This is a genomic window from Cuniculiplasma divulgatum (genome assembly GCF_900083515.1).
In the GTDB taxonomy this organism is placed as follows: Archaea; Thermoplasmatota; Thermoplasmata; order Thermoplasmatales; family Thermoplasmataceae; genus Cuniculiplasma; species Cuniculiplasma divulgatum.
Genome location: NZ_LT671858.1, coordinates 748,538 through 806,208 on the forward strand (window position 1 = coordinate 748,538; position 57,671 = coordinate 806,208).

60 protein-coding genes (2 of these 60 running past the window's edge) are annotated in these 57,671 nt (G+C 36.1%); 25 read left to right on the forward strand and 35 right to left on the reverse strand.

The genetic code is table 11. The features are described from left to right. The 4 genes from CSP5_RS03680 to CSP5_RS03695 form a co-directional block, all read right to left on the reverse strand. Nucleotides 1-119: the start of a hypothetical protein gene (locus CSP5_RS03680; protein ID WP_021788585.1), read on the reverse strand. The gene continues 214 nt to the left of window position 1, outside the view; 119 of the gene's 333 nt are visible here — the first part of the coding sequence; the start codon lies at nucleotides 117-119; its stop codon lies off the left edge, out of view. 33 nt (nucleotides 120-152) lie between these two features. Beyond that, a complete protein-coding gene (locus tag CSP5_RS03685; protein WP_148689659.1) occupies nucleotides 153-1,244 on the reverse strand; it encodes a glycosyltransferase in 1,092 nt (363 codons plus the stop codon). After that, nucleotides 1,228-1,794 carry a hypothetical protein gene (locus CSP5_RS03690; RefSeq protein ID WP_021788587.1) on the reverse strand — a complete coding sequence of 189 codons (567 nt, stop codon included), beginning with the start codon at nucleotides 1,792-1,794 and terminating at the stop codon, nucleotides 1,228-1,230. The genes CSP5_RS03685 and CSP5_RS03690 overlap by 17 nt, the downstream gene beginning before the upstream one ends. 63 nt (nucleotides 1,795-1,857) lie before the next feature. After that, nucleotides 1,858-2,211: a hypothetical protein gene (locus CSP5_RS03695; RefSeq protein WP_148689660.1), complete on the reverse strand. Its 354-nt coding sequence runs from the start codon at nucleotides 2,209-2,211 to the stop codon at nucleotides 1,858-1,860. A gap of 114 nt (nucleotides 2,212-2,325) precedes the next feature. On the opposite strand from CSP5_RS03695, the gene CSP5_RS03700 reads away from it, so the two are divergent. Next, entirely contained in the window at nucleotides 2,326-3,369 is a 1,044-nt protein-coding gene (locus tag CSP5_RS03700; protein ID WP_148689661.1) for an SIS domain-containing protein, read from the forward strand. Here the strand turns inward: CSP5_RS03700 and CSP5_RS09715 are convergent. Beyond that, nucleotides 3,366-3,533 carry a hypothetical protein gene (locus CSP5_RS09715; protein WP_172399392.1) on the reverse strand — a complete coding sequence of 56 codons (168 nt, stop codon included), beginning with the start codon at nucleotides 3,531-3,533 and terminating at the stop codon, nucleotides 3,366-3,368. The two genes, CSP5_RS03700 and CSP5_RS09715, sit on opposite strands and share 4 nt — an antisense overlap. A gap of 12 nt (nucleotides 3,534-3,545) precedes the next feature. Beyond that, on the reverse strand, nucleotides 3,546-4,319 hold the full coding sequence (locus tag CSP5_RS03705; protein ID WP_148689662.1) for a molybdopterin-binding protein: 774 nt from the start codon (nucleotides 4,317-4,319) through the stop codon (nucleotides 3,546-3,548). 235 nt (nucleotides 4,320-4,554) lie between these two features. Between CSP5_RS03705 and CSP5_RS03710 the strand changes: the two genes are divergently transcribed. The 8 genes from CSP5_RS03710 (at nucleotide 4,555) to CSP5_RS03745 (ending at nucleotide 12,013) form a co-directional block, all read left to right on the forward strand. Further along, on the forward strand, nucleotides 4,555-4,839 hold the full coding sequence (locus CSP5_RS03710) for a DUF211 domain-containing protein (protein ID WP_021788592.1): 285 nt from the start codon (nucleotides 4,555-4,557) through the stop codon (nucleotides 4,837-4,839). Beyond that, nucleotides 4,836-5,360, forward strand: a complete 525-nt coding sequence (locus tag CSP5_RS03715; RefSeq protein WP_021788593.1) for a hypothetical protein — start codon at nucleotides 4,836-4,838, stop codon at nucleotides 5,358-5,360. Before CSP5_RS03710 ends, CSP5_RS03715 begins: the two co-directional genes overlap by 4 nt. A 283-nt stretch (nucleotides 5,361-5,643) precedes the next feature. Continuing rightward, complete coding sequence (locus CSP5_RS03720; protein ID WP_148689663.1) at nucleotides 5,644-6,843, forward strand: hypothetical protein; 1,200 nt, start codon at nucleotides 5,644-5,646, stop codon at nucleotides 6,841-6,843. Between the two features lie 88 nt (nucleotides 6,844-6,931). Continuing rightward, nucleotides 6,932-7,744, forward strand: a complete 813-nt coding sequence (locus CSP5_RS03725; RefSeq protein WP_148689664.1) for a fumarylacetoacetate hydrolase family protein — start codon at nucleotides 6,932-6,934, stop codon at nucleotides 7,742-7,744. A gap of 24 nt (nucleotides 7,745-7,768) precedes the next feature. Continuing rightward, complete coding sequence (locus tag CSP5_RS03730; protein WP_148689665.1) at nucleotides 7,769-8,653, forward strand: hypothetical protein; 885 nt, start codon at nucleotides 7,769-7,771, stop codon at nucleotides 8,651-8,653. 3 nt (nucleotides 8,654-8,656) lie between these two features. Next, a complete protein-coding gene (locus tag CSP5_RS03735; protein ID WP_148689666.1) occupies nucleotides 8,657-10,561 on the forward strand; it encodes an ATP-binding protein in 1,905 nt (634 codons plus the stop codon). Nucleotides 10,562-10,635: 74 nt separating this feature from the next. After that, entirely contained in the window at nucleotides 10,636-11,334 is a 699-nt protein-coding gene (locus tag CSP5_RS03740; protein ID WP_021788598.1) for a TenA family transcriptional regulator, read from the forward strand. A gap of 136 nt (nucleotides 11,335-11,470) precedes the next feature. Then, nucleotides 11,471-12,013 (forward strand): histidine phosphatase family protein, encoded by a 543-nt coding sequence (locus CSP5_RS03745; RefSeq protein WP_148689667.1) that lies wholly within the window; start codon nucleotides 11,471-11,473, stop codon nucleotides 12,011-12,013. 7 nt (nucleotides 12,014-12,020) lie between these two features. On the opposite strand, the gene CSP5_RS03750 is transcribed toward CSP5_RS03745, so the two are convergent. Then, nucleotides 12,021-12,458, reverse strand: coding sequence for a hypothetical protein (locus CSP5_RS03750; RefSeq protein ID WP_077076134.1), 438 nt, complete (start codon nucleotides 12,456-12,458; stop codon nucleotides 12,021-12,023). Between the two features lie 398 nt (nucleotides 12,459-12,856). Here CSP5_RS03750 and CSP5_RS03755 point away from each other — a divergent pair, with 398 nt between their 5' ends. Continuing rightward, entirely contained in the window at nucleotides 12,857-13,273 is a 417-nt protein-coding gene (locus CSP5_RS03755) for a PPC domain-containing DNA-binding protein (protein ID WP_172399394.1), read from the forward strand. On the opposite strand, the gene CSP5_RS03760 is transcribed toward CSP5_RS03755, so the two are convergent. The 4 genes from CSP5_RS03760 to hppD all read right to left on the reverse strand — a co-directional run bounded on the left by CSP5_RS03760 (nucleotide 13,260) and on the right by hppD (nucleotide 17,412). Beyond that, nucleotides 13,260-14,309 carry an iron-containing alcohol dehydrogenase gene (locus CSP5_RS03760; RefSeq protein WP_172399395.1) on the reverse strand — a complete coding sequence of 350 codons (1,050 nt, stop codon included), beginning with the start codon at nucleotides 14,307-14,309 and terminating at the stop codon, nucleotides 13,260-13,262. The two genes, CSP5_RS03755 and CSP5_RS03760, sit on opposite strands and share 14 nt — an antisense overlap. Then, complete coding sequence (locus CSP5_RS03765) at nucleotides 14,297-15,439, reverse strand: homogentisate 1,2-dioxygenase (RefSeq protein WP_021788603.1); 1,143 nt, start codon at nucleotides 15,437-15,439, stop codon at nucleotides 14,297-14,299. Before CSP5_RS03765 ends, CSP5_RS03760 begins: the two co-directional genes overlap by 13 nt. Nucleotide 15,440: 1 nt before the next feature. Then, entirely contained in the window at nucleotides 15,441-16,265 is an 825-nt protein-coding gene (locus CSP5_RS03770; protein WP_172399396.1) for a fumarylacetoacetate hydrolase family protein, read from the reverse strand. Between the two features lie 61 nt (nucleotides 16,266-16,326). Next, a complete protein-coding gene (gene hppD / locus CSP5_RS03775; RefSeq protein WP_148689671.1) occupies nucleotides 16,327-17,412 on the reverse strand; it encodes a 4-hydroxyphenylpyruvate dioxygenase in 1,086 nt (361 codons plus the stop codon). A gap of 238 nt (nucleotides 17,413-17,650) precedes the next feature. Here hppD and CSP5_RS03780 point away from each other — a divergent pair, with 238 nt between their 5' ends. Continuing rightward, nucleotides 17,651-18,100, forward strand: a complete 450-nt coding sequence (locus CSP5_RS03780; RefSeq protein WP_148689672.1) for an archaellin/type IV pilin N-terminal domain-containing protein — start codon at nucleotides 17,651-17,653, stop codon at nucleotides 18,098-18,100. Between the two features lie 3 nt (nucleotides 18,101-18,103). On the opposite strand, the gene CSP5_RS03785 is transcribed toward CSP5_RS03780, so the two are convergent. Next, complete coding sequence (locus CSP5_RS03785) at nucleotides 18,104-20,110, reverse strand: thioredoxin domain-containing protein (RefSeq protein WP_148689673.1); 2,007 nt, start codon at nucleotides 20,108-20,110, stop codon at nucleotides 18,104-18,106. A 242-nt stretch (nucleotides 20,111-20,352) separates the two neighbouring features. On the opposite strand from CSP5_RS03785, the gene CSP5_RS03790 reads away from it, so the two are divergent. Then, nucleotides 20,353-20,952, forward strand: coding sequence for a histidine phosphatase family protein (locus CSP5_RS03790; protein ID WP_077076142.1), 600 nt, complete (start codon nucleotides 20,353-20,355; stop codon nucleotides 20,950-20,952). Here CSP5_RS03790 and CSP5_RS03795 read toward each other — a convergent pair. The 4 genes from CSP5_RS03795 to CSP5_RS03810 form a co-directional block, all read right to left on the reverse strand. Beyond that, on the reverse strand, nucleotides 20,920-22,104 hold the full coding sequence (locus CSP5_RS03795; protein ID WP_021788610.1) for an MFS transporter: 1,185 nt from the start codon (nucleotides 22,102-22,104) through the stop codon (nucleotides 20,920-20,922). The genes CSP5_RS03790 and CSP5_RS03795 overlap by 33 nt on opposite strands. A 1-nt stretch (nucleotide 22,105) precedes the next feature. Further along, nucleotides 22,106-22,567: a GAF domain-containing protein gene (locus CSP5_RS03800; protein WP_077076143.1), complete on the reverse strand. Its 462-nt coding sequence runs from the start codon at nucleotides 22,565-22,567 to the stop codon at nucleotides 22,106-22,108. A 94-nt stretch (nucleotides 22,568-22,661) separates the two neighbouring features. Continuing rightward, on the reverse strand, nucleotides 22,662-23,387 hold the full coding sequence (locus CSP5_RS03805; RefSeq protein WP_172399397.1) for a PP2C family protein-serine/threonine phosphatase: 726 nt from the start codon (nucleotides 23,385-23,387) through the stop codon (nucleotides 22,662-22,664). A 32-nt stretch (nucleotides 23,388-23,419) separates the two neighbouring features. Then, nucleotides 23,420-26,041, reverse strand: coding sequence for an MMPL family transporter (locus CSP5_RS03810; protein WP_148689675.1), 2,622 nt, complete (start codon nucleotides 26,039-26,041; stop codon nucleotides 23,420-23,422). Between the two features lie 154 nt (nucleotides 26,042-26,195). Between CSP5_RS03810 and CSP5_RS03815 the strand changes: the two genes are divergently transcribed. The 4 genes from CSP5_RS03815 to CSP5_RS03830 all read left to right on the forward strand — a co-directional run bounded on the left by CSP5_RS03815 (nucleotide 26,196) and on the right by CSP5_RS03830 (nucleotide 29,750). Then, entirely contained in the window at nucleotides 26,196-26,972 is a 777-nt protein-coding gene (locus tag CSP5_RS03815) for a winged helix-turn-helix transcriptional regulator (protein ID WP_148689676.1), read from the forward strand. A 121-nt stretch (nucleotides 26,973-27,093) separates the two neighbouring features. Continuing rightward, complete coding sequence (locus CSP5_RS03820; RefSeq protein WP_148689677.1) at nucleotides 27,094-28,245, forward strand: pyridoxal phosphate-dependent aminotransferase; 1,152 nt, start codon at nucleotides 27,094-27,096, stop codon at nucleotides 28,243-28,245. After that, nucleotides 28,246-29,229 (forward strand): hypothetical protein, encoded by a 984-nt coding sequence (locus CSP5_RS03825; RefSeq protein WP_021788616.1) that lies wholly within the window; start codon nucleotides 28,246-28,248, stop codon nucleotides 29,227-29,229. 5 nt (nucleotides 29,230-29,234) lie between these two features. After that, nucleotides 29,235-29,750 carry a nicotinamide-nucleotide adenylyltransferase gene (locus tag CSP5_RS03830; RefSeq protein ID WP_021788617.1) on the forward strand — a complete coding sequence of 172 codons (516 nt, stop codon included), beginning with the start codon at nucleotides 29,235-29,237 and terminating at the stop codon, nucleotides 29,748-29,750. A gap of 15 nt (nucleotides 29,751-29,765) precedes the next feature. Here CSP5_RS03830 and CSP5_RS03835 read toward each other — a convergent pair whose 3' ends face one another. Beyond that, on the reverse strand, nucleotides 29,766-30,962 hold the full coding sequence (locus tag CSP5_RS03835; protein WP_021788618.1) for a M20 family metallo-hydrolase: 1,197 nt from the start codon (nucleotides 30,960-30,962) through the stop codon (nucleotides 29,766-29,768). 250 nt (nucleotides 30,963-31,212) lie between these two features. Between CSP5_RS03835 and proS the strand changes: the two genes are divergently transcribed. From proS to fen, 4 genes are read left to right on the forward strand one after another with little or no spacing between them, the layout of a single operon-like run. Continuing rightward, nucleotides 31,213-32,598, forward strand: coding sequence for a proline--tRNA ligase (gene proS, locus CSP5_RS03840; RefSeq protein WP_021788619.1), 1,386 nt, complete (start codon nucleotides 31,213-31,215; stop codon nucleotides 32,596-32,598). After that, nucleotides 32,561-33,256 carry an HAD-IB family phosphatase gene (locus CSP5_RS03845; protein ID WP_172399398.1) on the forward strand — a complete coding sequence of 232 codons (696 nt, stop codon included), beginning with the start codon at nucleotides 32,561-32,563 and terminating at the stop codon, nucleotides 33,254-33,256. The genes proS and CSP5_RS03845 overlap by 38 nt, the downstream gene beginning before the upstream one ends. Next, nucleotides 33,243-33,935, forward strand: a complete 693-nt coding sequence (gene radB, locus CSP5_RS03850; protein ID WP_021788621.1) for a DNA repair and recombination protein RadB — start codon at nucleotides 33,243-33,245, stop codon at nucleotides 33,933-33,935. The genes CSP5_RS03845 and radB overlap by 14 nt, the downstream gene beginning before the upstream one ends. Further along, entirely contained in the window at nucleotides 33,889-35,010 is a 1,122-nt protein-coding gene (gene fen / locus CSP5_RS03855; RefSeq protein ID WP_241869836.1) for a flap endonuclease-1, read from the forward strand. The genes radB and fen overlap by 47 nt, the downstream gene beginning before the upstream one ends. On the opposite strand, the gene CSP5_RS03860 is transcribed toward fen, so the two are convergent. The 6 genes from CSP5_RS03860 to CSP5_RS03885 are packed head-to-tail and all read right to left on the reverse strand — an operon-like array spanning nucleotide 34,999 to nucleotide 41,681. Next, complete coding sequence (locus tag CSP5_RS03860; RefSeq protein ID WP_241869837.1) at nucleotides 34,999-35,985, reverse strand: tyrosine--tRNA ligase; 987 nt, start codon at nucleotides 35,983-35,985, stop codon at nucleotides 34,999-35,001. The two genes, fen and CSP5_RS03860, sit on opposite strands and share 12 nt — an antisense overlap. 19 nt (nucleotides 35,986-36,004) lie before the next feature. Next, nucleotides 36,005-36,523, reverse strand: a complete 519-nt coding sequence (locus CSP5_RS03865; protein ID WP_021788624.1) for a CRISPR-associated protein Cas4 — start codon at nucleotides 36,521-36,523, stop codon at nucleotides 36,005-36,007. Between the two features lies 1 nt (nucleotide 36,524). Beyond that, nucleotides 36,525-36,794, reverse strand: coding sequence for a hypothetical protein (locus CSP5_RS03870; protein WP_021788625.1), 270 nt, complete (start codon nucleotides 36,792-36,794; stop codon nucleotides 36,525-36,527). After that, on the reverse strand, nucleotides 36,763-37,536 hold the full coding sequence (locus CSP5_RS03875) for a hypothetical protein (RefSeq protein WP_021788626.1): 774 nt from the start codon (nucleotides 37,534-37,536) through the stop codon (nucleotides 36,763-36,765). Before CSP5_RS03875 ends, CSP5_RS03870 begins: the two co-directional genes overlap by 32 nt. After that, nucleotides 37,537-41,055 (reverse strand): chromosome segregation protein SMC, encoded by a 3,519-nt coding sequence (gene smc, locus CSP5_RS03880; RefSeq protein WP_077076149.1) that lies wholly within the window; start codon nucleotides 41,053-41,055, stop codon nucleotides 37,537-37,539. It lies immediately after the preceding gene. Between the two features lie 50 nt (nucleotides 41,056-41,105). Further along, entirely contained in the window at nucleotides 41,106-41,681 is a 576-nt protein-coding gene (locus tag CSP5_RS03885; protein WP_148689680.1) for a DUF1453 family protein, read from the reverse strand. 233 nt (nucleotides 41,682-41,914) lie between these two features. Between CSP5_RS03885 and rnz the strand changes: the two genes are divergently transcribed. After that, nucleotides 41,915-42,847, forward strand: coding sequence for a ribonuclease Z (gene rnz / locus CSP5_RS03890; RefSeq protein WP_077076151.1), 933 nt, complete (start codon nucleotides 41,915-41,917; stop codon nucleotides 42,845-42,847). Here rnz and CSP5_RS03895 read toward each other — a convergent pair. Then, complete coding sequence (locus tag CSP5_RS03895) at nucleotides 42,828-44,222, reverse strand: purine-cytosine permease family protein (RefSeq protein ID WP_148689681.1); 1,395 nt, start codon at nucleotides 44,220-44,222, stop codon at nucleotides 42,828-42,830. The two genes, rnz and CSP5_RS03895, sit on opposite strands and share 20 nt — an antisense overlap. Before the next feature lie 109 nt (nucleotides 44,223-44,331). Here CSP5_RS03895 and CSP5_RS03900 point away from each other — a divergent pair, with 109 nt between their 5' ends. Together CSP5_RS03900 and purD are read left to right on the forward strand one after the other, a co-directional pair. Continuing rightward, nucleotides 44,332-44,832: an SMC-Scp complex subunit ScpB gene (locus tag CSP5_RS03900; RefSeq protein WP_021788632.1), complete on the forward strand. Its 501-nt coding sequence runs from the start codon at nucleotides 44,332-44,334 to the stop codon at nucleotides 44,830-44,832. Then, on the forward strand, nucleotides 44,825-46,147 hold the full coding sequence (gene purD, locus CSP5_RS03905) for a phosphoribosylamine--glycine ligase (RefSeq protein ID WP_148689682.1): 1,323 nt from the start codon (nucleotides 44,825-44,827) through the stop codon (nucleotides 46,145-46,147). Before CSP5_RS03900 ends, purD begins: the two co-directional genes overlap by 8 nt. Here the strand turns inward: purD and CSP5_RS03910 are convergent. From CSP5_RS03910 to CSP5_RS03935, 6 genes are read right to left on the reverse strand one after another with little or no spacing between them, the layout of a single operon-like run. Beyond that, a complete protein-coding gene (locus CSP5_RS03910; protein WP_148689683.1) occupies nucleotides 46,137-47,048 on the reverse strand; it encodes an EF-Tu/IF-2/RF-3 family GTPase in 912 nt (303 codons plus the stop codon). The two genes, purD and CSP5_RS03910, sit on opposite strands and share 11 nt — an antisense overlap. Continuing rightward, a complete protein-coding gene (gene hemH / locus CSP5_RS03915) occupies nucleotides 47,041-47,922 on the reverse strand; it encodes a ferrochelatase (RefSeq protein ID WP_148689684.1) in 882 nt (293 codons plus the stop codon). Before hemH ends, CSP5_RS03910 begins: the two co-directional genes overlap by 8 nt. Continuing rightward, nucleotides 47,919-48,905: a uroporphyrinogen decarboxylase family protein gene (locus CSP5_RS03920; protein ID WP_148689685.1), complete on the reverse strand. Its 987-nt coding sequence runs from the start codon at nucleotides 48,903-48,905 to the stop codon at nucleotides 47,919-47,921. The genes hemH and CSP5_RS03920 overlap by 4 nt, the downstream gene beginning before the upstream one ends. Then, complete coding sequence (asnS, locus tag CSP5_RS03925) at nucleotides 48,906-50,195, reverse strand: asparagine--tRNA ligase (protein ID WP_021788637.1); 1,290 nt, start codon at nucleotides 50,193-50,195, stop codon at nucleotides 48,906-48,908. It lies immediately after the preceding gene. Nucleotides 50,196-50,209: 14 nt separating this feature from the next. Next, nucleotides 50,210-50,716, reverse strand: coding sequence for a DUF309 domain-containing protein (locus tag CSP5_RS03930; protein WP_148689686.1), 507 nt, complete (start codon nucleotides 50,714-50,716; stop codon nucleotides 50,210-50,212). Between the two features lies 1 nt (nucleotide 50,717). Continuing rightward, nucleotides 50,718-51,317 carry a hypothetical protein gene (locus tag CSP5_RS03935; RefSeq protein ID WP_148689687.1) on the reverse strand — a complete coding sequence of 200 codons (600 nt, stop codon included), beginning with the start codon at nucleotides 51,315-51,317 and terminating at the stop codon, nucleotides 50,718-50,720. A 185-nt stretch (nucleotides 51,318-51,502) separates the two neighbouring features. On the opposite strand from CSP5_RS03935, the gene CSP5_RS03940 reads away from it, so the two are divergent. Beyond that, nucleotides 51,503-52,459 (forward strand): hypothetical protein, encoded by a 957-nt coding sequence (locus CSP5_RS03940; RefSeq protein ID WP_148689688.1) that lies wholly within the window; start codon nucleotides 51,503-51,505, stop codon nucleotides 52,457-52,459. Nucleotides 52,460-52,461: 2 nt separating this feature from the next. Here CSP5_RS03940 and CSP5_RS03945 read toward each other — a convergent pair whose 3' ends face one another. Together CSP5_RS03945 and CSP5_RS03950 are read right to left on the reverse strand one after the other, a co-directional pair. Continuing rightward, entirely contained in the window at nucleotides 52,462-52,965 is a 504-nt protein-coding gene (locus tag CSP5_RS03945) for a GNAT family N-acetyltransferase (RefSeq protein WP_148689689.1), read from the reverse strand. Beyond that, entirely contained in the window at nucleotides 52,962-54,296 is a 1,335-nt protein-coding gene (locus CSP5_RS03950; protein ID WP_077076157.1) for an NAD(P)-dependent malic enzyme, read from the reverse strand. The genes CSP5_RS03945 and CSP5_RS03950 overlap by 4 nt, the downstream gene beginning before the upstream one ends. Nucleotides 54,297-54,344: 48 nt before the next feature. Between CSP5_RS03950 and CSP5_RS03955 the strand changes: the two genes are divergently transcribed. Beyond that, nucleotides 54,345-55,292 (forward strand): GNAT family N-acetyltransferase, encoded by a 948-nt coding sequence (locus tag CSP5_RS03955; RefSeq protein WP_148689690.1) that lies wholly within the window; start codon nucleotides 54,345-54,347, stop codon nucleotides 55,290-55,292. Between the two features lie 64 nt (nucleotides 55,293-55,356). Here CSP5_RS03955 and CSP5_RS03960 read toward each other — a convergent pair whose 3' ends face one another. The 3 genes in view from CSP5_RS03960 to CSP5_RS03970 are tightly spaced (at most 34 nt apart) and all read right to left on the reverse strand, a layout consistent with a single transcriptional unit that may run on beyond the window. Next, nucleotides 55,357-56,313, reverse strand: a complete 957-nt coding sequence (locus CSP5_RS03960; protein ID WP_021788644.1) for a diacylglycerol/polyprenol kinase family protein — start codon at nucleotides 56,311-56,313, stop codon at nucleotides 55,357-55,359. Between the two features lie 34 nt (nucleotides 56,314-56,347). After that, nucleotides 56,348-57,019, reverse strand: coding sequence for a fructose-6-phosphate aldolase (gene fsa, locus CSP5_RS03965; RefSeq protein WP_148689691.1), 672 nt, complete (start codon nucleotides 57,017-57,019; stop codon nucleotides 56,348-56,350). After that, nucleotides 57,003-57,671 carry the 3' portion of a transketolase family protein gene (locus CSP5_RS03970; protein ID WP_148689692.1) on the reverse strand. 288 nt of this gene lie beyond the right edge of the window, so the window shows 669 of its 957 coding nt (coding positions 289-957); the start codon falls outside the window, past its right edge; its stop codon occupies nucleotides 57,003-57,005. Before CSP5_RS03970 ends, fsa begins: the two co-directional genes overlap by 17 nt.

Here is a 57,671-nt window from a genome sequence, read left to right on the forward strand (position 1 = left end):
TTTCCAAAGAATGAAATATAGCTTGTAATGTCATGCAGCACAAACAGAATCAATGCTAGAACTATGTTTATGAGAGCTCCTATTATCCCTATTTTATAATAAAGCTTAAATGATGCCATGGTAGATTGATAATTTTAAGCTATTAAAATATATCATTTTTTTAATTCATACTTCTTTCCTCTCCATTCAATATGGGTTGATCTAACTCCAGTAATCATATTGATGAAATAGATAAATGGTAACACTATTGACGCTATTGTAACCATCATTATGTTCTGCTTCTCTCTAGAAACGTTAATGGCAATTGCCATTCCCCATGGAATGTATCCGAGAAGGAATAAGTTCCAGACAAAAATGGATAGTGGGATTAAGGCAATTACATATAATATTACTATACCATAAATCCCAATTCCTGCATAGAATGCGTTCTTACTGTGAGATATGCTTATGGCAATTTGCCTATTGGACCATTCCATGAAGGTTTTTCTATCCTCTCTAGTGTATACAACTGGTCTAGTATTATGAGCATAAGCAATCTTGAGATTTCTTTCCTTGCAAATGGATGTAATTGTGGAATCATCTGAAATGGAATTAGCAAACTTTTCAAAATTATCTGGAAAAATTAAATCATTCCTGAAGGCGACCGATCCTCCCCAAACAAATCTTGTCAATCTGAACTCCATCATGTTTATTCCAAGGTATCCCCATGTTTTTTTAATATAGTCCCATATATTTCCTCTGTCAGCAGGATCATAATAGGGATAAGTTGTGCTTGCACCTATATTTTTGTCCGCAAGAGGACCTAAAAGACTTTGCAGCCAGTTGGGTTTAACAAGTGTATCTGAATCCAAAATAGCAAAGTAATCACTTTCCTGATATTTTTTGAGTGCAGTTGCTATAGCACCAACTTTTCCACTCCCGCTGTGACCGCCATCTGAAACTAGAATTTCCATGTTATGTTTTTTCAGTATCTGAACCGCAGGATCATCTAAATGATCAACAACAGCAACAATATTATACTGTTCGACTGTTTGATGTTTTATTGCATCTAAATTTTTTTCAAAATTAAGATCGACGCCCTTGCACGGAAATATAACGGTAACCTTTTTTAAAGCTATATTCTTCTGACTGGAACTTTGTCTTTTCCACCACACAACAAGATATATCCTTAGGGATAGAAATACTATAAGTACCAATATGATGAATGCCCAGAGTATTTTTATAATTTCAATGTCTTGAATCATCTATCTCACTAATGGGAACAGTTCTGCTTCCTCTAGTCCCTCTCATAGGTTCAGATTCCTTCCCGATCCTTTTTCCCCTCAATATATTAAATATATCAGAAAGAGAGAGAACAGAAAAGATTATTCCCGTGATCAGGGAAATGAAAAGAAAAATCTCTAGGAATATAATATAATAAGAGGTATGATAGACAACAACTGAGCTGGCAAAATTCATCAACATCGAGATAAGACCTATCATTATGGTAAAAACAAATAATCTGTTGATCTGACCAAATATTGGTTGCTTAAGGCTTTCTGGATGAAAGATCGGGATCATTGAGATCATCACAGTGTAAGCAGCCATCATAAGACCCATAATTGTCCCATAAAAAGTTAGGATCGACGAACTGGAATAGAAAGAAGCAATCTTCGAGGTTAAAAGAGTATCTGTTGGAATATATATCTTTCCTATATTGGTTGTCAGAAAAAAAGTAATAATAAATGACAGAATCACTACATTTCTCAACTTATAAAAGGAATCCAATCTACCCTTAAGCCTGACCTGAGCCATGGAATATTATAGTTATCCGGTATAAAATTTTTTATTAGAATATGGCTAAAAATTATGAAATTTTCAGAAAAATCTGAAAGTTGATTGATCTATAAGCTCTGTAAAACTTTCTAAATCTATCTCCCCATCTTTAAAATTTGCAACTAGTTCTGTCCATCTCACTTCAAAATCAAACGAAAGTTTCTCGCCTTTTACCGTAAAGAGTAAACGGGTAACTCGGTCTACATTCTCCTTGTCAGGGAAATCAACACTTTCGATCTCTTCGTTATTATCCGCATTTTTAACATATGTGTGGGAAATGTATTCAAAGGAAAAGTTATGAAGGGGAAAATTTCTTCGTTTCTGTATTGCAAGCATCCTCACAAAATATTCAATGATATTTCCAAAATCACCTTCTATCTTAGTCGGCTCTTGCATATATTTAAATCCCTATATGGTTTTTAAATTTTTTTAATTTTTCATATTAGATATACATTTCTTAAGAAAGAGCAATGCGTAAAAACTTTTTTTCCAAAATTTATTATGTTGTGATTGAATAAAAGAAATATGACGGATGATATTCCAGAGGTTAGAACAAAGCACCCTTACTTAATGTATGAAATGCTCAAGGAGACTCCAAAAGCTCTAAAAACTACTATAAAAAATGTGATTGATGAAGAAATTGATTTCAGACGCGGTTCTGTAACTGTAACAGGAAACGGAACATCATATCATGCAGGAGTTCTTGGGTTTCAGTCTATTTCTGATGAAAATAAACCATGGAATCATATACAGTCATATGAACTTGAAAATTACAAAACGCCTGGAAATAATATTGTTGCATTCTCACATACCGGTAAAACGTATTCAACTGTCCAGTCAATAAGAAAATATCCAGAAAAATTCAGTGTTGGTGTGACTCATGATCAAAATTCTTCACTGGCGCAAATATCCAGCAAGAGTATAGTTATTCAGGAAAAGGATAAATCTCTATGTAACACAAAGGCATTTTTTGATAACTCTTTAGCGTCTCTTATAATCGCCAATAAGTATGAAAAATCAAAGTATGACTATGAAGGGTTTATTTCCATGATAGATAAGAATCTTATGAGGGCAGATATTGAGATGAACTCGATTGTTAAGGAAATCGGAAAGGTCAAAAATATTTTTGTGCTAGGGGCGGGGAACAATTTTATAGCCGCACGGGAAACTGCTCAAAAACTAAAGGAGGCAACACACATACATAGTGAAGGCATAGAACTGGAAGAATATAACCACGGTTGCACATCTGTTACAAATAAAGATACTCTGCTTATTAACATATGCAACCGCGAAGATACATCAAGGGTAGAACAAATAAACAGAGGAATAAAATATGTTGGAGCGAAATCTATAGGCATTGGTGGCCCAGGAGACTTTGAAATAGAACTTGATGTCAGAAATAGCTTTGAATTACCTATACAGGCAATAACTTATACCTATTTCCTTGCCTACCATCTTGCAGTTAAACTTGGAATCAATCCAGATATACTTAGATTCGACGAAAAAGACTATTATGATTTTGATATGGAAATATTTCCAGCCGGCCAGCACTAAGAGATTTTCTTATTGGCCTTTTCTATCTTATTCTCAATTTTCTTAAGTTGGAATGGGTCAGTAGGTTGCTTACTCTTAAGCATTTTATTTCTCAATTTTTCCCTCAGTTTATCATCCTTGCATAAATTCAGAACACTAATTTCGAATTTCTCAAGCTCTCTCATTTTTATCATGCCTCATATGGATAAGCTGAATTTATTTTTAACTCTCTGACTGAATTCTTTATATGTAGAATTTATTCTATTTTCAATATCGTCCTGACTATCTCCATATCCGTAGAATTCAATTATTAGAACTGGATTATTAAATTCAAAGGATTCTGGATGGGATTTAATATTTATTCCATTGTTCATAACGTCAAATACTTCTTTTATCAGTGGAGCAATGGCACTTTCCATTATCCCATTTACCCTTATTTCTTTGCTCATGTAAGCTTTTTTAGACACGCCCATATTTAGAAGGATTTGTGGTAACATAGATCTCATCTCCCTCGGCACGCCTGGAACAGAAAATATTATTTTTCCATCATATTTGAGAAACATGCCAGGTGCGGTACCGCCTTTATTTTCTATTATTTCTGCACCCAGTGGCATTTTCGCCATTTTTAATCTCTCTTCTGTCAATTCTAGTTTTAGAGATAGATATTTTGTCTTTAAAATATCCACTGCATGAGGATTCATTTCTAATGGTAATCTGAGGCATTTACTGATAGATTCAATAGAAATATCATCCATAGTTGGCCCAAGTCCGCCAGTTGTTATAATAACATCAACTTCATCTAATAAAAACTTCAATGATTTGCATATTTCATCTGTTTCATCCTTACACGCAATGTGATAAGCTACATTGAACCCGTTTGATGTTAGAAATGAGGATATTTCTGCTGAATTAGAATCAACAGTTCTTCCCTTAACAACTTCATTTCCAATGGAAATAACAGCTATATTCATACTCTCACTTCTAAATATTATTCAGATAGGAAACGTAGAACATGAGTGCGGACATCCCAACAAGCACCATCATGAATATGAGCATTTGTCTCTTTCTGTTTTCCAAGTTTATCTTTTAATGATTACTATTAATCTATTTAACTTTTACAAATTGAACGATTTAATTATAAATGGATAGGGACATATTTATTTTGTTAAGTTCATTACCTCTTGATCTTAATAGGTGTAGTAAAAGATGAACATAAGGAGATTAATTCTCGATGTTGGCAAGGGGATAAACAGGCCAACATTAATGGAACTTTCAGAGATAATTAGTTCGGTGAAGGGTGTAGAAGGAGTAAATATTATCGTTACTGATATGGACATAGAGACCATGGGTGTTAATATTACCATAGAAGGGAATAATATAAATTATGAACAGGTTCTAAAGGGTATTGAAGAAGTTGGAGCTGTAGTTCATTCAATAGATGAAATAGCAGTAGGCAGTAAACTAATTGAAAATATAAGGCGTGATGAGTGAACGAAGATGACTCTTTTGCTCTAAGCATAGGAGCAATAGACGGACTAATCACATCGCTGATGATAACAAGTAATGCAATAATAAGCAAATCTAACATCATGCTAGAGGCAGCCCTAAGGATCAGTTTAGGGTCAGCGGTTGTCGGAGCGGCAAGCTTCTTCGTTGCAGAATATGGAAGACTCAGGCAGGGAGAATACAGGATAGCTCATTTACTGAAACCATCATCAAATCCAGGTCAGAGCAAAACATCTGTAATGAGAAGAAATCTAAGTGATGCATTCAAGGGTGGTTCATTATCGTTTATCATGGGGTTTGTTGGAGCGGCAATTCCAATAGTAAGTTATTCATTACTGCATAGAGAAGGGATTTATTCTTTAACTTTCTCATATCTGGCATTAGGTATAATGGGGATATTTCTAGGGAAAAGTTCTGGAGGAAAAGCATCAAACTGGTTTATTTCTCTGGTTATACTGGGAGTTATAATGACCGTGGCTGGATATTACTTAAGAATAGTATCATAAAATAACAAATTGATGAAAAAGATAAACTAATCGAAGTAATACAGTGCAGGTGCATCGACTAGTATATCTTTTGTTACTGAGCGTCATTTATTTTCTCTCAATTATAATAGAGATAATTGAAGGCATATTCATTTTCTCCGGACAGATATATTACTTATTCTATTCAATCATAGGATTGATAGTATTAATGCCACTATTGGAATATATTTCATATAGAAAAATAAGCATTTTAAAGTTTTATCCTATAAGTATTTTCATTCTATCCACATTTTTAACCATTTTAATGGATTTCAACTATTTTCCTGCCCTTGCTCTTCAAATAATCGCACTCATATTTTCCATAAGGTACATTATGGATAATGACAGAATGAAGAAATATCATTTAGTTTACATAATTTATGGTTTTCTAATGCTTCTTCTTTCATCCCTTCTCAGGGTGATTTCATTTGAGAGATTATCTCAGGTTTTGATTTTTAACATAGGTGATGATATTAATGTTAAAGGGGTCCCATTTTTCTTCAGCAATGGGGTTGTGATAGCTGGAATGAGGTATTTCGTGTTTTCCTTCAGTTTTCAGTATATGATCATAATACTAATTTTGGGGTTCCTGCTTCTTGAAAATGCAAGAAAAATAATTCAAATATCAAAAGTCAAAAATCAGGGGAAAAGCAACTTACTCAATTTAACATCCATGAGCTTCTCTGTATTTTCGTGCCAATGTGAAACCGTCACATCCATAATCCCAGCCATTGGTGCTGAAATTCTCGGCATAATATCACTGCCCATAATAACAGAAAGTCTCATTCTTTCAATAGGAACATTCCTGTATCTTCATTTTGTCCAAAGGGAAAGATATGGAATATTTGGCAAACTTTGGAATTCAAAGAAAAAGAGAAAAGGCTTATTATTCATAGCCCTCCTGATAATGATTCTAAGTCCAATACTGATAACCTTTGGTGTATATTTTGGGTTGCAAAGAAACCTCCTTTTCTATTTTGGAACTAATCTCGGTCTATTTGCGGTTTCATCCTTAATATTCACCCGTCTATTTAGTGAAATCAGGATTAGTATTGGTATATCAAAAGTGTTGTATGTTGTTTTGGCTCTTCTCACAATCTTCTTCATGGTTGTATGGTATGTTCCAGCAGTTCTTGATGTTGCAGTGAAGAACGGGTTAATCTTTTCAATCATGGGCCTGTTTTCAGTGCTTTCCGGTATTCTATTATCATTAATGCTAACACCAATTAATAAAATAGGGAGATCCATAATATATGAATACATAACTGGGATGTTTCCAGTAGTTTTTGTAATAGTACTTTATTATACTGTTATTACTTCAAGCCAGATTTGGCCAGCTTTCAGCATAACGAGTCAACTAATATTTGGTCTTGTGCTATTGGGAATAAGCCTTCCAATTATGTGGTTTTCCACTAATTATTCAATATATGGAAATTATATAGCGAACAAAGACACACACAGATAATGTACATAGTCTGTTTAAAACGAATTAAGCATTTATCATATGATGTTACAATTAGAAATGCGTAAATATTAAGTTCAAATCAAAGCCTATGCAAATTGAAATAGTTTCTGAAAATGGTAATCTTTTTCCAATTGCTTACGAAAATGGCTCTGTTAAGAAGGGAAGAAAGATTTCAAATCTAAATAAATTCTACATGGAATTAAGTGAAAATATAAATTCTGCAGAATTTGTGCAGGGTGATACAAAAAGTTATACGAGTGTCATTCCAGTTAATCCTGGCAAAATTCTTTGTCCTGCTTTGAATTTCAAAAATCATTCCGCTGAAACTGTACAGAAAAGCCCTGAATTTCCATATTTTTTTCCAAAATTCTCCAATTCATTAATACCATTTAATGGAAAAATATTAAAACATGAAGGTATAAAACAGCTGGATTATGAGGGAGAAATAGCAGCAATAGTAGGAAAAAAGACGTCAAAAGCTTCAAGGAGTGAGGCTCAGAATTCCATAGTTGGTTTTGCGGTAGTGAACGACGTAAGTGCAAGAGATTATCAAAATCAATTTTCACCCAATTTAGGAAAGAACTGGATAATGGGAAAAGCCGCAGACACTTTTCTTCCTGTAAGCAAAACTGTGTTTATAGGAAAAGAAGAAGAATTTTCAATTAAGACTTTTGTGAATGGTGAAATTCGTCAGGATGGTAACACAAAAGACATGATATTCTCATTTGCAGATATGGTATCTTATATAAGCAAAAATATAACACTGGAACCTGGAGACATGATTCTCAGCGGTACACCAGCTGGTGTTGCAGCATCAGGTAAATACCCATATCTTGGGAAAGGAGATATGATAAGGATAGAATCAGAAAAAATTGGCAAACTTGAAAATGTTGTTGGATAAGATTTTTGTATATTTATCATTTAAATGATATTCGAGGAAAGCAAGGAAGAGCTGTTTCAGGCTAAAATTCCATTCCCCATATTCATTCCTGAAAATGAAGAAATTAAATCATCTATCAGATTTTCATATAATGAACCTATTTCAGTCAGGATTGAAGTTGGATCAGACAGAGAAAGAATCTCAATCAAGGAATCATTCATGGACTGGTTCTATTATGGGTTTCCAAAAAACCATATGAAGAGTTCTGTTGAATATTATGGAAAGGAGACAGTACAAATAATGGACATAAACGGTGAAAAAAGTGTAATTTTTTCCGGACGAGATTATTTAGGCCGATCATCATCAACTGCTTTCTTTAATGGAACTATGCTTGAATTCAGGTACGAAGAAGGAATGGAAGATGCAGCTCTGAATATGATTAGAGATATAAGGACCCATTCAGTCGGAGCAATAAACTTTATAGACAGTTCATTCCTTTGTAATTATCATTCAAATTTTCAGTGGTTTGAAAACGAGAGAATCGGAAGGCTATCCTGGAAAAAAATATGGGGAGAGGGACTATGGAATTACTTTCCTGATTCCACTGGAGAATTCCAGCACCTTCATAAAATCACAATCTTTAAAAATAGATTGAACGAATTTATGTGGGTTGATGTTTCCAGGAAGAATAGTGGCATTAAAAATTTAAGGTACAGATTTTCAAGAGGTGGAAATATTTTTAAACTAATGAAAACCAAGGATAATTCTTTCTATGGGGCTATTTCTGACATAGGACCTTATCTTTTTCAGAACGAAGATGAGAAATTCGTTTATACAGTTACAGTTCCCAGAATGAAAGAATTTGAAAAGAACTGTCAGAATTTTTTTTCACATATGGAAAATTTAAATTTCAGCCCATTTTTACCGTGATCAATGCCTTTCAGATATGATATTGGTATCTCCTCTGGAAAGAGAATTCAGGGAGAAGGTATAGAGATTGGGAATGGAGCTTCAGGTTATCCATATTTAATTAATGCCCGATCTCTGATGTTCCACACACTAATCACGGGTAGAACCGGAACTGGAAAATCCAATCTTCTATTAAATCTTTGCAAGAATATTCTTAAAGTAGAGAGTTCAAATATGATCGTAATAGACTTTCACGGTTCACTTTCAGACCATATTATTACAATGATAGATAACAAGAAACTGATCTATCTTGGGAGTTCACCAGATGGTAAAAGTGTTGTGAAAATGAATATATTAAAAGGTGCCTCCCAATCTTCTGTATCATTCTACCTTATACAGGAAATATTCTCCAGGGAATCTTCACTCTCAGGAGGAACATGGGGACCGAGATTACAAACCATATTCACTTCAGTACTGAGGGAAATATTACTAAGAGAGCCAGAAGCAACTTTAAGTGACTTCATGGACACACTTCTTTCAAAGGAGATGATGAAATCGCTTTCTGCCAGTTGCACCAAGGAAAGCAGAAAAGTGATAGAAAATCTTATATCAAAATGGCAGTCATGGATAGAATATAGCTCCAGTTCAATAAATAAGTTATATCCAATTTTAAGTGATCCTAAGATAAAATCACTGGTTTCGTCAAGAAATGAAAGCGTAGATATTATAAAGGAACTGACTGAAGGTGATAAAGTAGTTGTAATAGACGTGTCAAAGACAAGATTTTCTACAACTCAAGGCAAAATAATTTCTTCACTAATACTAAACAGAATCTGGACAGAAATCCTTAAAGAAGGAATAACTCCACAAACAATGATTGTAGCAGACGAGGCGCAGAATCTGAATTCTAGCGTGCTGTCTGAGATTCTAAGTGAGGGAAGAAAATTTAAAACCTACCTTACCGTAGCTTCTCAGTATCTGGATCAGTACGATCGATATACAAAGGGGTCTCTCCTTTCAAACTGTGGTTCGATTTACTCATTCAATGTATCTGAAAGGGACGCTATGGAAATCACTAACGTTATTACAAACAGAAAGAAGAAGACTGAAGCTTTAAAATCTATACTGCTCGGAACACCACATAATGTAACACACTTTAATTTCCTTTCGAAAAGTGGAATAGAAGTGGATAGTTTTATCCCTTACTTAATTGATACAAAGGTAAACAAAATTGAAGTCGAATCTAGAGTAGGGGAAAGTTTAGATCTGTATGGTAACGATACAGATGAGGAGCCAATGTCAGAGATTTTAACTCTGCCTGATCATACTTATTTATCAACATTTATGCTGCGGTTCCTTGAAAGTAGAGATATATTTCCAGAAAGAGAAAGAAAACTTAACAGTCTAAGACCAGATATTTTATTCTATTACAACAACCGGCCTGTTGTTGTCGAAATTGAAGTTTCAGATGTGGGGAAGTTTTCAAGGGTAGTTGAAAAAGCCGTAAATTACAGTTCTTTAAAATTGATTTTTCTATGTGGGAGAAATATGGGCAGAATACTATATGAAAAATTTTGCAACAGAGACTCCATGCGAAATAGTCTTGAAAATCTGAAAATGAAAGGGTCCGGATCATATTATGATTACAGGAACATTCTAATATGTGAGGAAAGAAATGGTATTCTGTACTTAGTTGTAGGTGGGAAACTGGTAAGATTTTCAATAGATAAACTTGAAAATTACAGGACCTTCGTGGAACAGTCTGTCATGGGGTCATCTTTTATCGAGATCTGCATGAATGAAATGAGGAGAAAATCGGATTACTTTCTTTGTATTGAGGAAATAAACAAATTATGGGATAAAGCACATTATGCTGAATCCTTTAATTTTAGGAATGAAAGCATTACAATATTTGATTTATATAAATAATTTAGTATAATTAATAGATAATTGACCTTATTAAGGTCAGAAATATATTTATAAGGCATTTGACATGTAAAATTATGATATCTGAAGAGGTAAATGAAAATAACTTCTATAAGAAGACATATGAGTTTGTAAAAAAGCATAGCGCCATAGACAATGAGTTCATAAACAGATTTGCAAAAGGTGATATTAGTGTAGAAGAATTTAAACGTTTTTCTGTGGAATTCTTCCACTTTACCAGGGAGTGGCCAGCAATTCTCTCAACCTTGCTGGTTAACACTCCAGATGAGTCAGATGCTGCTAACCTTACAACTATTCTCGTTTCAGAACTCGGTGATATGGATCCAACCAAGAGACATGAACTTTTATACAGAAAGTACCTTAGAAGTCTCAATATGGAACCCACATCCCTTGTTAAGGCTAAGCAACTACCAACAACAAAGGCTTGGCTAGACGGTATGAGAAACTATTTTTCATCAGATTACTATGAAGCACTTGGAGCGGAATTTGGTCTTGAAAATATGGCTATTCCAATGTGGGACAAAATACTTTCAGGTTTCAAAATCTTCACGCAGAAACATCCTGAATTCAAGGGTGTTGACATAGAGTACTTCACATTTCACAGAGAACTTGAAGAACACCACGAAGAGGCAATGGAAGATGTTCTTGGAACTCACAAGAGTGATCCAGATGCAAGGGAGAAATTTTTCAAGGGAGCAAAAGGAATACTTGATCTGGAAAAGAATTTCTGGCTAGGACTTTCGGATAAACACTGAAATAAAGATAATCTGGGAAATCTCAACCTTTATTTTTTTAAGAATCTTTTGTCCATAACTGAGGTTTTGTAATTTATGTTCTTTTACAAAAGGCGAAAAACATTAAATTATATTGAGGTCTTTTCCAGTGTAGAAGATGAAAGTCTATTTTGTAAGACACGGTGAAACAGAGTGGAACCGGGAGGGAAGATGGCAGGGGAGTTTTGACATTGGTCTGTCGGAAGAAGGTAAAAAACAAGCTTTAGATGCTTCATCGCAGTTTGAAAATAAGCCCGTAGATGCCATATATTCAAGTGATCTCAAAAGGGCATATGAAACCGCACAATTCATTAGTGCTAGGACAGGATTAAAGAATATAATACGAGATCCAAGACTACGTGAAAGAAGACTGGGGGAGATAGAAGGTAAAACATCGTTGGAGGTATCACAGTTATTATCGATGAACATTAATCTTCTAGATATAATAGGCAAAGATCTACCTGTAGATGGAATGGAACCACTCAAGAGTCAGTTTGATAGAGCCAGCCAATTTATAAACGATCTTAGAAAAAGTGATTATAAAAATACGGTTGTGGTCTCACACGGGGTGACCATAGGAATAATGATCGAAATCATTACCGGAGAAGATTTTAGAAAGAGAAAGATTGGAAATTGCGAAATTATTGAGGTAGTAGTTTAACATTACTTTAATAAATGGCACCAAGTGCCATGAATATAAGTGTTAAAACTGCAAAAGTAAGTTCCAGAGTCACGTATTTCTTAAGATCCTTTCCCTTTTCTGGATTAATATGCTTCGCAAGTCTCATCGCAAATCCCTCACCGAATATCACATATGATACGATGGCAAAAAGGATGCCAATGGAAAGCAGTATACCACCTGTAGAATTAAAGCTAAAAGAAGCATGCAAATATCCAGTCAGGGCAGCCACTATAATACCTAATAATATGGCAAGACCACCCATCATTCTTGAAACATTACCGGAAACCATCAATCTACCAGCCCTTTCTTCAGAGGGAGAAGATAAATATGCTGAAACTGCCGTATAAAACCAGAATATCATAATTATCCACAGGACTCCAATAACTCCGTGTACTTCAGCGAGTGCCCTGAACGTTGTATCCATTTTAAATCAGATCTAAATCATGTCTAGCCTATTATAATTTTTTAATCTAAATATTTAGAATTTATTTCTTAAGCAAAGATAAAAAAATCATTTTATTTTTTCAAACCAACAACAAGATGAGATACTAGATTAAACTAAATCTTAAATTAATCAACAAATACTGTCACACTCAAATTCAGTCTAAGTCGCAAAAATGATATAGAGAGTTTTGACCTAAAAATACAAATTTCTGAAAGTAACGCTGGACTCTGTTAAGTTTTGAGATTTACAAAAATGCGTTGGAATAAATTATGAGGTGGAATTCATTTTGCATTATGGCTTTCTATTTCTGGAATAATTTGGGGAAAAATTGTCTAAATTTCCACAATAGATTTAATATTTGTAAAACATACTACAATATGCAACACAGAAAAGACGGAAACTTCGTTATAGTGAAGCTAGATGAAGGGGAGGATATAATAAAATCACTGGAAAAGGTTCTGGTTGAAGAAAATATAAAGAACGGTTTTATAGTTTCAGGAATAGGAGCTGGAGTTGAGCTTGAGATTGGTTATCTGAGAGGAAAAACCTATGAGAGAGAAATATTCAGTCCGCCAATGGAAATCACATCATTTTCCGGAAGCATAACTGAGGGAGACCCAAAGATGCACATCCATATCAACGCAGCAGGACCTGATCATGTTACTTACGGGGGGCATCTTTTCAGTGGGAAAACAAAACCTCTAATGGAAATATTATTATTTTCCACAGAGTCAATAAAAATGACCAGGGAGTTAAAGGAAAGCAGTGGTATGAGAGAACTCAAGTTTCTCTGATCAGTTCCCTGATCAGTTCAAGATGCCAGGGTTCCCTATTCTTCAATTTAGAGTATATTTCATCTGCATCCTTTTCTTCAACACCATATTTGGAAAGACTTTCACTAAATCCAAGGGATGCTATAAATTCTTTTACCAGGAAATAAGCATTTTCAGGATCCTCATCACTGACATTTTTTCCAGAAATTGTTGCTGCAATCTCTCTCATCGCCTCTGGAAACAGTGTGGAATAATGTTTCATAACAGCCGGGAGTGTTATGCAGGATGTAATTCCATGAGGAATCTCAAATCTTGATCCAACAACTTTGCCTATGTTATGGCTTATTCCCATAGGAGAGTCATAGACCTGCCAGTAGGAGTACCAGGATGCTATCTGACACTTTAATCTGGACTCCAGATCGTCCGATTCAAGATTATCAAATAGCAGTCGTATACCCTTTAATGCAGCGGTTCTAGAAATTTCCAGAAGATTTGGATGGATAATACTTTCAACGCAGTGATCCAAAGATCTTATGCCTGTAGATCTCCAGAGTCTTTCAGGGGTTTCAACCGTTATTTCTGGATCAAGTATTACTTCCTGAGGAGTGATCTTCTTATCTCTGATCCCATCCTTTTCTCCTCCTATGGTATATCCTGCGATGTGTGAAAATTCAGATGCAGATAATGTTGTTGGAACTGCAATATGCAGTGTTTCAATATCATAATAGTACTTTACCACCTTTGCAGCGTCAGTAACGCTTCCACCGCCAATCGAAAGTATTGAATCACAGTGATTGTTTCTGTAAACTTCCACAGCATGTTCTATTTCCTCCATTGGAGAATGCTGTGTTATCTGGTTCATGATGAAATAGTCTGTTCCAAGAATATTTAGGATTTTATTGAAACTTTTTGTTTTTGAAACTGAGTTACCAGTTATTATTAACAGTCTCTTCTTCCTTGTCTGGGTTAGAATAGAATTTATATTTGAAACAGAGCCCTTTCCATATGTTACCCTGTTGATTGGAACATAATTAAATTCTTCTTTCACTGAAACCACGATTTTGAATAGTCTGGATCTTCAATTTCTTTTCCCTTCTTTGTAAGGAATAGGTGATCATAAGTTTCAATCATTACTGCAACCTCATCAGTTCCCTCCTTGCCAATGGCATTCTCCACTGCTCCTGGTTGTGGACCGTGAATTATTCCTCTTACATGAAGGGTAACAGAACCGGGCTCTATTCCTTTCCTGCTCATGAAGTTTCCTGAAGAATAGAAAAGGAATTCGTCCACATCTATATTATTGTGGTAATATGAAATAGGTATGCTTTTTGAATTGAAGTCAAATTTTCTGGGTAGAAATGTGCCTACCATCATTGACCTAGAAGAAAATGTTTCATGAACAGGTGGGGGCATATGGATCTTGCCAACTATGGGTGCCATTATATCTGTATTTATAGCATATGGGTAGAGATAGCCATCCCAGCCTTCCACATCAAGAGGATTATAATCCCTCTCTTCAATAACCATGTTGTTATCAAGTTCAACAAAAACCTGATAATTTCCAGTTTCGTCCTTTGGTTTCTGAAGTATTGGTACCCTTATGTTTCTTGTATAGTATGGCGATCCCTCTTTTATCTGACCATAAAGGTTTAGATATCTCCTGGGAAGTGTTATATCATCCTTAGACTGGAATAAGAGAAAATAGGATTCTTTTGAACATTCTATTCTGAATGTAAGCCCCTTAGGTATGTATATATAATCTCTCGGTCCAAATTCAATATCTCCCAGTACCGATATTAATTTTCCCTTTCCATTATGCACAAACAGAAGCATATCATATATTCCATTCCTGTAAAAGTCCATGGTATTCTTTTCAGGTTTTAATATCTGAACCTTGATCCGGTCATTCATTAGAATGGTTACTTTTCCATCTATAATCGTACCATTTCTTGGAATATCAGATGTTTTTAGATGTCTGTGTGAATACGGGGAATCATCAAGTGTCTCTTTCTGAATTTCCTTGCTAATGAATTTCTTCACTCTAGTAGGCTCGTTTATGTGGTAAAGGAGGCTATACGGCCCATCGAAACTCTCCTCACCAAACAACTCTTCTCTTCTCAATTTATTCCTATCTTCATATGTGTGCCTGCTTTCAGGCATAACTCCCTGTTTTACATAAAACACCATTTCAACTCACCTCATTTTTTAAAATTCCTAAAGTTTCTGATCTTATTTCCACCATATCACCTGCCTGCAACCATCTTGTTTCAGGTTCATTCTTCTCAAAAAGGCACCCACCAGCCATAGTACCAGTCATTAAAATATCACCTTTTTTCAGGCAGCTATCCATCGAGCAGTACTCAATCATTTGACCTATACTGAAGTACATGTCCTTCATATTAGATCTCGAAAACGGTACACCATTTACGCTGGAATCCACATCTATATCGAATGTTTTTCCATTCCATTTTTTTGCTAGCTCATCTGTTGTGGTTATGTATGGACCTATGCTTGTTGCAAAATCCTTGGATTTAGAAGGCCCAAGATTAAGAGCAGCCTCTTTCCTCCATAGGTCTCTTGCACTCCAATCATTCATTAGCGTCAATCCATAGATATATTCCAGAGCCCTATTCTTTTCTATATTCCTCCCCTCCTTTCCAATTATTATTCCAATTTCAATTTCTAGATCCAGTTCACTGGTAAAAGAGGGCTTCGCTATTTTTTCACCACTAGGTCTCAAAGCATCCTTGTTAGTATAATAATATATAGGAATCTGGTACCACAAAGGATTCATTTCCAAACCTCTATTTTTTCTGGAATTTCTTACATGTTCTTCAAACGTATAGAAATCTCTTACCTGATTAACATCTTTCAATGGAATCAGCAAATTGTAACTTTCATTTACTAATTGAAATTCTGAAATATTGTCCAGCAAGGTCTTGTTGTTTAAATCAAATATGGACAGGTTATTCTTATAAAGATAATCAGACATTAAATAAGTGTCATTTCCCATAAAAACAGCATACGAATCTGTTCCATGGTAAGAGATTCTACCTATCTTCATACTTATCTAATTAAAGATTTCCCCTTCTGGCCTGATCCTTTTCTATGGACTCAAAAAGTGCCTTGAAATTACCCTTTCCAAAAGACGTCGCACCTTTTCTCTGGATAATCTCATAGAAGAATGTGGGCCTATCACCGGTGGGTTTTGTGAAAATCTGAAGAAGATAACCATCATCATCCCGATCAACCAGAATATTGAGAGACTTCAGCGTGGCTATATCTTCATCTATTTTGCCAACTCTCTGAGCCAACTCATCATAATAAGAATCCGGGGCCGATTGGAACTGTATTCCCTCATTCTTCATTTTGGATACGGTTCCAATAATATCATCGGTATGAAGAGCTATATGCTGTACACCTGGCATATGATAATAGTCAAGATATTCCTGTATCTGTGATTTCTTCTTTCCTGGGGCAGGTTCATTTATCGGAAAAACTATCTTCCTGTTGTTATACTGAACAACTTTTGATCTGAGGGCGGTAAACTCTGTACTTATATCCTTATCATCAAAACTTATAAGTGGTTCGAATCCCATTCCATCAACGTAGTAATCTACCCAGCTATCCATTTTCTTATCCTCTACATTTCCAACTATGTGATCAAATCTCGTAATTCCACTTCCCTTTGTTTCAATCATTTCCACAGGTTCAAAATTTGGCGGTAACTTTGATTCAAATTCACCATAATCTATAAGGGAGTGAACAGTTTCTCCGTAGGTAAATGCCCTGGCCTTATGAACAGTACCGTTTTCTGTTTTAATATCCTCCGCTTTCTCATATTTTACAACTTTTCTTTCTCGTAAGTCATTAAGGGCATCATCGAGGCTGTTTACTCTGATGGCTATATCTTTCACACCGTCACCATGTAATTTAACGTGGTTTGATATAACAGAATCAGGATGAAGTGAATTTGTGACCATGACTTTCACCTTTCCCTGCTCCATAAGGTAAGATACTTTATCCCTCACCCCTGTCTCTGGTCCACTATAACCTATGATGTTAAAACCCAGTCCAAACTTGTGATAATACGCCCATTGTTTTGCAGATCCCACATAAAATTCAACATAGTCAACCCTATCCAGAGCCTTTTGTGTCATATCAGATAATAACAAGGAGAGTATATGAATATTTTCATAGCATATATTCTCTGAATACGCCTGTTACTCATTCTCACACAACTCGAAGTTTTTATATAAATTTTAATTAAGGTAATATAATTTAAATTGTAACTCATTACATTTGTCAGGTGACGTAACTCCAAAAAAAAGATAAAGTAGCATGAAACACTTCCAATAATCAAAACATTTTAATACAGATAAAATTTAAGTGTAACAAATGAAGGAAGTTATAACTGAAGATAGGGCAGTTTCTCCAATTATTGCTACAATATTGCTTATAGCCATAACTGTCGTTTTAGCAGCGACCCTGATCTCAATACTTTCAACATTTACAAATTCCTCACACATAGAGGATATAGATTCTTCACTGAGTCTTAGCGGTGTAATAAACAATACAAAAACGAATTCTTATTATCTTAATATCTCGTCTACAAGTACTTCCCCATCACTATCGAAAATATTTGTAGAGATATTTGACGGTTCCAGGGTAATATATGATGGTTCACTTGCGCCTGGCACCCACGGTAATATAACTATATATACAACTACATCAACATTTTCTCCGCTTAATAATATTGAACTCACACTCAAGGGCAAATATAGTACAATTACAGAGGTAGAACTGATATACGCGAGTTCTGTATTTGCAACTGTAACTCCGGTGTAAAGATCATTTTTTCTGTGACTTCAAATAGTTCAGTATACTCTCGAAGTTAACACCATTAAGAACACAGGCTGCTGAGTTGCATAATGAGTATGTGTTTGATTTCAAAGAATCATCACGTTCAAAGTAAACACTGGAGTAGCCTTTTTCGAAAAGGTTTTCACGGATTTTAATCAAATCATCTATTTCATTGTAATTTCCCTTAAGGAGAATAGAATTCTTTCTTTCCATTTCGGTTTCCATTCTGAATGTGAAATATGATGGGTATTTTGTTATATTCTCCACAGTTTCAGATGTAGATAAATTTATCAATTCATTGTACTGGCCTGCCATATTTGCATAGAGCTGTGTTCTCTCATAAACAGCAAACTGGGATGGAATGGAAGAGTCTTCCTGAGAATTCAGGGTACCAATGAACGCACTTCTGTTTTCATTCATTATGGTATCCCGCTCAGCATTTAGTTTAAGGTATAACTGGTCAGCGATCTCTTTTGCATTATCAATTGCCTGATTGTTTGCAGTAGAAAATCCGAATTTAAAGAAGCCCATTGAAAGGAATGCGTAATCTGATAGATAACCAGAAATAGTTTTCCCGCTTGGATAAATCAAATGAACACATCTACCATTCTTGACATATTTATTTGAGAGAAAATTGTATAGGTCCTCTGCGTATTTTAAAAATCGTTTATCGTTGGTTGAAGAAAATGCTTCGCTTAGGGAATATAGAAGGAATCCATTAATGTCTCCACAAATCTTTGTATCCGTTTGAGGTGGAACCCGTCTCTCCCTTGCATTCTTCAGTTTGCCAAGACTCTGTTTTATCACTTCATCCAGCCAGAAGAATCCATTTTTATTGAATCTTTCAGTATAATTCTTTTCATTCTCAACGTACAGAATATTTTTTCCATTGGACATTCCCTTCGGCTCTTCAATGTAGTTACCATCTTCACGTACATTGAAGGTTGATGCAAATTTAGTGTAGTCTTCTCCCAGCAATCTCATTAATTCTCCGGAGGTCCAGAGGTAGTATTTCCCCTCTACCCCTTCACTATCAGCATCTATGGCACTATAATAGCCACCCTCTGGAGATAACATTTTGTCCCTGAGGAACTCCATCTCTTCATTTATTATATCTATATATTGCTTCTTTGACGTTGCGGTGTATAGTTTAGATAATGCCATTATAAAATTTGCCTGATCATAGAGCATCTTTTCAAAGTGTGGGATCTTCCATCCAAAATCAGTGGCATACCTATGGATACCATTTCCCACATGGTCATAGATTCCACCCATTCTTATGGCTGCTGCAGTTGTTTCTGCCATTTCAAGGGCTTCATTTGCTTTGTATATATTGTAATAGTTAGAGAGGAAAGACATTATATGTGATGATGGAAATTTCATGTTTCTACCAAATCCACCATAACTCCTGTCAAATGAGCTTTTAAGCTGATTGTAAGCTAAAGTTTCCAGATTTTCATTTTTATAATTAGTGGCCTTTGGAATTTTGTTTACTGTTAATTTTTCATTCTCCTCTACCTTTCTAAATATTTCCTCAGGGCTATTAGTCCATAATTCATGAATACTGTTCAGAAGTTCTATTATTCCTATGGACCCATACCTTGACTCTCTTGGAATATATGTGAATGGAAAGACCGGCTTCAGGTCTGGAGTAAGAATTATATTCAGTGGCCATCCAGCATTACCCGCGACTCTGTTTGCAAAATCTATGAAATAAGCATCAACATCTGGCATCTCCTCCCGATCAACTTTGATACTTACATATTTTTCATTCATTACCTTTGCGACATCATCTCTGCTGAAGCTTTCTTTTTCCATCACATGACACCAGTGACAGGTGGAGTAGCCTATGCTTAGGAAGATGAGTTTATTATCTTTTTTGGCCTTTTCGAAAGCTTTCTTAGACCAAGGGTACCAGTCAACTGGGTTTGATGCATGTTGAATAAGATAAGGGCTTTCTTCATTTTTCAGATGATTCATGGTACTACTACTCATGTTAACCACATCAATCAAAGATTATTATTATTAATGTATTTTTACAGATTAAAAACATGATTTTTTCATGCAAAGCCTGTTATGATTCTTTCTAGAATTCTATAATTATTTTCCTCTGGTTTTGAATCTTTCCTCAATTAGAGGTAACGGACTTTGATGTTATAACTAAGTTTTTCCAGATCGAGCATATTTAATGCCAGGTTAGAATTATGAACAGTATGTAATATGGAGGAATAAATTGCATGATTAAAAATAGAAAAAACATCGCCATACTGGTCAGGCATGGAGAGAGCCTGGCAAATGTTAGAAAAATTGTATCGGAGGATATAGATGGATTCCCCCTTACCGAATTGGGGGTTAAACAGGCAGTAAAAACTGGAAAATTGCTTGAGTCAATCTCCAGTAGTGTTAATTTATTTATATCAAGCCCAATCATTAGAGCAGTTCAAACTGGTCTTAACGTAATGAAGAGTATGGGTCTGGAAATGGATGTAATAAGGGATGATCTTCTTACAGAAACAAGATTTGGGAAATACAACAATATTAGCTTTAGCGAATTTCCTAAGTTTCATAAGAGGGAGTTCGGAATTGAAGCTTTTGAAGATAATGGTAAGAGAATGATGGAAGCCATAAAGAAATATCCCGGGATCAACATCTATTTCTCTCATGCATTGCCAATCAAGGCATTGATATGTAATATTATGGGGCTGGAGGAAGAAGATTCTGGCGGAATCCAGATAGAGAATTCATCAATTTCAGTAATAGACGTGGTGGAAAATAAGATTCTGTCAATAGGTTCTCATCATATTTCAGAGAGCCTTATCAATTTTATAAACTCCTGAACTGGCAATGACAAAAAACAATCCAGCAACAGTTCCTATTATAATTACAGTAGTAAACGATACCGGGAGCAAATAATTTCCTCTAAGAAATAGCAGGAGGGCACCCTCAAGAATTGCTCCAATTCCATTTCCAGAATACTGAAATGCATAAAATATCCCAAAGGATAGATTTCTTTCTCTATTGCTCAGGACCCCTGCCAGGAGAGGAATTATAACAATTTCATATATGGAAAAACCCGTGAAAAATGGTATTAAGGCTATCATATAAAGTATATAATTCAGGTGAAAAATGAGTCCTAAATAGACTGTGGTTATTCCAACAAAAATAAGAACTGAGGATAGGCCAATTACATTGAATTTTCTAATTCTATAAACACCCTCCGAAATTGTTACTGCTATTATGCCTGAAATAAGAACGCTAAGAAATAGAATGAGTCCATACTGAAATAAACCAAAATAGGGAACAGCATAAATTTGAACTGATAAAAATATCATGAAGCTAGCCGAAGAAAGCAGAAATGCACCAGTATATATGAGATAATCTTTGTGTTTAAGTATAGTTTCATTCATATGCTTTTGATTTACTGTGTGTTTTGTCTCTTTGATTCTGGTTATAATAAAAATTGCCCCTATCCCTAAAATTGCCGAGATCAGGAAGAAATTTCTTACCCCTATAAATGTGGCAATTAGTGGTGAAAAACCAATTCCTCCCATGAAAGCAAATCCTATTCCTATTCCTGTTATGGCCATTGCAGTATTCCTTCTGTCTTCAGGAACAGAGTCAATGGCCATAGATGTAATTGGGGTACTTATTGCCCCAAGCCCTGCGATAAATCTACCAGTTATAAGAAGCCATATATTATTTCCAGCATAACTCAATATGTTCCCGAGAATAAACAGAGATAATCCTAAATATATGTAATTCTTCCGTCCTATAATTCTTGATAAGTATCCACTTGGAATTTGCATCACTGCCATGGATATTTCATAAGATGCAAGAGCAAGTCCTATAAGTATACCATTTTGTGTAAATTTTGATGCATATACCCCAATTAATGGAATAACGAAGAAGATCCCTGTCAATCTTAAAAACTGCACCAGAGATAGTTCCGACAATGTTCTGTATTGGTCTTTATTTAACCTGGAAACCATTTTAATCTGAAAGAATCTTTACCTGATTTGATATTAACTCTGAAAGTTGCGAAACAAATTTCTCATCTTCCTTAGTGAATGCTCTGGGACTATCTGAATCAATATCAATTTCCCCAACTGGTGAGCCATTGGCTCTCACTGGAACAACAAGCTCAGATTTAGTTTCAACCGAACAGGCAAGGTATTTAGAATTTGAAGTTACGTCAGGCTCGTTTACAATGTTATTCTGAACAATGGCCTGACTGCAAAGCCCTTCTCCTATGGATATTTCTTCGTGAATTGTTGGTTTTCCAACATAACTTTCTAGTATCAGCTTATTTTTTCTCAGCACATACACTCCAACCCAGTTGTATTTAGGATTATTTTCAGAAATATATTTGCAAAACTGATTAAGCATATCTCTAGCAGTCTTTATTCTTAAAGAATCTACATCTTCTATCTGCTTTTCAAAGCTTATAACCATGCCACTGTAATACCGATCGAATTATTAAATTTCATTTCTTCAGTATGGGTTTTATTTTCATTTAGCAACCCAGAATTTTATGGTAACTTAATATTCATGCATCTTCTATCTTACACAGGATTATGGTGATATTATCCCTACCGCCATTGTTAAAAGCTGCTTCTTTAAGGTCAGAAATAAGCTGATCAGTTGTCTTTTGCCTATTGCTTAAGATACTTGATATGAGCTCATCCGATACCATATCTGTCAGCCCATCTGAACTGAGAAGTAATATATCATTTTTATGAAGTTTAATTGAATCTGCATGTATTACAGGGATGTTGTCAACACCTATACAGGATGTTAAATAACCAGTAAAAGGTTCCCGATGCACCTCACTGAGTATCCTTAGTTTTTCATCAAAAAGCATTATCTCACTATCTCCGGAATTTGCAAAGGTAATATTTTGTTCATCGAGAACGAAAGTGGAAAGAGTGCTGGCCATATATTCAGAACTTTTCTTCTTTTTGTTTCTTGATAGCACATAATCATTTGCTTCCAGCATGCACTTTTCGATTGAAGAAATAGATTTTGAGCTAAATGTCTCCGAATTTATTTCAATCAGCACTGTCTCCATAAAAATATTAACAGAGTCCCTGCTTGCAATTTCTCCATCAGACATGCCACCAACGCCATCAGCCAGGGCGGCTATCAAAAATTCTTTTTTATTGTGCCCAGTAAAAGATTCAATTCTTGCACTGTCTTCATTATTATTTCTTATGAGTCCTGTGTCAGTATCTATTGAATATTGAACCGTAAAAAAGTTGTTTTTGAATATCACTTTGAAATAATACTGATATAAATAATAAATCTTTATTGTTTTTCTCCATTCCTGTGAAAGATTGAAAGCATAGATGGGAAGTAGAATGTTCTAATGACAAATGTATCTATAACAAGTGATATTACAAAGGCAAGACCCAATTCTTCCAGGAATGCAACCGGAATAAATGCCAGTGATCCAAGCGAGATTGCAAGAATTAACCCAAGGGATGTAACTGTTTTTGCACTTCCAACCATTCCCTTTCTCAAACCCTCCTCGAAGTTTTCTTTTTTAACCTCTTCTATAATCCTTGAACTAATGAATACTGTGTAGTCATTTCCAAGACTAAAGAGAATTATGAAGAGAATTATTGGGATTAGATATATTAGCTGTATATGCAGTAAATAGTTTGATATGAGGTATAGAATAAACGTGCTCCAGGATATACTGAAGAATGTTCCTGTTATTGAAATGATTGGGTATCTCAACTTCCTGAAGGATGCAAGTAATATCAGGAAAATAGCAACCACTATAAATATCTCAAGTTCACAATAAGTTTTAACATTGGTTGATTGCTGATCAATTACAGAGGAAGTGATGCCCCCTACAATAAAAGAGTCGTTGGCTCTCATAGAACTCACTGTTGATATCGATTGACTTGAATAAGGAGAATTACTTAGGGAGACTATAAAAAGATAATATTTACCATTGTCAATTGCAAATGAACTTGATATGGAATTATTTGTAATTTTCATTCCACTGACATAAGGGCCCTCCACGGAACTAACACCTTTGTATGATAAAATTTTTTTGGCTGTTTTCTCAAGTGTATTGATCTGCACATGAGTAAGATTCTCACTATTAAAATTGCTCTTGTATATAATGTATGTTGGGAATATCACTCCATCTCCAAAATTATCTTCAATTTCATTTAGGCCATGAACAGAACTCAAAGATTGAGGGAGACCTGTATTAAAGTTGTACGTTGTTGGTGCAGTAAAGAAGAAATAACCACCGGCAGCACCAAGAATTATAATTACTGCAGCCACTGCAAACTTCTTACTTGAAGAAAATGAGGTTGTCTTATAAAATACAGATCTTCTGTGATGATTTTCCTCCAGTGGTTTTGAACCCAACTTCATTATAAGTCTCTTTGACAGAAGTTTCATTGCAACTGGAAGCAATGTAGTCTGAAGTATTACTGTATATATTATTGCCTGAAACAGAACGACTCCCCAGTCAAAGAAAGATGGAACAAGTGAGAAAGTCAACAGGGTTACTGCTACTGTTATACCGCTAATAATTACAGCTTTTCCAGCCCTGTTTATGGCTATATCTAGGGCTTCCTCATACTCCCTCCCTTCCCTTAACTCCTGCCTGTATCTTGCTATAAGGAATACGAGATAATCTGTTGAAACTCCAAGAATTACTGCTGTCAGTGTGTAATTTACAATAAAACTAACACTTCCTATCAGAAATCCTGTTATGTAAACTGAAACATAACCTAGCAAAAGTGAAATACCTACAAATATAAGTCCAAGAATAGAAGCCCAGTATGAAACAAGGGTTATGAAAATTGCAATTAGCAGAAATATGAAAATGAGACCGAAGGCAAATCCAGACTTGGCAGTAACCTGAGCTGTTTGATAGGCAATTGCTCCATTTCCTGTTACTATGGCATCTTTCCCAAACAAACTGGCAGAATATTTGCTCAGGGTTGGATAGAATTCCTGTGCGGGAGAGGAGCCATTTTTGAATTCGTATCCCGAAGGAGTATTGAATTCGACTGATACAATGAATATTTTATGGTTTGGACTAACTGTCTGGTTAACTAGAAACCCTGGAGCATCCAGCAATGCAAAATTTGTTACATAACCATTTCCTGGATTACTAAAATTTATAACAGAATATACTAGATTCCACGTAATATGAAAACCCGTTAAATTGCTAATGTAGTATGCCGTAGCCTCACTCAGTGAAGTCGAATTACCGTAGGCATAGAAGTTTACATTCTTTAATATATAGGATGTTTCCGGCAATAGGTTAAAAGATGAGTTCTTAGCATCACAGATTATGGAATTCGCCACAATTTCCTCTCCATTTCCAGAATATTTATTAAAGGAAGATTTAACATTTGAAATGAAAGTTTTTTCATAGTTTGAACCATTGTATCCACTGGAATTTGCAGCTTGCTGAATGCTATTTTCATTATAACCTGATATTTTCCAATTAATATAGAAATTATAGGAAAACTTGTAAATCATAGAACTGTTGGATCTGACACTCAAATAAGTTTGCATTATTTCACTACCAAAGGTCTTTACTGTAGTATTGTCTATATAATTTGAATAATCAGTATAAGGGTCGGTTGTTTGATACACATTATTATCCGAATTTCTTATCATTCTTTCTAATTGAAACGTACTTCTGGAAAGTGTAGAATTGTAAATTGGATTTCCATTTATAACAATGGTTAATGACTGATGTGTTGTCTCTATTTGTGAGACTAGCTTTTGCGCCTGAGCAGATTCTGAACTGCTATTTGTTGATGTGGAGTTAGCATAGTTGAGGTATGAACTATAGTGAAGGACTGCAGGTATTGCAAGTAGAAGAACAACTATCCATACTATGATCACAACATTTTTTTTCGATAGCAAACTTTTTGCATTAATCACAGCAATTCATTATGTATGGGTAATTTAAAATTGGTTAAAATTTTTTTAACTTTTGATAAATTAATATTGGTAAGCTAACAAAAATATTGTTTATTTTCACAAAAAAATTAATTAACGTCAATTTTTAATAATAGTTAGAATTACTTGAATAATCATGGATACAGTTGATAAAAAAATTCTTTTCAGTCTCTTGAAAGATGGCAGGACGCCACAAAGGCAGATAGCGAAGGAGATAGGTATCTCAGCGCAAACTCTGAATTACAGAATGACAAAGATGATTGAGGATGGAATAATTGTTGGATTTATAGTCCATATAAATTCTAAAATACTTGGAAAAGTGGAGGCATTTGCTGCGTATGTATCAGATAAGGAAATTGACACCGGCTACTTTACAAGATTAAAATGTCTTGAAAAAATAACACTCTATGGTTTTGACGGAGATACAGTTGATGAGGTAGAAAAGAAAATAGAAGATGCATCATTAAAGTTAGGACAGCCAGTAATGAAATACAGACCAGAAATTAATTCATATTCTGGAAACTCAAAAAATATAGATTTTCAAATTATTGATCAGCTTAAGAAGACACCACGCGCAAAAATATCAGAGATTGCCAAAGCTCTAGATATGCCGGTAATAAGAATAAAGAGAAGATACAATTTCCTCAGAAAAAGCCATCTTGTTGCAGTAATGGCAAAGATCGATCTTTCAAAGACAGATGTTGTCATTTTCAGTATCTTCACAACAGATCAGGAAAAGATTGAACACATTCTGGAAGATGTGACAATTTTTAAGATAACGGATAACAACACGGGGGTTTTCATATGCTTTGCAGAAAATATGGTTAGCGCGAGGGCCCTGATAAACAGTTCAAGGGAAGCTGAGAAAAAAAGTGAAGTGATGGTTATATATGACTATGAGTTCATTCACTAAATAATATCTAAGATCACAACTTCAACCAGTCATAAAAGTAGTTTTTATCAAAACATTCCCGTGTAACAGAATGAGTTTGGAAAATCAATAAAAGTTAATTATGGAATTGCGATTAAACTTTGTGTTATCAAAGAGAGTAATTAATGTCTCTGAATCTGCCACTGTATCCACTTCTGCAAAGGCGGCCCAGATGACTGCTGAAGGAAGAAAAATTATAAACTTTGGGGTAGGAGAACCGGATTTTACGACGCCTGCTGGAGAGATAAACTATGCATTTGAAAAGGCAAAGGAGGGATTCACTCATTACACTCCGTCAAAGGGATATGTGGAATTGAGAACTAAGATATCTAAGAAGATCAATAATAATATTCACAGCCTGAATGCAGATAATATAATTGTAACTCCAACAAAATTTGCTATTAATCTAGCAGTAATGGCCATCGCAGATGAGGGAGATGAAATCATCATACCGGAGCCATATTTTCTTTCCTATCCTGAAATATGCAGGATTTACGGTGTAAAACCAGTGGAAGTTCCAACCAATGATGATTTTTCACTTAACCTTGAACGCATTGAAAATTCAATAACACCCAGAACGAGGGGCATAATCATATCAAATCCTGCAAATCCAACGGGAAAAGTTTTTTCGACCGACGAAATCAAGGCACTACAAAAGCTGTGCATAGATGAAGAAATCTACTTTATTCAGGATCAGATTTATGAAGAACTTGTGTTTGATGGAAAAATTCAGGATATAGTAGAAATGGATCCAGAAATGAACCATACCATACTAATCAGTGGTTTCTCTAAAAGTTATGCAATGACAGGATGGCGGATAGGATATCTCGCTTCATCCAGAGAATTTATTGGTGCTGTAGATAAGTTGCAGCAGCAGACCATAACTTGCGCACCCTCTATCTCCCAAATGGCCGCCATATATGCGTTGGATGATGATGAGAGCCCTAAAGCCATGAAGGAGGTTTTCAGAAAGAGAAGAGAACTGGTTTACAATATGATTAGGGACATTAAAGGTCTGAATCTCATAAAACCAGAGGGAGCTTTTTACGTATTTCCATCATATGACTTAAATATATCATCTGTCGAATTCTGTAAGAAGATCCTTGATTCTAAGGGTCTACTACTCACACCGGGGTCGGCATTTGGAAAACAAGGAGAGGGTCATTTCAGAATTTCCTACGCGTTATCCGAAGATAAACTGAAGGAAGGAATCGCATTGCTGGCGAGCTTTATGGACGAGCAGAGTAAGATTTAAATGGGTTTGAGTTTCTTAATTGTTCCACTACTTATCACTGTTCTTGTTATTTTGGGAATCAGTTTATTTTTAACGTTTTTCAATTTTAGAGCAATTAGGCTATTTAGCCAAAAATATGAGGAAGATATTGAAAACTATAAGACAACTGTCAATGACTTCGAAGAAGATTTTACCATATCTCCTGATGATGAGATAGAAGAGGATGATGAAATAGAGAAAGAACACACCAGAGAAGAAGTAAAGCTAGAAATAGATAAGGATATGGAGAGACTCACAAACGAAATCAGAAAGAATGAGTTACTAATGGAAAAAATGGAAAAACACTATTCAACTCTGAGAAAAGTTTCTAAGGACATGATGGAAAGCATTATTCCCCCAACAAAATTTCAATCTTTTTCAGATACCTATGCACCAATACCACTGATCGATGAAAAACCACTATGGAATGATCTTGTTAGAAATCATATTCCGCCGGATCAGGGAAATCTTTACGAAATGTGGGGTAAATATGTTGAACTCACTGCGAAATATTCTCATCAGAAGGTCGAGTCCATAAAAGGTATACTGGATAAAATTTTTGGCAGGACAGAGTATCGGCGATTAGATCAACCTGATATCAACAATAGTGGAGAAACATACTACGCAGCGAAACCAGTGCTTCATATCCTGAATAATCTTTTCTTTAATGAACCAGAGATTCAATTTCTTCTAGAGGATGGAAAAAAGGAGAAAAAACTTGGGAGATCATCAACACTTCTGGTAAACAACGAAGAATTTATACATGGAAAAACGTCTGAAGTAATGGCATTTCAGTCAATGTTCAGGGAAATTCTTGATACGAAGAATTACTCCATATGCAAGGAGACTCAAAGACAGAAAGAGTTAAAAAGTGAAATAGACGACATTATTAAAAATATAAAGAAATTATTAAACTGGTTCATATTTGAGGAAGATAACATGATACAGTGTAAAATGCTGGAGTGAAAGAAATGTCAAGAGCATTCATTGTTGGAAGGTTTCAGCCATTTCATCTCGGTCATCTGGAAGTAATACAGGAGATTCTGAAAGATCATGAATCTGTGATTATTGGAATAGGAAGTGCACAGTATTCACACACCCTTCAAAACCCGTTCACAGCAGGAGAAAGGCATCTGATGATCTCAAACACTCTGGAAAGCAGGAAGATCTTTAACTTCTATATAATCCCAATAGAGGATGTAAATTCTAACCCGCTCTGGGTCGCACATGTAGAATCACTAACCCCACATTTCTCAAGTGTATATACAAATAATCCTCTGGTAAAAAGACTGTTCTACGAGAAAAAATACAATGTAAAATCAATGGAACTCATAAACAGGGTGGAATGGTCAGGTACCAGGATAAGAGATAGAATGATAAGGGGAGAGAACTGGGAAAGGGATGTTCCTGAAACGGTTTCGGAAATAATCAGGGAAATTGATGGTGTTGAAAGGCTAAGAGCACTTTCAGAGTCAGATGATCTCTAGGGTGAAAAAAAGAAATTATTCAGAATAAACCAATTTCTCAATTGTTTCCCTATCCTGTAATATCTGATCAATTATAACATATTCATCAACCTGATGAGCAACATCAGGGACGGTCGTGCTCCACACAACTGCATCATAACCAAGTCTTCTGAAGAAAGCTGCGCATGTGCCTCCCCCAATACCAACAACCTTTGGCTCTCCGCCTCTGCTTGATAACGCCTTCACCAATCTTGTAACGACTTCCGAATCCCTGGAAGTGGGTACAGGTGCCTGTTCTCTCTGTACAAACTCCATCTTAATCTTTGACTTATGTGTTCTTTCGAATTCAGAAATCTCTCTTGAAATATCATCCACTACACTATCCACATCATAGTTAGGTAGTATCCTGCAATCCATGTAAAATACTTCTTTTCCCGGAATCGTGTTTATATTGTCCACATTCTTTTCGTGCTTGGTCGGTTCAAACGTTGAATAGGGAAAGTTAAAAGTATCATCCTTATCGGTATATTTTGAATGGAGCATCTTATCTACTGATAGCATGAATTCCATTCCATCTCTTGCAGCGCTTATGGCGTTGCTTGGCATACTTGCATGGTACTGCCTACCATTAACTGTGAATTTTATCCAAACAATGCTTTTTTCGGCAATCTCCAGTTCCATTCCGTCCATTGAACCCGCGTCTGGGACTATTATCAGGTCATCCTTCTTGAAAATATTCTTATCAAGTAGGTACTGTATCCCGTACACACTCCCAACCTCTTCGTCTGCAACAAACGCAAGGCCTAAATTCATTTTAAGTTTGGATTTATCAAGCTTCTTAAGAAGTAGAAGAGAAAGGAAAACTGCCTGTCCATCATCAGACGTACCGCGACCATATATTCTGTTGCCTTCAACTGTTGCCTGAAATGGTGGTCTTGTCCATAGATTTGGGTCACCATCCGGTACAGTATCTATATGGGAGACAAGCCAGAGAGTACGATCAAAATTTCCAACTTTCTCTATTACACTGGATCTTTTAAATCCCATCTTATCTTCAACATCATATCGTACTGAATCTTCATACCCAAGCTCCTTCAATATACTAACTAGAAGATCTGCCCTCTGCGATTCTCCCTGTCCACCAGAGGCCGGACTTATAGATTTTACTGGTATAATTCTCTTTGCAAGTTCAATTATAAACTCTTTTTCATCAGTTATATCTTTTAAGTTCATTATCACTAATTGTTGTTCTGTTAATAAACAATTACTCCTTTTAACTTATCATTATGTGTTTTTATTAGCAACACCTAGTATCATTAATGAATTAGTGCTGTTAATTATAGTGTAGTCTGTTGAGTATTGTATTAAAGATATCAGATCTAAGATCTATACAAAACTCAGAGTAATAGTCTTCAAGCAAAATAACCAACTCTATCTTAGCGACTTGCAATAGTTAAATAATGACGAATTTATTTACAAGGGAATGGAGCATAAAAAGGAAGATTTCAGTGAATGGTACAATGAAATAATAGACATTTCCCAGCTCACCGATAAGAGATACCCTGTTAAGGGAATGAATGTTTGGATGCCTTATGGATATAGCCTCATGAAAAACACTGATGAAATGATCAGGACTAAGTTCTATGAAGATGAGTATGAGGAAGTGATGTTTCCTTCATTAATCTCAAGACCAATGTTTGAAATTGAATTCGAACACATAAAGGGCTTTGAAAAAGAACTATTCTGGATCACAAGGGGCGGAAGGGAATCTCTGGAAGAAGATCTGGCCATGAGACCCACAAGTGAGGCTGCAATTTATCCGATGCTAAAACTGTGGATACGGGATCATGCTGATCTACCAAAGAGAATCTTCCAGATTGTTCAGGTATATCGTTATGAAACAAAACATACCAGGCCGTTTATAAGATCAAGGGATATTCACTTCATAGAATGCCATACTGCCCATGATTCATACAAAGATGCAGAGGAACAGATGAACCTTTACAGGAGAGAGTGGGACTATTTCACAAAGAAACTCTGCCTTCCTTATATGGAGGTAAAGAGACCTGAGTGGGATAAGTTTCCAGGTGCTGTTTACACCATTGCATTTGATACGCTTATGCCTTCAGGCAGAACGCTTCAGATTGGAACAATTCATGAATACGGTAGTAATTTCTCAAAGAATTATGATGTGAAATTTGCAAAGGAGGATGGAACCAGTGAATATGTAAATCAGACAACATTCGGTATGAGTGAAAGATTGATAGCTGCGTTAATAGGGATTCATGGTGATGATAAGGGACTAATTCTTCCACCATTCGTGGCTCCTACGCAGGTAGTGATTGTTCCAATCACCTCTGCAGATTCAAATTTTGAATCTTTTGTAAGTGAAATTGAAAACTTAGTTAGGAATAGTGGATTTAGGGTATTAGTAGATAAAAACGACAACTATACTCCCGGTTATAAATTCAACCAGTGGGAAATGAAAGGTGTCCCTTTAAGAATAGAAATAGGTAAAAGAGAGGCAGAATCTAATTCAATTACCATATCCTTAAGAACAAGAAAAGGGAGAATAAAGCTGAATAAAGATGATATATCGCAGATAAAAAATTTGCTGGATGAGGTAGAAAGTGATCTTCTTAACAAAGCCCGGAAGATCCTCTCAGATGGAATAGAAGGGATTAAAACTAGCGGACAGGAATCAAGCATTAAGACTTTTATTCTATGTGATAATGAAAAATGTGCCAGGTCCATAGAGGCAAAAACCGAGCTAGATATGATGGGACATATACTGAATTATGGGTCAAAAGGTAAATGTGAGGTTTGTGGAAATGAAGGGAGAACTGCCCTCTTCTCTAGGCCATACTGAGCATACTCCAATTGTTTTTTTTGACATGGATGGGGTTCTCACAGTAGAGAAAAGTAGCTGGAACTATGTCCATTCAAAATTTGGGGTTGATAATGATTTTAACTATTCTCTTTTCAGGACCGGAAAGATAGATTACCACGAATTTATGAGACGGGATATTAATCTGTGGATACAGGAAATGGGTGAAGTAAAGGTCAACCAAATAAGGGAAATCCTTGATGAAATAGAATTGTTTCCAGGAGCCGTTGAGGCAACTCAAACACTCAGCGCTGAGGGGTTTCACCTGGTAATAGTATCAGGTGGATTAATGTGGCTTGCAGAAAGGGTTGGAAAACTTACAGGAATAAGTGATATTTATGCAAATGTGATTTTATCGCTGGGTGGAATGGTTCTTCCCGATGGGAGAGCCCTGGTTGACCCGAAGAGGAAGGATATAGTTGTGAATAACGTGATAAATACTTATAAACCAGATTACTCAATTTCAGTAGGAGACTCTCCAGATGATGAAAAGATGTTTATGGTTACTGACTATTCCATAAGCATGAATAATGAGCCTGGTTTTATTAACGCAAGGGGTTTTGATCTGAAAACAGATAATCTTCAATCATGTGCTGATCTCATTCTAGGGATCAGGGATCAGAGAAATGAAATCACCTGAAATAAGAAGGGAAGAGAAACTTCCCTTTGGGATTGGGTGCATTGATCAGTTTCTTGAGGGAGGCATTGATCCTGGCGTAATCACACAGATATATGGTGAGGGCGGTTCCGGTAAGACAAACATGGCACTTCAGCTCACAGTTTCTGCTCTGTCCAGAGGTGAAAGGGTCATATATGTTGATACAGAGGGATTTTCAAGCAACAGGTTTCTGCAAATATGCGGGGGAAATCAGGAATATTCTAACAATCTTATTCTGTTTACACCCGAGAACATAGGGGAGCAGGAGGTCTGTCTCATAAAGGCCGAGAGAATGATGCAGAATTCAAAAGACGTAAAACTTCTTGTGATTGATTCAATGACTGCCCTGCTTAGAATCGAAAGAGATGAAAATCTTAAAAATCAGGGCCTATCAAGAGATATATCAATCATAAACACCATATGTAATAAGTATAAAATTCCAGTATTCATAACAAATCAGATATATTTTGATGTTGAGGAAAACCAGATAACTCCCTATGGTGGTTATTTACTGAACCATTTCTCAAAAACCATACTGTCAATTAAACGAACAAGGGGAACCGGGAGAGAGTTGAAAATAGTAAAACATAGATCCATTCAGGATGGTAAATCTGTTGAAATATTTGTCAACAGCACAGGTCTTTCATGCACAGAAGGATAAATTTAGTCTGGATGGTTTCAAAAAGATTTACATACTGGCACACATATGGAAGTATATGGGAGTTAATCTTGAGCCCATTCTGATAAAGCACAAAACTCACATTAAGGATTTCTCAAACAATACTGTTTCAGTGGATGCCTATAACCAAATTTACCAGTTTTTGAGTGCCATAAGGCAACCTGACGGAACACCGCTTATGGATTCATCTGGAAGAGTTACCTCTCATTTAAGTGGTCTTTTCTACAGGACAATTTCCCTTATGGAAGAGGGGCTGAAGCCTGTATATGTTTTTGATGGCAAACCTTCTCCAATGAAACTCAGGACTCTTGAGGAAAGAAAGGCAATAAAGGAAAATTCAGAAAGAGAACTGGAAAAGGCAATAATGACTTCAGATAGGGAAAAAATTGCAAGAATGAAGAGAAGGATAAATCATATTACAAAGGACATGATAGATGAAAGTAAGCAGCTTCTTACCTATATGGGATTGCCATATGTACAGGCTCCTTCTGAGGGTGAATGCCAGGCTTCTTACATGAGTTCCACAGGAAAAGTTAATGCAGTTATCTCACAGGATTATGACTGTCTACTATTTGGTGCAAGAGAAGTTCTAAGAAATTTCACCATATATGGTAAGAGAAGAGTTTCAAGCAGAAACATTTACGTAACAGTAGATCCTGAATACATCGATCTAAAGGAAAACCTATCAAATATGAATATTACAAGAAGTCAGCTTGTGGATATTGCCATAATGGTTGGAACAGATTTCAACAGTGGAGTTGAAAGGGTTGGATCAAAGACAGCACTGAACCTGATCCAGAAATACGGGAATCTAGAAGAAGTAATAAGGGAGAAGGGATACAGGATACCCCAGTACGAAGATGTAAGAAAGCTATTTCTTGAGCCTGAAGTTACAGACGATTTTAACTTAACCTTTGGTAAACCTGAGGAGGAAAAGATATATTCATTCCTTTGCGATCTTCACAACTTCGGAGAAAACAGGGTAAGGCCATTTATAGATAAGCTGAAAATAAGTCTCCAGAAGAGCAATCAATCCAGTCTTGATTCATTTTTCTAAATAATCTCTCAACACTGCAAAGGGCTTCATCATTTTAGACAGGTTATCTGTCACGGATTCTTTAAGGTCCATTGGGTGTATCGCTCCCGATTTATATGTGGATTCAAGCGAAATGAAATCTGTAAATGTTATATCTCCCCCTTTTTTCTCAGGTCTATGTATTGTTACCTCTTTCATTGAAGGAAATATGATTATCTTCATGATATCCATTACCGGGTTTCCTTCAGCTATTCCCATGGGGCAAAATGAATTTTTTATTTTTCTTTTAACGTCTTCTTCTGAATCAGTCATGAGGATGGCACTGTCAGGATCACTTTTCGACATCTTCTTGAAATTATCCATTCTTCCAGTTCCCTTCAGGCTTCCCAGAAGTGGAGAGTGCATTGAAACAACCTTCTTTCTGTTCATTTTTTCTGCAATGTCCCTGGCCAGCATATGGGCGTGCCTTTGATCCATGCCTCCCAAAGCAACATCGAGATCTAATTCAAAAATATCATTTACCTGCATTACAGGATATAGATATTTGCTGAAATCTGATTCAGCGTCAGATTCATCCCTTCCCATTATTGGAAGAGCTCGTTTCAGTCTTGAGAGAGTTGTTTGCTTAGCAGTGCGAATTATACCCTCCATGTAGCTGCTCTTATCTATCAGATCCGATGCCCATACAAATTCTGGTTTCAAATCTCCTAGTTCAATTTCGTATGCTTTTTTAAGAATCTCTCCACTCTGCCTTATACGTTCCAGATCGCCACCCAGCTTATCATTTACCATGGCATGCCAGTCTGCCAGTAATATCTGCATCCTGATACCGGCTCTCATCATTGCCTTGATTCTGGTACCAATAACCAGAATATGTCCTATATGGGGTATTCCTGAAGGTTCCACACCATGGTATCCTTTACAGTTTTTCTCGAGGCTTTCAAACTCACTCTCGGTTACTATTTCTTCAAAAAGGGATTTGTCAAGATTTAACAATATAAGGGCATTAAATTATCTATCTTAATCTTTCTCTACATATACTCCTGTACTTGCAATTAAGGCATCTTCCAGGATTATCGTGGTTTCTGTTTGGAACGCCTCTCATTCTCCTTATAAGCTGAGCTCTCGCCAGTACCCTATCCTTCAATTCACTACTATTATTTACATAGAATGACCTATTTCTGTATTTTATAACACCGTACTGGATCATATGTTCGGGATAGAGTTCCTGGAGTATTATGAAATAAACTCCCATCTGAATTATATGTGGTTCCCATGGCTGACCCCCTATATTGCTGCTCTTATACTCGTATGGAATTATCTGTCCACCGTTTTCTATTACTCTGTCCGGTTTACCTGACAGACCATACCTTTTAGAAACTAGAATTTGTCCTTCAGATTTCATGTCTCCGTAAACAAATCTTCCCTTTGGCATTTCATAATAGTCCATTCTCCTTTTTGCCCTGACAAAATAAAAAACAAGTATTATCAGAAGGCCAATAAATGGGATAATAAAATAGACAGGAAGCAACATTTCAGATGAACACTATAAACATGAACACAATAACAAGCAATATGGCAACTATAAGTGTTACACTAAGTTTTGAATTCCTCTCACGATCAGTTTCTGCTTCCTCGTGCGCTATTGTACCTCTATTCATTCTTTCAACCCTGTCAGCAGGAACTCTATACCCTTCACGGGTGTAATACCAGGAAAGGGCGCAGTAATCAAACTCAGCAAGCTCTGATGCGCTGATGATCCTTTCTCCATTATCAGGGTTGTTTCTCGATCCAGATTCTGTCATATGAGCACTCCTGTTTCAGTGTGATAAACCCATTCTTCCTGATAAACATGCTGTATATAAAGAACTTTACTCTATCTTCCTTTGTTTCACCCCATACCTCTTCCATAAAGAAGGAGTTTTCTTTCGTTCTCATAATCTTCTGCATGATTGATTCAAGATCTCTCTCAGGTTCTCCTGAATTCAGTACCTCGTATATCTCTTCAACCTCTGCATTCTGCTCCATATGAGGCATTCTGACAATTTTCTCCCTGCTCCGTTCAGTCTTCCTCATAACCTCAATAAGTTCCACAAGCATGACCTTTCTAGTCTCATGATGCTTAACGGGCATATGCAGGCTTATAAACTCCCTATCTTCTATTTCTGAGTCATTATATACTTCCTGTGAAATCTCATTAAATTCGTCTTCAGTTTCCTCGGTTTCCTTCCTAATGAAGTTTTCTATCAGGTCGTTAGCCTGTACATACACTATCCCCCATGATCTGAATATTATATACCCTGCCTCTGCTATGGACATCAGTCCAGCATTAGTTAATTCCCTCACTATTAGGGCAAAATTAACAACATCAACTCTCCAGGGGTCTATCTCTCTGGCTATGCATCTTTCCATTATCTCTATTATATTCTTAGTCTCCGCCTTTGTATCCTTAAAGTCCAGTTCTTCATAGAACCTCGTATCTATACCAATGGTTGTTGCCTGAACTATTATAGTTCTTTTAAGATCCATAAGCTGTGTGTCTTCCATCTATTCACCTCCAAAGCTTTTCGAAAAAATTTCCGTACAGCCCGCTGCTTTGTTCATGGTTACTCCAAACAGAGAGTTCGCAAACTTACTCATGGCATTTTTCAACGATATCATAATGATCTGTGAAGTATTTGAATTTTCCCTTAACAACTCACCCATTGCCTCAGCGTTTGTTCCATCAAGGAACATGTCAATTTCATCCAGAAAATAAATTGGTGAGGGTTTAATTCTCTGAACCGCTACGATAAAGGAGAGTGCAACAAGACTCTTCTCTCCACCGCTGAGAGATTGCAGCTTTGTGTACGTAGTTCCTTTGGGTTTTGCCTTGATCAATAACTCGGATTCCAGTGGATTAGATTCATCTGAAAGATACATATCCACGTCACCACCTCTTGTCAACCTTTTGAAGATTTCCCTCATCTCAATCTTTACCTTTCCATAGAGGTCTAAAAGTACTCTTGTCTTCACTTCTTCAAGTTCGGCCATTAATTTGATAAGGGAATCAACCTCTCTTTTTAGAATATCTATTTTTTCAACAAGGTTTTCTTTTCTTTGCATATCCCTTTTGAGATCTTCCTCAGCTAGCTGATTGACTGCACCTATTTCCTGCAATTTTGCCATTCTTATGGCAATTTCACTATTTGCTTTCTGCGCACTTGAATAATCAATAATTACATTGCCCCCATTTTGCCTGAGTTCTTCTTTAAGGGCTGACAACTTCTCATTGAAATTCTGTATCTTTATCTTTGAGGTAAGCACAGCATTTTCATTGTTCTTCATGTCCGATTCCAATCCTGCACTCTTCTGGCTGATATCTGATAGCTGCCGCTCAATTTCCTTCAATCCCTGAATAATTTTTCTGTTATTTTCATTGAGCTTTTCCTCTTCCTCTTCAAGTCTTCCTATTTCATTTCCGAATTTCGCGATTTCTTCTTCAATTCTATCCTTTTCTGTGGTTTCTGCATTTATATTTTTTATAAGATTATCGTTTTCCATCATCAATTCCGACTTTCGTTCTGAAATTTTCTTCATTGTCGTCTGATTGCTAGATTTAATTGACATTGTTGAGGTCTGTTCGTTACTGATTTTTTCAAGTTCTTTTTGCAACTCGGATAGATCATTTCCTTCCTCCTTATTGTCTCCTATGATCATATACAGTTCATTCTTTCTCTTCTCAAGAGAGGCTTTTTTCTCCTCCTCTTTTGTTATGAGTTCCTGAAGTTTTTCCAGTGAAGCAGAACTATTTTTCAGTTCTATTTTAAGGGTCTGAATTTCAAGTTCAAGTGATTCTCTGATCTTCTGGCTTTCTTTCAACTGGGCTTCAAGCGAATCAGACTTCCCTTTTCCCTCACCACCGCTCTTTGATATGTCCATCAATTGTTTCGAAATGTCGTCATATTCCTGTCTTAAATTTCTAATGTCATGATCAAGACTGTTAAATCTTTCTCTAAGATCTTCAAGTAGTTTTTCCTTGCTATCAAGTTCAGAAAAGTTAAAAGTTGTTCTGCTACGATTCATGAAACCGCCAGATATGGCACCACTAGCTTCAAATATGTCACCATCAAGAGTAACAATTCTGACCCCTGTCATATATTTCTTTGCAATTTCTGCACTATCCACAAGAACAGTGTCCTGAAAGGTATACCAGATTGCATTTGCATAAACATCCTGACACTTGACCTGCTGGCTCAATAGAGAGGTCGTTCGATCCTGTTGAATAATAGTGAGTGCTTTCCCTCTTGGCCTCCCCGGTAAGATCTTATTTAGTGGAATGAAGGTTACTCGCCCCAGTTTCTTTTCTCTTAATAATTCTATGCAATCCTGTGCAACATCCTCATTATCAACTACTATAGAGTTCAGTCTTCCTCCAGCTGCTGCCTCTACAGCCAGTGCATACTTTTCGTCATAACTTATAAGTTCTCCTATGGATCGGTGAATTCCTGAAATAGCTCCTCTTGCCTTCGCTTCCATAATTGCGGAAATGGACTTATTGGCAAAACCCCTTGATCCCATTTCGGATCTCATTCTTTCAACTTCCTTCCCAAGGTTATCCATTTTAGACCTTGTTTCTGTTCTTTCTCTCTCCAATTCTTTGATCTGGGACTGAAGTTCATAATATTTTTTGCTTAGGGATTCGTTTTTAGATCTGTTTCCACCTTCATCCTTTTTGATCTGGTTTAACTGCCACTGAGTTTCCGATAACCTGTATTTTTCATTGGTAAGATTCTCTTCCTTAATACCCAGTTTTGTCTCAAGCCCTTTGAATTTTTTTGACTCCTCAGACTCCTCTCTTCTTATTTTTTCCGTAATAGTGGAATTCTCTTTAAGTTGTTTTTCTATAACTGTTAACTCATCGGTTGCCTTCCTGTATTCTTCAGTTTTATTTCTTTGAAGCTCTATCTTTTGATTTATCTGGGCTCTGAGAGAAGTTTCCCTATACTTTAATTCTTCTTCTCTCTTCATCAGTTCATTAAATCCTTTTGCAAGATTGTCTATTTCCTCATCTATTTCCTCAATCTTACCTGTATTCGTTTCGATCAGAGCCCGTTCTTTGTCTATGCTGATGTTAATGTTTGAAGCACTTATTTCCGATCTTGCTCTTTCTAATTTTTTGGATTCTATTCCCTTTCTAATACTTTCAAGCTCTTTCTGAATCTTTTCTCCGATTCCTTTCTCAATCTCCATCCTCTTTTGTGCAAGAACTTCACGTTCTTTATCCAGATCATCCAGTATAGCTTTTATATCAGCAATTTTCTTTTCACTCTCTTCCATGGATTGCTGATGACCGCTGAGATCTATCTCTATTCCACGAATCTGTATAGATAAGGCAGTAGCTCTTAAATCCACAATATCGCTGTTTAGTTTCTTATATTCTCTCAGTTTTTCGGCTTCCTTTTCTATGACTGCAATGTTTTCTTCAATCTCTGTTCGCAGTGTTTCAGAGGCAAGTATTGTTTTATCGATCTCATCGATCTTTTCTTTTGCAGAATTTATCCTCATATTATATGCGTCTATTCCTGCTATGGACTCAAGCAACTTTCTTCTTTCATTTCCACTTACGTAAATAAATTTATTTATGTCACCCTGGAGAACAAAACTATAGGAATCCAGCTGAATTCCGATATTCTCCAAAAATCTGTCAACTTCACTGTGTTTTGATCTCTTACCATTTATAAAATATGTACTGTTTATTTCACTACCATTCTCTTCAATAGTTCTAGATATTTCCACTGTTTCAAAAGATTCATCATCCCTATCTTCCACGAATACTGCTTTGACCTCTGCTCTGGACACTTTTTTATCCCCATTGGCCGGGTTATGTATTAAATCATCTAGTTTATCAGCCCTCACGGTTTTAGATGATCTTGTACCTAGTACGAACAGGAGTGAATCACCTATATTGCTCTTCCCACTGCCGTTAGGACCTGCTATCATGCTTAATCCTGGCCTAAAATCTATCTTCATTCCCTTATGGCAGAAAGATTTAAAGTTTTTAATTTCTAAACTGTATAGTCTCAAAGTGCACCCCGTCAGACAACTGTATGATATTATTAGACAAATATAAATATTTATGCATTGTTAATCCCCTCATTTCTGGTTTGATTTAGAAGGAGTTCTCTGGCAGATGTCTTAAGGTGCAGGAATTCACCTATGAGGATTCCCAGTGATAAAGCCAAACTTGCGTTGACTGCAGTCAGGAGATAAATATTTGTTGTATTAACAACAAACTCAAGAACAATTCTTATAAAATACAGCATTAAAGTTAGGAATAGCACCATTGTTGATCTTTTGTACATTAATACTTTTCCCTCCCAGTATACCGTTGATAATGATCCTATCCTATCACCAACTATAAATCCAGGAATGATTAAAATTAGCGCTATGAAATCATAAATAATAAATGAATACAGGACTGCCAAAAAATATACCAGTAAAAGTGAGTAAATTATAGGTGTAGTTATGATTCTACGGAATGAATACGGTCTACCATTAATTCCTCTTTTGATTCTTCTGTAAATAATTAGTCCGAAAATAGCGATCAATAGTATATAACTATAAACATCACTACCTGAGTTTGAGTTCTGAGTTGTAAATGCTGATACAAACACAAAATATAATGTATATACAATATATAAATTCATCATTTTAAAAAGGGTTCAAAAAATTGATTATACTGTTTTAGAATGAGAGAAAATTACCAGACTTCAGGATCCTGTATAGAAGAAAAGCGTAAAAACAAGATTTTAGTTTGTTTACTGAAACACCTGTGCTCACTTTAAGAAAGTAATAGTTGTATGCAATGCAAAAAGGAACAAACTTTGAAAGTTATTTGTAATTAACACTGAAAACATAATAACAAAGAATGAATTTTCCCTTCATGGTATCATCTTTCAAGGTTACATTTCTCGGGAGTGGGGGTTCCTGGCCCTTTCCCGGAAGATCATTACCTGCAGTTGTAGTTCAGTTAGATGATTTTGTATGCATGTTTGACTGTGGTGAGGGAACCCAAAAACAGATAATGAAAAGCGGAATTTCTTTCATGAAAATAGATAGCATATTCATATCTCATTTTCACGGAGATCATTTTCTTGGTATACTCGGTCTTATTCAGAGTATGTCATTTAACGGTAGGGAAAAGCCGTTAAAGGTTTATGGTCCACCGGGGGCAATTTCAGTTCTCACAAGGGCATTCAATGTTGGTTATTACTCTCTTGGATTTGAAATTCTCATTAATGAGATACCTTTTGGGGGAAAGCTTCAGACTGAATTTTTCACCATTGAAACAATCAAAGCAGATCACCCGGTTCCTGCAATATCATATAAACTTACTGAAACTGATCTTATTAAAATAGACCCTGAAAAGGTTAAAAAACTGGGAATTGAATCAAATAAAATAGAAAAACTACGGGACCTCGGGGAATTAAACATTAATGGAAGGATTGTTAAGTTAGAAGAGGTTTCAGCAGGGATAAGGAGAGGCAGGGTTCTGGTATATTCTGGAGATACAAGACCAAACAAAGAAATGATAAACTTTGCAAGAGGAGCTGATGTATTAATACACGAGACAACAACAGATTCTTCTCTGGAACCTAAGGTGAATGAATTCGGACATTCGTCCTCAAGACAGGCTGCAGAAATAGCAAAAGAAGCAGAAGTAAAGAGTTTTTATCTTTATCATTACAGCCCACGGATTGATGATCCAGAGGTTTTGTTGAGGGAGGCAAGGGGAATATTTCAGAATTCGTTTCTTTCAAAGGAACTTTTATCTTTTGATGTGGCAAAGGGCGAGACTATTTACCAGAATCTCTGACTGTTCTGATTTGAGTCATGCGCTGTCTCACCTTACCAGAAATTTTAGTTTCAAAGACATAGGTTAGAATGATTGAGATAAAGAACGAAATTACATAGCTGAAGTCAACACCTGAGGTAGCGGAATAAAATGGTATGTGTATGCCAAAATAATACTGTATAGTATCCATGAATGGAATAGATATGATTATTGAAAGCAGGTAGGCAATGATGGGATTCCAGTTTATGTTTGAGTTGAAGCTTTCCTTTCTCCTAACAAGGAAGAATTCAGCTATCATTACCCCAATCCAGGGTGTTATCCAATAATCAAGAACGTACAGGAATCCTTCAAAATATGAGGAGAATGTATTGTAAAAGATAAAACCCATAGAAACAGTAAGCACTCCTATAGCAAGAATGATATAATTTCTCCCATTTTTAAAGCCAAGTGACCTGATCGACATAAGGTTGGAATATAAATTCAGTGAATTTGCTGCAAGACCACCAAGAAATAGGGTAAGCGATCCAAGTATCCAGAATCCACCAAGAAGTGGTACGAACAGATGGTTCGAAAAGATACCACTTAAGCCAAGGTCAACGCCCACGTAAAAACCTATAAGTTCTACCAGAAATGATGCTAATGCTGTACCTGCAAATGTATATATGAAAGCCTTTAGTGATGAATATTGACTCTTTTGAATATATCTTGAATAATCCGCTGCATAGGGCCCCCAGGACATTATGTATGAGAAAGATAGCATGATTATAGAAGCGAATGATATTAAGGAAAAAGTTCCCGTATAAGCAGAGATGTACCTTGATGGACTCACAATGATTGAGTATGTTAAAATTACAAATAAAACTCCAAGAATCACTGACATTAACTTCTCGAATGTTTTTATGGACTTATGACCAAATATTATTGTCACAACTATTAAGATCATTACAATAATCAAAGATATAACTTCTAGAAGATTTATACCAAGGAAGCTTGGGCTATAAGAGTCCTGTGAACTGAGAATAAACTGAAGTGCTCTTGATGATATAATAAGATTTACGGACAACCAACCAATTGTATTCATAAACTGAAGCAGAGAAAATATTTTTCCACCCCCCTTTCCAAAAGATTTTTTTGATATTTCCATCTGCCCCATTCCACTTGTTGGACCGAGATGACTCATAAACGCAACCAGTAAGCCTCCAAAAATATTTGCTATTAATAGTGCCAGAATTGTATAGTAAACAGTAAGTCCGTAAGATTCTACAAGCACTCCAAGTGCAAAATCAGCCACAGTAAGATTTGAGCCGAACCATAGGTAAAAGAGGGCATTCGGCTTCATGGTTCTCTGCCCAGTTTCAAGCGTTCCGAGAAGTGTTTCATCTCTTAACTCTGTCATTGTTATCCCCTATGGATTAATTAAATTAAATTTATGCAAAGTTGAAATACACTTAATCTTTAAAATATGCAAATAAAATAAAATATATATTAAGAGTCTATAGGGAAATGTGGATATTCAAAGAAAGATAGAGGCTATCCTATTCGCGACAGAAGAGCCTGTGGGTATAATGGAGATATCATCCATCCTTCTAGAAGATCAGAACATTATAAGGAAAGAACTTAGAAGATTGATGAAGGATTACAGTGCGAGAGAAACCTGCATAACCATAAGTAATGTAGGAAAAAAATATAGAATGGTACTTAAAAATGAATATTCAGATCTGGTAAAAGGAGTAGCAAAACCAGAGTTGTCCCCTGAGCAGATCAGGTTGTTAACCCTAATACTAAACAATGACAGGACAATGAAAGGGGAAGTGAAGGAGAAGTTCAAAATGCAAAGTGACTTCTTAATACACTCGCTGAAAAGAACAGGATTTATTAAGTCAATTAAATACCGAAATACAGAAATCTACGAATTAACTAATAAATTCTATAAATATTTTAACATGGAAAAAAATAAGATCCAGAAGAAAGGGAATGATGATGGAAGTGAAATGAAGGATGAGTGAAAGAATTGCAATTGTAGGTGGTGGTGGAAGGGAGGATGCACTCGCTCGAAGGTTGTTTCAGGATGGAGCTGAACCCATATCCATAATGCCAAACGATAATCCGTCCATAAGGTCAATAAGCAGCGAGTCCCTGGTAACGAAATCCTTGGACACTGATATGATAACAAGATATATAATAGATAAGAAACCAGATCTCGTATATGTGAGTCCAGATGGGTATCTCGAAACAAATCTTGTTGATAAGCTTGAATATAACAAAATTAAGGTCGCAAGTCCAACCTCAGCATCATTCCAGATTGAAAGTTCAAAAATCTTCATGAGACAGCTGATGAAGAGGTATGGGATTCCTGGAAACCTGAAGTATGAGGTTTTAGATAATGAATACGATATTCAGAAATTGCTATCTAACACAAGTCTCGAATTTGCTATCAAGCCCTCTGGATTAACGGGAGGAAAAGGAGTAAAGATAACTGATCAGCATTTCAACAGCAGAGCAGAGGCAATAGGATATGCTCAGGAAGTTTTTCGCAGGGACAAGAAGGTACTTATTGAAGAGGCTGTATACGGTGAAGAATTCTCAATGCAACTGTTTACGGATGGTGTAAATTCCATATTTGCTCCAGTAGCACAGGACTACAAGAGGTTATATGAGAATGATCTGGGACCTAATACAGGAGGAATGGGTTCAATAACGGATATAGAACTTAAGCTTCCTTTCATGAGGCCTGGAATTTATGAAAGGGCAAAAGATATTTCCAGAAGATTTGTAGAAGCACTTTTTCAGGATGGATTGCTTTTCCGGGGCGTTCTATATGTTCAATTTATGCAGACAAAGGACGATCTAAAGGTGATAGAAGTCAATGGTAGGCTTGCTGACCCAGAGGGAATGAACATAGTCACACTTATGGAGGGTGATTCAGTTGATTTATTGTTTAAGATAGCTGATGCTGATCTAAAGAACTCAAAGATTACATTCCGGAGGAAGGCCTCTGCACTAAAATATCTTGTTCCAAAGGGCTACGGTATTAACCCACAACCAGGCATTTTGAGCGTAAATACCAGTGATCTTCCGGATCATGTTCATATATTCTATTCATCGGTTGAAGGGGAACTCGATGAGGTTAAGATGTCAAATTCTCGTGCTATAGCCATAATGACAGAAGCCGATTCAATACCCGAAGCCTCAAGCATGGTGGAGCTAAACCTGTGGAGGATAAAAGGAGATTATTACATGAGGCATGATATAGGTACTCTGGAATCAATTAATAAAAAGATAGAAACCGCAAAAACCGGAAATTACAAATTCATTCATTGAATCTATCTATCCTTCCAATGACCCTCGGTTTTGCATTGGGCTTAATCAGGATATAATCTCCCCATGGAAGTACTGGCTTATCCATTGTAATTTTTCCATTTTCCATAATACCACGGGAGTAGATAAAATGACCCGAAACAAATACTTCCCCATCCTTCCTGACTTCATCTGGTACTGCCCTGTGGAACTGTATTTTTCCAGTTATTTCCTTCAGTGGAATTTCCTTTTCCACAGTAAGCGTTGCTCCCCTGTCTATGGATTCAATATCTGCATTTTTCAATGCTATCCCAACTCTTGATCCCGCTGGAGCCTCATCAAAATCAACGTCATTCATCTGAATTGATCTCACCTGAACCTGGACTCCAGCAGGGTTTAGATAAAGTGTTTGATGCTTTTTTAAGGTTCCATTTAGTACAAATCCTAAAATCACTGTTCCTACACTTTTGACTTTAAAGAAGTGATCTATTATAACCTTCACATCACCTTCTTTATTCAGATTCAAAGCATTTCTATCAAGGGTTTCTAGCATATCCATGGCATTCCCATCATACATTCTGTAATTTTTGAGATTTGAGCCCTTTATGATGTTATTCAGTTTTTCAGTATCAGTGAAAGAATCAATCACGAATAATCCATTTTTTTTATTCATAAGATCAGCACATATTATATTTTCACCGAGAAATCCATCAAATTTCCTGCCATTTATGAGGCAGTAATCTGAAAGTGTCATACTATCCGTAAGGGAAGAAATTTTATCTGGGTATCTTAAAGGGGAAAACAGTGTTATATTTCCTTTCTCGTCCTTTCTTCCATAAATTGTTATATCACTTTCAGTGTGCTTTTTCACTATACTCTTAATAAAATCTTCAAGATCATATGCAAAAAGTTTCAAATCACTCATCTTTCATCATCTCCACGCACTCTTTTATAGTTTCGATCATCAGCATTGAGTTATTAGGGAGTTCGGCCCTCTTATATCCCATTCCCTTTTCTAGGACTTTATTTCCAAACAGAAAATCAAGATCGTATAATACTTCAAGATGATCATAAATGAATCCTATGGGTACAGTTACAACATTATTATACATACCATTCTCAATATTTTCAAGCACCTTATATACGCTTGGTTCCAGCCAGGTGTCACCGTAAGAACCCCTGCTTTGAAATGCAAATTCAAACTCCTTAATGCCCAACTTCCGTGCTATTTGATTGGACCAGGTTTTGAATATATTGTAATATTCACTTTCCTGATCTATTGAATGAGGTAAACTATGAGCACTGAAAATTAGAAAATCTCCCGGGTTATATACTCTTTTCACAGAATCAACCCAGAATTTAGTAAGACTTGGTGCATCTGTCATACCGCTTATGGATTGCACCTCTGGGTCATAGTCCAGTTTTTTTAGAACCCTGTTAAAAGGATCTATATAGCTACCCTGAATACTTGTGTTTTTGATAGGGAATAGTGGAAGTAGTTCAATTCTCTCATAACCAGTTTCTCTAAGTTTAATGACCAGCTCCTCGATGGATGGTTTCCAGTGCTTGAAAGCCATATAAACATCCAAATCTTCTATTGAATCTTTAACCTGATTCGTAAGTTTTCTTAAAATCTCACTGGAAGGAGATTTAAATCCAAATCTCGAGTATTTGTTTTCTGTCTCTTCTATGGCAAATTTTGGTGGCTCTCTGCCCCCATATACATCCCTTAGGTAATCCATTATGTCTTCTTTTCTTTCAGGGCTTCCATAAGCCATCATAAGTAAGGCGTTTTTCATTGTATCACTTCATGTATTTTCTTAACCAGTATTCTAACATTCTCAGGATTTGTTTCAGGTAATATACCATGACCCAGGTTAAATATAAACTTCTTATGATCTCTCATTTCACTGATAATTTTAATACTTCTTTCTATTGATCTGTCCAGAGATAATGATAGTATTGTTGGGTCAAGATTCCCCTGTAATCCTATGTTTCCATAATTTTCAGAAATTTCCTTTAGGGAACATTTCCAGTCAAGACTGAGAAAGTCTGCATTAGCCATTTTAACCGACTCAAGCATTCCTGACGTTCCTGTAGAAAAGTATATGGATTTGGCACCCTTATTCCTGATTTCCTCTGTTATCTTACTAACTGTATTTTTAATAATCATGTCTACATAATCACTATCGAGAAAACCGAGCCAGCTATCAAATATCTGTATAACTTCAGCTCCCGCTTCTATTTGAGATAGAGCATCCCTGATAACAATTTCTGTTATTTCATTAAGTAATTCTAAGAGTTCATTCTCTCTCTTTATTAGTTCAGTCTTCGTGTGCTTAAGTTCTCTGTCAGGACCTTTGGATACTATATAGGAAGCAAGAGTCAAAGGACCACCAATAAATCCGATTACAGGCGTCGAACTGTAATTATTAACAAAATGTCTTATGGCATTTGCAGAATTTGAAATAAAGGTGTCCGTTTTACCATTATATTTTTCTGGAACTGGACCAACATTTTCTATATATCTTATTTTATAACCCAAGTTTTCCAGTGGAGTCATTATGTCGGAAAATATTATAGCTGCATCAGTTTCCAAATAGGAAGCTGCCTCATAGGCAATTTTAGAGGATATGTCGGGAAGGTGACAGATTTGTTCCATCGTATATATTTTTCTTAACTGGCGATAGGATTCCATATATCTGCCGGCCTGCCTCATAAACCATACCGGAGTATGATCATGTTCTTTTCCCTCAAGGGCTAATTTAAAAGGATTAACCATTTATGGTCTCAGTCTTCTTATTGTTCTGGGATAGGCGATAGCACCAGTAATCTTGTCCAGATGCATTATCCACATTGCTAATCTATCCATTCCTAATCCAAAGCCCGAGTGAGGAACGCTGCCATATTTTCTGAGGTCAAGATACCAGTAGTAATCCTCCTCTTTCAGCCCATTATCGTTTATCCTTTTTTTAAGTAAATCATAATCCCATATTCTTTCTCCACCACCAAGAATCTCACCGTATCCCTCAGGTGCAAGAAGATCATGACATAAGATTTCATCAGGTTTTGCAGGATTTGGCTGATGATAAAATGTCTTTAATGACGCAGGAAAATCAGTGACAAATATAGGAGTCTTGAAGTTTGACATTATCTGTCTTTCCTCATCTGCCCCCAGATCATCTCCATATTTCAAGGGCATACCAAGCGATTCAGACATTTCTATTAATTCTCTGTATGGAATCCTTCTGAAGGGTTTCATACTTTCCTTAAGTGTCTCTATATCCCTTCCAAGTATTTTCAACTCTTCGCTGTTTTCCTCTATTGTCTTCTTTACAATAAAATGAAGCATCTTTTCCTCTATGTCCATCATCTGTTGATTGTTTATCCAGGCAACTTCGCCCTCTGCATGCCAGTATTCAGTTAAATGTCTCCATGTCCTGCTCTTTTCGGCCCTGAAACTGGGAGTTATTGTATACACTTTTTCCAATGAAAAAATGAATGTTTCAAGATAAAATTGAGAACTCTGGGTCAGATATGCCTTCTCCCCAAAGAATGGTACACTGAAAAGGGTAGAACCACCTTCAGTTGCTGTAGATACCATAATGGGCGGCTGAACTTCATAATATCCATCATTATCATAGAATTCTCTGAATGCCTTAAAAATAGTGGATCTGATCTTCAGGATCGCATTAAATTCCCTGCTTCTGATCCAAAGATGCCTGTTATCCAGTTCAAATTCTTCTGAGATATCCTTCGAAACTGGAAAACTGTCATTTCTCTGATAAATGGTGAACGATTTTATGTTCATTTCATATCCAGTAACCGCTCTCTCATCCTTCTTTAATTCTCCACTGAAACTTACACTGCTTTCTATGGTAAGTGAGGAAATAATCTTGAAGTCAGTTTCGTTGAAATTGTCTGATTTGGCTACGCATTGAATAATACTTGAAGCGTCTCTCAGGATAACAAAAACCAATTTACCTGATGTTCTAATTCTATAGACCCATCCCCTTATGTTGAATTCTTTACCTGTGGATGAATCGTTCAGAATGGAGGATATCTGTTCCATGAAACCAGATTAATTCAGGCAATATATATTTGTTCGAAATAGTCAAGCAATTTAGGGTTAAATAAAATAGGATAAGAAACACCGAGAATAATCTCATCTCTTACCATTTCTGTGTTCTTCTCGAGTAATCTTACATTTCTGTTTAAAACACTTTCCGAAACTTTAAACTGACCCATTTGCCATTTAACCTGAGATACCAGTATACCTATTATTTCCTGAAGAATCATCTTATCCATTCCTGTAGATTTCTTCCAGTAGTGTTCCATTATTTCATGTAATTCCCAAAAGCGTTCGTCCCTGTTCATTAATATAAATTTCTCAACTGAAAAATTGCTGTAAAAATTTTCATGATCATAAATTTCTGCATTAAATCTGAATTTCTCATTATATAAAGTAGGGATATTTTCGTCAGGATTCATGTCATAGAAGTCAAGCTCCACACCATAAGTGGTTTTCCTGGTTATATGTTTTAATTTCAGGTTTTCTGGAGAACTTCCATAATATCCTATTATAATTCTCATTTCAAAGAGAGTTTCCTAGATTTCTGGACCTATATCTTTCAACAAGCTTCTCTGGTATTCCTTTTACCACAAGCGAATTCCAGTCATCAATTACATCTCTTTCAATTGCCAAGGAAATTAACGAATCGGTGGGAATATAATATGTGTGTGGTGCATAGGAAGTTCCAAGTAGCCATGGCGGGTAATTGAAATATCCTCTGAATTTTCCCGGGATAACGGGTAGTAAAACATCTGAAAGAATGGAAGCTACCTTTTCGTTATAGTACCAGTAATTAATCTGCGTTTCTCTGAACTTTATGCTTGGGACATACATTTTCCACTTTAGCCCATAAATGAAAATCTCTCCTTTATAGATAGATGATCCTCCAAATTCATCATAGACTGTCTGGGGCGGTTCTTCCTCAACTCCAGATTCAATATTTACAATTCTTACAGGTGTCCCCTTGAACATGCTGAGCCTTCTGTGGATAGAATTCTCTATCCATTCCCGTTCATCCTCTGTTATCGTATTATCATTCCCTACCTGATCAAGTAGATCTATTAAATCCTCAACCGTCCCATTTAGGACAAGTTTTTGATAATACTCAGATTTTACTGCCATTTTGATGCCTTCCACCTATCAAGATAATCTAAATATATAACACTTATGGGACAATCAGGAACATAATAATTCTGCAGAATTCTGGATTATTATATTTGAATTGATTTAACATTTCGATATTATGACTTTGACTTTTGTTATCAAGAAATTGGAAAACTTTTATAATATTACATCTATGGGATGATATGGAATCCAGGGAGCTGATTTCAAAGTATATCCAGGATCTAAAAGAAATAGGCGATAAAATTTTCATTGTAAATTCTTCTTACTATAAATCTGGTAATTTTGAAGACAAGGAGATTTTTAAATTCACGCCTTTTGATCTCAATCAAATGGAATTAAATATTCCTCTATCGCCACATGAAAACATGAAGGAACTTCTATCAGATATGGGGCATGATTTCCTTATTTCCGAGGGAGTCGAATTCATGAAATTAAAGGATGATGAGGATGATGAACAAAATGACAAAAAAAGAACTAATATTCCCACGGTTGACATAAACAGTTTAGGAACAATCGAAGCAATAGATCTTGCTTACAATCTTAAACTAAAGGAGAGAACAGCGGAAGAAAAAGAGCCTATAGATGTTATTGATCTTTCCTATGAAATCAAGAATGAACTGAGGTTCCCGGATGAATTTTTTAACGATTTTCCCTCAAAACTAATGGAATCGCCCTATCTTAATACGATTAAGAACTGCACAAAATATGGTTTTATTCAGGGATTTAGAGTGTATTATAATTTTTATCAAATTTCAGGTAATTCCATAGTTCCAATTTCCTCTTATCCAGCGGTAATAGCAATGAGCCAGAATATTAATATTGAGGGACTTATGATGTCACTTCAAAGTAAGTTTAAAAGTTTTTCAGAAACTGAAGAATTTCAGGTTTATAACACCTATAGAATGGTTAGGAATATTAAGAATAAATATCTTATGAGAAAGGGAAAACCCTCTTCCGTCTCAATATTCACCAAACCGGAACTTGAATGGGCAGAAAGTTCAGGTCTGTTCGAGATAATAGAAGATAAATTACAGCTCAAAGAGGGTGTGGTACCAGCAGATCTTTCAGATTTGATCAACGAATATGCTATTGGAGCAGAGAGAATTGTTCAAAAGTGGAAAAGTATGAAATTATTTTAAAACTATTCTTTCTTATTTATATTTTCATCGATTGTCTTGCCAAACACCTTGCCTACTTCCCTGTATCCTATCTTTTGATAGAAGTTCAGTGCAATAAGGTTCAGCGCCGGAAATTCTGCCGTAACAACTCCTATATTTCTTTTCCTCATCTCTGCATACAGGTGATCAAGTAATAAATTTCCAACATTCTTCCTCCTCATTTCTGGCATAATATAAAGATCTATTATCCTTACTTCATAGTTAGGTACATACGAAACTCTCTCCCTGACCTCTGCCTTAATGAGACCGTAAATTTTTTTATTTGATACTGCTACAAGGGTGATATTTTTCTTCTTATCCTTTATGCATTCAAGGTAGTAGTTTTTTATTCCACCATGATTCTCTTCATTTGCAGTGAACAGGGAATCAAACTCGCCATTCAGTCTCTTCATTCTCAGAATGAGCTCAACAAACTGTTCTATATCACTCTCTTCTGCATTCCGCACTTCAATCTTCATTTCTTTCATTCATTCACCTCAGGTAATTTTTCTACTATATTCAATTTCATCATTTTTTCAAAATTCTCTCTGTTTAGGGTAATAATCTCACTTGCCGTCTTATAGAATCCTTCCTTGCTATTTACCTTTCGCGCAAGTTTTTCCTCAACTGTCGCTCTGGCAACAGAAGAAGCTACTCTTGGATAAAGTTCCCAGTCTCCCATTGTTGGTACAATATGATCAGGATCTGGATTCTTCACATAATCTGCAATCTCGTAGGCAGCCTTAACCATTATTCTGAAATTTACTCCTCGAGAGCGAGCATCTAGAACTCCTCTAAATATTCCAGGAAATACAAGGCTGTTATTTATCTGGTTTGGAAAATCGCTTCGACCGGTAGCAACTACTTTTGCACCAGCCGATTTTGCATCGTCTGGCCATATCTCAGGTAACGGATTTGCCAAAGCAAATATTGCAGGATCCCTGTTCATTTTCCTAACCCACTCTGGTTTGATAAGACCGGGTTGAGATTTTGCAGCTGAAACTACTATATCTACTCCCTCCATGGACTCTTCTATATCTCCTTTCCTCCTTTCCTCATTGGTTTTCAATGCCAGCTCGTATTTCCATGGATTTGATATCATTATCTTATCAAGATCAGTTCTCTCAGGTTCTAAAATACCCTTCGAATCAACCATTATAATATTTCCCGGTTTAAATCCAGCCTCTATCATAAGATGTGCAGCAGCAATATTTGCTGCACCTGATCCTATAAGAGATACTGTTGTATCCGGTATTTTCTTACCTGCAATTCTCAGAGAATTAATGAGACCAGCCAGAATTATGCAGGCTGTCCCAAGCTGGTCATCGTGCCATGCAGGAATGCTTAACTTTTCCTGTAATTCTCTAAGAACAAAGAAACATTTTGGGCTTTCAATATCCTCTAGATTATACCCACCAAAAGACGGTTCCAATGCCATTGCCACCTTTATAAATTCTTCTCCTGACGAGACTCTCATAGGTAGAGGCACGGCATTAACTCCCCCGAACAAATTAAAAATCATGGCCTTGCCTTCCATAACAGGCATAGCTGCTTCCGGTCCCACATTCCCAAGACCAAGCACTCTTGTACCATCAGTAATTATTCCAATGGAGTTCCATCTGCCTGTTAGCTCAAATGATTCGTCCGGGCTCTTGTTAATTACCCTTGATACCTCAGCAACCCCAGGCGTGTACCAGTATGAAAAATCGTTTACAGAAGAAATAGGAACATTAGGGTAATTTCTTATTTTTCCCTTATAATATCTCGAGTATTCCACAGCGAGTTTGTTAAATTGCTGTGTTCTCTCTTCATTATTCATTCTTTAGCATCGTAAAATTGTTTAAATAGGCTTCGAAATTATAGGATTATGGAGAAAGTAAACAATGTCAAACTTGATTGGAATTTAATTCTTTCATCGCAGAAAAAAGTATTTCGGGATAAATTTAGGGATTTGAACGCAGATGAAGTTTATGCACCGGTTATAGACATGTTGAATAAAAACAGGATACCTTCCAGAGTTATACTGTCAAATGGGAGAATATGTGCATATGGATATATAATGCCACCTCAGGGAATAGACGATAGATTGATCTGCTCAATGGGATTTGTAAATAAGGATGAGTCATACATTAAAAAAGGAATTGATATCGTAAATTGGTTTTTAGAAATGGCATCAAAAGAATCAAGACTTTTGATTATAGATGGTATTTTTAACGGTGAAGAATTTTTCACGAAAATTGAAGAATTGGAATTTACAAGGGCTTACAGGATAAAATTAATCGGAAATCTGGACACAATCCTGGAAAGAATAAAAAAGGTATACGAATCAATAAAAACTGGAGAAAATAATTTTATAGAACTTCAAAATGATGAAATTTCCATGGATGAAGTGGCAATAGCTCAGACTGACGCCTATGGAGGCACTCCAGATGAATTCTTGCTGATTCAAAAAAATCATAATAATATCACCCCGAAAATTATAAATTCAGGGTATTATGGAAAAATTTTGTTTACGCCATCCAAAACACTTCATAACGGAGAGATAGTTGGTTCTGTTCAGGTTAGTGATGGTTCATTTGAATTTTTTAGAATTAATACTCCATTACTGGTTGATCTCTTCATATCTAAAAAGTATCAGGGAAGGGGTTACGGTAGTTATTTACTATATCAGTCATGTAAAAGACTGAAAACTCTGGGATATAAAGATATTCAGCTTTGGGTAAATGTGGATTCACCGTCATTCAAATTCTATAAAGACTCTGGGTTTGAAGAAGAGGGTGAAGACGATCTGATGTATTACAGGGATTTTCGTTAGGTTATAAAAGTAGAAACTTCTTTAATTAATTTTTAATCTTTGATAATAGAAATAGTAAGTTCATTCAAAGCAGTGAAATGAGCAAATTAACTGCTATAACACTTAAAGGAATGGAAATATTGTCATCCACAGGATATCTTGATATAGATTCAGCAAAGGTAGCAACCACTGCTAGAAGAACATAAAGCGGCCCCAGTATGGCGAAAGCAAAGATGGCTGTTGGAATTAACATGAATAAAAAACCTCCTATGCTTTTTTTGTGGTTGTAAAAAAGTTTTTTTGTTCTCAGGTTTACACCTCCTATAGTAGCCAGTGAATCTCCTATAGCCATTGCAAAAACTCCTATTTCAACAACCCTCCATCTTAATGACAGCGCAATGAGGATCATCAGTCCGGCGATGAACCACAGACTGCCGACCCCAGGTTGAACATTATTTCTTTCAAAATGAAGGATCGCCTTAGAAATTCTGGATTCTCTTTCCACTGCAGCAACATTAACAAGAACTATACTGATAAGGATTGCAAGCAGGAGACCACCCTCCAGCAGTACTTTTGGTATTAAAATTATGGCAAAAAGAATAATTATCCCTGAGAAGATCTGAACAACATCTCTTTCAACCTCCGTTCTTTTCTTCTTTCCCCTTTCATTCTCATTGTCCAGATTCATAAGTCTAACACTGTTGGAGAGAAGCAGTGAAATCGAAATACCCACTCCAAGTGAAAGTGTTTCATGAAGAAGGGGAGAAATACTGAAGTTCAGCGCTCCATCCAGTACGGTTAAAAATATAAGAATGGCTATGAAAACGTAAGAGTTTCTTGAGTAAAGGGTATTTATAGAGAGAGTACCAAGAACAACAATTGCAAAATCTATAGTATCCGGGAAGAAGAGATAGAACAGTAATCCAATGAGAAGGGAAACTATTAGGGAATAATCTGCCAACTTGTATCGAAAAATTCGAAATAGTGTGATACTTCCAGCAATTATCACGACATTAAAAAGGAGAAAATCGAAAAATATCACGGGATATAATTAATTACTAATATAAAAAAATTGGTTAAAGTGGAAAGTCCATACTACCAAAAGCTTTTTTCCAGTCATCCAGGAACCTTGTAAGGCCTTCAGTTGTTTTTGGGTGGCTTGGAAGTTTAGATAACACGTCAAATGGAAGTGTTATCACATCTGCTCCCATTATCATTGACCTCAAAACGTGCAATGGACTCCTGATAGATGCTACAAGGATATTTGTCTTCATATCATAATTAGTATAGATAGTTTTAATCTGTTCTATAAGTGACATCCCATCTTCCGCTATATCATCGAGCCTACCAACAAATGGGGATACATATGTTGCTCCTGCTTTTGCTGCAAACAATGCCTGTATACCACTGAAAATAAGGGTCGAATTAACATGCACTCCCTTATCAGAAAGAGCCTTGGTTACTTTAAGACCAACAGTAGTAAATGGAACCTTAACAACAGCATTTTTTCCCAGTTCGCTTATTTTGAATGCCTGCTTCAGCATGTTATCGTAATCTTCTGCAATTACCTCAATGCTTACTGGTCCAGGGGTTTCTTTAAGTATCTTGGTGACAATATCTTTGAAACTTCCACCGTTTTTCATTTCCCTTGCTATTAATGACGGGTTTGTTGTAACTCCATCAAGTAGCCCCCACTCATTTGCCTGCTTTATCTCGGTTAAATTTGCCGTATCAAGAAATAGTTTCATATTTTTTTTCCTCCCTGAATGATTTTACACCAGCTGAAACGATATCATTTACACCCATATGAAAATAATCAAACAACTCCCATGATTTACCAGATTTTCCAAAGGAATCCTTCATCCCAACTCTTACTACAGGAACAGGGTATTCCTCAGAGGTAACTTCGCAGACTCTACTTCCTAAGCCATTGTAAATTGAATGTTCTTCGGCAGTAACTATATGCCCTGTTTTCTTGGCATATTCTATTATATTTGATCTGTCAATGGGTTTGATAGAAGAGACATTTATAACTGCGGTATCTATTGCAAGTTCCTTTAGCTTTTCTGCAGCCTGAAGTGCAAATGAAAGCATAGATCCATTTGCAAAAATTGTTAGATCATTCCCATCTCTCATCACAGTATTCTTTCCCTCCCTGAATTGATATCCCTCTTCATTAAGGACTGGAAATTTTTCCCTGGTGAGTCTTACGTAATAAGGAGTTTTGGTCTTTTCAACCAAGTAATCTATTACAGACTCTGTTTCAACCGAATCTGATGGAACAATAACCTTCATGTTGGGAAGTCCGCTCATTAATCCTACATCTTCAACCATCTGATGTGTTGCCCCATCTTCACCCACCGTTATACCCGCGTGAGTAACAACGAATTTGACGTTTAT

What these genes read in the sequence shown, in the direction of transcription:
- CSP5_RS03920 (WP_148689685.1), bottom strand. Translation starts at nt 48,905, where the DNA reads ATGGTTAATCCTTTTAAATTAGCCCTTGAGGGAAAAGAACATGATCAT.
- CSP5_RS03940 (WP_148689688.1), top strand. Translation starts at nt 51,503, where the DNA reads ATGGAATCCAGGGAGCTGATTTCAAAGTATATCCAGGATCTAAAAGAA.
- CSP5_RS03910 (WP_148689683.1), bottom strand. Translation starts at nt 47,048, where the DNA reads ATGAGTGATTTGAAACTTTTTGCATATGATCTTGAAGATTTTATTAAG.
- purD (WP_148689682.1), top strand. Translation starts at nt 44,825, where the DNA reads ATGAGTGAAAGAATTGCAATTGTAGGTGGTGGTGGAAGGGAGGATGCA.
- CSP5_RS03955 (WP_148689690.1), top strand. Translation starts at nt 54,345, where the DNA reads ATGGAGAAAGTAAACAATGTCAAACTTGATTGGAATTTAATTCTTTCA.
- CSP5_RS03865 (WP_021788624.1), bottom strand. Translation starts at nt 36,523, where the DNA reads ATGTTGCTTCCTGTCTATTTTATTATCCCATTTATTGGCCTTCTGATA.
- CSP5_RS03765 (WP_021788603.1), bottom strand. Translation starts at nt 15,439, where the DNA reads ATGGTGTTTTATGTAAAACAGGGAGTTATGCCTGAAAGCAGGCACACA.
- CSP5_RS03780 (WP_148689672.1), top strand. Translation starts at nt 17,651, where the DNA reads ATGAAGGAAGTTATAACTGAAGATAGGGCAGTTTCTCCAATTATTGCT.
- CSP5_RS03770 (WP_172399396.1), bottom strand. Translation starts at nt 16,265, where the DNA reads ATGGGAAATGACACTTATTTAATGTCTGATTATCTTTATAAGAATAAC.
- CSP5_RS03745 (WP_148689667.1), top strand. Translation starts at nt 11,471, where the DNA reads ATGAAAGTCTATTTTGTAAGACACGGTGAAACAGAGTGGAACCGGGAG.
- radB (WP_021788621.1), top strand. Translation starts at nt 33,243, where the DNA reads ATGAAATCACCTGAAATAAGAAGGGAAGAGAAACTTCCCTTTGGGATT.
- CSP5_RS03825 (WP_021788616.1), top strand. Translation starts at nt 28,246, where the DNA reads ATGGGTTTGAGTTTCTTAATTGTTCCACTACTTATCACTGTTCTTGTT.
- CSP5_RS03835 (WP_021788618.1), bottom strand. Translation starts at nt 30,962, where the DNA reads ATGAACTTAAAAGATATAACTGATGAAAAAGAGTTTATAATTGAACTT.
- CSP5_RS03735 (WP_148689666.1), top strand. Translation starts at nt 8,657, where the DNA reads ATGCCTTTCAGATATGATATTGGTATCTCCTCTGGAAAGAGAATTCAG.
- CSP5_RS03950 (WP_077076157.1), bottom strand. Translation starts at nt 54,296, where the DNA reads ATGAATAATGAAGAGAGAACACAGCAATTTAACAAACTCGCTGTGGAA.
- CSP5_RS03705 (WP_148689662.1), bottom strand. Translation starts at nt 4,319, where the DNA reads ATGAATATAGCTGTTATTTCCATTGGAAATGAAGTTGTTAAGGGAAGA.
- CSP5_RS03740 (WP_021788598.1), top strand. Translation starts at nt 10,636, where the DNA reads ATGATATCTGAAGAGGTAAATGAAAATAACTTCTATAAGAAGACATAT.
- CSP5_RS03795 (WP_021788610.1), bottom strand. Translation starts at nt 22,104, where the DNA reads ATGGTTTCCAGGTTAAATAAAGACCAATACAGAACATTGTCGGAACTA.
- CSP5_RS09715 (WP_172399392.1), bottom strand. Translation starts at nt 3,533, where the DNA reads ATGAGAGAGCTTGAGAAATTCGAAATTAGTGTTCTGAATTTATGCAAG.
- fsa (WP_148689691.1), bottom strand. Translation starts at nt 57,019, where the DNA reads ATGAAACTATTTCTTGATACGGCAAATTTAACCGAGATAAAGCAGGCA.
- CSP5_RS03750 (WP_077076134.1), bottom strand. Translation starts at nt 12,458, where the DNA reads ATGGATACAACGTTCAGGGCACTCGCTGAAGTACACGGAGTTATTGGA.
- CSP5_RS03730 (WP_148689665.1), top strand. Translation starts at nt 7,769, where the DNA reads ATGATATTCGAGGAAAGCAAGGAAGAGCTGTTTCAGGCTAAAATTCCA.
- CSP5_RS03870 (WP_021788625.1), bottom strand. Translation starts at nt 36,794, where the DNA reads ATGACAGAATCTGGATCGAGAAACAACCCTGATAATGGAGAAAGGATC.
- hemH (WP_148689684.1), bottom strand. Translation starts at nt 47,922, where the DNA reads ATGAAAAACGCCTTACTTATGATGGCTTATGGAAGCCCTGAAAGAAAA.
- proS (WP_021788619.1), top strand. Translation starts at nt 31,213, where the DNA reads ATGGAGCATAAAAAGGAAGATTTCAGTGAATGGTACAATGAAATAATA.
- CSP5_RS03755 (WP_172399394.1), top strand. Translation starts at nt 12,857, where the DNA reads ATGCAACACAGAAAAGACGGAAACTTCGTTATAGTGAAGCTAGATGAA.
- CSP5_RS03895 (WP_148689681.1), bottom strand. Translation starts at nt 44,222, where the DNA reads ATGACAGAGTTAAGAGATGAAACACTTCTCGGAACGCTTGAAACTGGG.
- CSP5_RS03690 (WP_021788587.1), bottom strand. Translation starts at nt 1,794, where the DNA reads ATGGCTCAGGTCAGGCTTAAGGGTAGATTGGATTCCTTTTATAAGTTG.
- CSP5_RS03845 (WP_172399398.1), top strand. Translation starts at nt 32,561, where the DNA reads ATGAAGGGAGAACTGCCCTCTTCTCTAGGCCATACTGAGCATACTCCA.
- CSP5_RS03815 (WP_148689676.1), top strand. Translation starts at nt 26,196, where the DNA reads ATGGATACAGTTGATAAAAAAATTCTTTTCAGTCTCTTGAAAGATGGC.
- CSP5_RS03695 (WP_148689660.1), bottom strand. Translation starts at nt 2,211, where the DNA reads ATGCAAGAGCCGACTAAGATAGAAGGTGATTTTGGAAATATCATTGAA.
- rnz (WP_077076151.1), top strand. Translation starts at nt 41,915, where the DNA reads ATGGTATCATCTTTCAAGGTTACATTTCTCGGGAGTGGGGGTTCCTGG.
- CSP5_RS03930 (WP_148689686.1), bottom strand. Translation starts at nt 50,716, where the DNA reads ATGAGAATTATAATAGGATATTATGGAAGTTCTCCAGAAAACCTGAAA.
- asnS (WP_021788637.1), bottom strand. Translation starts at nt 50,195, where the DNA reads ATGGAACAGATATCCTCCATTCTGAACGATTCATCCACAGGTAAAGAA.
- CSP5_RS03685 (WP_148689659.1), bottom strand. Translation starts at nt 1,244, where the DNA reads ATGATTCAAGACATTGAAATTATAAAAATACTCTGGGCATTCATCATA.
- CSP5_RS03725 (WP_148689664.1), top strand. Translation starts at nt 6,932, where the DNA reads ATGCAAATTGAAATAGTTTCTGAAAATGGTAATCTTTTTCCAATTGCT.
- CSP5_RS03945 (WP_148689689.1), bottom strand. Translation starts at nt 52,965, where the DNA reads ATGAAAGAAATGAAGATTGAAGTGCGGAATGCAGAAGAGAGTGATATA.
- CSP5_RS03800 (WP_077076143.1), bottom strand. Translation starts at nt 22,567, where the DNA reads ATGGTTATAAGCTTTGAAAAGCAGATAGAAGATGTAGATTCTTTAAGA.
- CSP5_RS03875 (WP_021788626.1), bottom strand. Translation starts at nt 37,536, where the DNA reads ATGGAAGACACACAGCTTATGGATCTTAAAAGAACTATAATAGTTCAG.
- CSP5_RS03710 (WP_021788592.1), top strand. Translation starts at nt 4,555, where the DNA reads ATGAACATAAGGAGATTAATTCTCGATGTTGGCAAGGGGATAAACAGG.
- CSP5_RS03790 (WP_077076142.1), top strand. Translation starts at nt 20,353, where the DNA reads ATGATTAAAAATAGAAAAAACATCGCCATACTGGTCAGGCATGGAGAG.
- CSP5_RS03885 (WP_148689680.1), bottom strand. Translation starts at nt 41,681, where the DNA reads ATGATGAATTTATATATTGTATATACATTATATTTTGTGTTTGTATCA.
- CSP5_RS03830 (WP_021788617.1), top strand. Translation starts at nt 29,235, where the DNA reads ATGTCAAGAGCATTCATTGTTGGAAGGTTTCAGCCATTTCATCTCGGT.
- CSP5_RS03785 (WP_148689673.1), bottom strand. Translation starts at nt 20,110, where the DNA reads ATGAGTAGTAGTACCATGAATCATCTGAAAAATGAAGAAAGCCCTTAT.
- hppD (WP_148689671.1), bottom strand. Translation starts at nt 17,412, where the DNA reads ATGACACAAAAGGCTCTGGATAGGGTTGACTATGTTGAATTTTATGTG.
- CSP5_RS03935 (WP_148689687.1), bottom strand. Translation starts at nt 51,317, where the DNA reads ATGGCAGTAAAATCTGAGTATTATCAAAAACTTGTCCTAAATGGGACG.
- CSP5_RS03720 (WP_148689663.1), top strand. Translation starts at nt 5,644, where the DNA reads ATGGATTTCAACTATTTTCCTGCCCTTGCTCTTCAAATAATCGCACTC.